The organism is Flavobacterium sp. (genome assembly GCF_027531705.1).
GTDB lineage: Bacteria > Bacteroidota > Bacteroidia > Flavobacteriales > Flavobacteriaceae > Flavobacterium.
Window position 1 is genome coordinate 57,672 of sequence record NZ_JAPZSP010000021.1, and the last position, 57,671, is coordinate 115,342.

Annotated in this window: 43 protein-coding genes and 1 tRNA gene (2 of these 44 cut by a window edge); 22 read left to right on the plus strand and 22 right to left on the minus strand. The window is 32.0% G+C overall.

All coding sequences use genetic code 11. The features are described 5' to 3' along the window. Together rpsB and tsf are read left to right on the plus strand one after the other, a co-directional pair. Positions 1 to 405 carry the 3' portion of a 30S ribosomal protein S2 gene (gene rpsB, locus O9267_RS08945; protein WP_298178304.1) on the plus strand. Its footprint begins 390 nt before the window's first position, so the window shows 405 of its 795 coding nt (coding positions 391–795); its start codon lies beyond the left edge, outside the window; its stop codon occupies positions 403 to 405. Between the two features lie 141 nt (positions 406 to 546). After that, entirely contained in the window at positions 547 to 1,371 is an 825-nt protein-coding gene (tsf, locus tag O9267_RS08950) for a translation elongation factor Ts (RefSeq protein WP_298178306.1), read from the plus strand. A gap of 357 nt (positions 1,372 to 1,728) precedes the next feature. Here tsf and O9267_RS08955 read toward each other — a convergent pair whose 3' ends face one another. After that, on the minus strand, positions 1,729 to 2,061 hold the full coding sequence (locus O9267_RS08955) for a heavy metal-associated domain-containing protein (RefSeq protein ID WP_298178307.1): 333 nt from the start codon (positions 2,059 to 2,061) through the stop codon (positions 1,729 to 1,731). Between the two features lie 118 nt (positions 2,062 to 2,179). Between O9267_RS08955 and O9267_RS08960 the strand changes: the two genes are divergently transcribed. The 3 genes from O9267_RS08960 to O9267_RS08970 all read left to right on the plus strand — a co-directional run bounded on the left by O9267_RS08960 (position 2,180) and on the right by O9267_RS08970 (position 7,089). Beyond that, entirely contained in the window at positions 2,180 to 3,043 is an 864-nt protein-coding gene (locus O9267_RS08960; protein ID WP_298178308.1) for a DMT family transporter, read from the plus strand. A 248-nt stretch (positions 3,044 to 3,291) separates the two neighbouring features. Continuing rightward, entirely contained in the window at positions 3,292 to 4,314 is a 1,023-nt protein-coding gene (locus tag O9267_RS08965; protein ID WP_298178310.1) for a LacI family DNA-binding transcriptional regulator, read from the plus strand. Between the two features lie 141 nt (positions 4,315 to 4,455). Next, complete coding sequence (locus O9267_RS08970) at positions 4,456 to 7,089, plus strand: DUF5916 domain-containing protein (protein ID WP_298178311.1); 2,634 nt, start codon at positions 4,456 to 4,458, stop codon at positions 7,087 to 7,089. Here O9267_RS08970 and O9267_RS08975 read toward each other — a convergent pair. The 9 genes from O9267_RS08975 to O9267_RS09015 all read right to left on the minus strand — a co-directional run bounded on the left by O9267_RS08975 (position 7,081) and on the right by O9267_RS09015 (position 20,759). Further along, the gene (locus tag O9267_RS08975) at positions 7,081 to 7,812 is read right to left on the minus strand and encodes a nicotinamide mononucleotide transporter family protein (protein WP_298178313.1); all 732 of its coding nucleotides are present in this window, start codon (positions 7,810 to 7,812) and stop codon (positions 7,081 to 7,083) included. The genes O9267_RS08970 and O9267_RS08975 overlap by 9 nt on opposite strands. 8 nt (positions 7,813 to 7,820) lie before the next feature. Next, positions 7,821 to 8,216 carry a hypothetical protein gene (locus tag O9267_RS08980; protein ID WP_298178315.1) on the minus strand — a complete coding sequence of 132 codons (396 nt, stop codon included), beginning with the start codon at positions 8,214 to 8,216 and terminating at the stop codon, positions 7,821 to 7,823. A gap of 462 nt (positions 8,217 to 8,678) precedes the next feature. After that, on the minus strand, positions 8,679 to 11,540 hold the full coding sequence (polA, locus tag O9267_RS08985; RefSeq protein ID WP_298178317.1) for a DNA polymerase I: 2,862 nt from the start codon (positions 11,538 to 11,540) through the stop codon (positions 8,679 to 8,681). Between the two features lie 234 nt (positions 11,541 to 11,774). Continuing rightward, a complete protein-coding gene (locus tag O9267_RS08990) occupies positions 11,775 to 13,664 on the minus strand; it encodes a histidine kinase (protein WP_298178319.1) in 1,890 nt (629 codons plus the stop codon). A gap of 3 nt (positions 13,665 to 13,667) precedes the next feature. After that, positions 13,668 to 14,426, minus strand: coding sequence for a LytTR family DNA-binding domain-containing protein (locus tag O9267_RS08995; RefSeq protein WP_298178321.1), 759 nt, complete (start codon positions 14,424 to 14,426; stop codon positions 13,668 to 13,670). Between the two features lie 105 nt (positions 14,427 to 14,531). Next, positions 14,532 to 15,158 carry a T9SS type A sorting domain-containing protein gene (locus O9267_RS09000; protein ID WP_298178322.1) on the minus strand — a complete coding sequence of 209 codons (627 nt, stop codon included), beginning with the start codon at positions 15,156 to 15,158 and terminating at the stop codon, positions 14,532 to 14,534. A gap of 10 nt (positions 15,159 to 15,168) precedes the next feature. After that, complete coding sequence (locus O9267_RS09005; RefSeq protein WP_298178324.1) at positions 15,169 to 16,677, minus strand: LamG-like jellyroll fold domain-containing protein; 1,509 nt, start codon at positions 16,675 to 16,677, stop codon at positions 15,169 to 15,171. Between the two features lie 215 nt (positions 16,678 to 16,892). Then, entirely contained in the window at positions 16,893 to 18,518 is a 1,626-nt protein-coding gene (locus tag O9267_RS09010) for a LamG-like jellyroll fold domain-containing protein (RefSeq protein WP_298178327.1), read from the minus strand. Between the two features lie 267 nt (positions 18,519 to 18,785). Then, positions 18,786 to 20,759, minus strand: coding sequence for a LamG-like jellyroll fold domain-containing protein (locus O9267_RS09015; RefSeq protein WP_298178330.1), 1,974 nt, complete (start codon positions 20,757 to 20,759; stop codon positions 18,786 to 18,788). Positions 20,760 to 20,949: 190 nt separating this feature from the next. On the opposite strand from O9267_RS09015, the gene O9267_RS09020 reads away from it, so the two are divergent. Together O9267_RS09020 and O9267_RS09025 are read left to right on the plus strand one after the other, a co-directional pair. Continuing rightward, the gene (locus tag O9267_RS09020) at positions 20,950 to 22,185 is read left to right on the plus strand and encodes a metallophosphoesterase (RefSeq protein ID WP_298178332.1); all 1,236 of its coding nucleotides are present in this window, start codon (positions 20,950 to 20,952) and stop codon (positions 22,183 to 22,185) included. 72 nt (positions 22,186 to 22,257) lie between these two features. Continuing rightward, entirely contained in the window at positions 22,258 to 22,554 is a 297-nt protein-coding gene (locus O9267_RS09025; protein WP_298178334.1) for a thioredoxin family protein, read from the plus strand. On the opposite strand, the gene O9267_RS09030 is transcribed toward O9267_RS09025, so the two are convergent. The 5 genes from O9267_RS09030 to O9267_RS09050 form a co-directional block, all read right to left on the minus strand. After that, positions 22,551 to 23,183 (minus strand): polysaccharide deacetylase family protein, encoded by a 633-nt coding sequence (locus tag O9267_RS09030; protein ID WP_298178336.1) that lies wholly within the window; start codon positions 23,181 to 23,183, stop codon positions 22,551 to 22,553. The genes O9267_RS09025 and O9267_RS09030 overlap by 4 nt on opposite strands. 49 nt (positions 23,184 to 23,232) lie before the next feature. After that, positions 23,233 to 24,219, minus strand: coding sequence for a toxin-antitoxin system YwqK family antitoxin (locus tag O9267_RS09035; RefSeq protein ID WP_298178339.1), 987 nt, complete (start codon positions 24,217 to 24,219; stop codon positions 23,233 to 23,235). A gap of 38 nt (positions 24,220 to 24,257) precedes the next feature. Next, positions 24,258 to 27,461, minus strand: coding sequence for a DUF2723 domain-containing protein (locus tag O9267_RS09040; RefSeq protein ID WP_298178341.1), 3,204 nt, complete (start codon positions 27,459 to 27,461; stop codon positions 24,258 to 24,260). A gap of 111 nt (positions 27,462 to 27,572) precedes the next feature. Then, positions 27,573 to 28,259 carry a response regulator transcription factor gene (locus O9267_RS09045; RefSeq protein WP_298178344.1) on the minus strand — a complete coding sequence of 229 codons (687 nt, stop codon included), beginning with the start codon at positions 28,257 to 28,259 and terminating at the stop codon, positions 27,573 to 27,575. 4 nt (positions 28,260 to 28,263) lie between these two features. Continuing rightward, positions 28,264 to 29,619 (minus strand): HAMP domain-containing sensor histidine kinase, encoded by a 1,356-nt coding sequence (locus tag O9267_RS09050; protein WP_298178347.1) that lies wholly within the window; start codon positions 29,617 to 29,619, stop codon positions 28,264 to 28,266. 291 nt (positions 29,620 to 29,910) lie between these two features. Here O9267_RS09050 and O9267_RS09055 point away from each other — a divergent pair. Further along, a tRNA-Gln gene (locus O9267_RS09055) sits at positions 29,911 to 29,981 on the plus strand. Positions 29,982 to 30,096: 115 nt separating this feature from the next. On the opposite strand, the gene O9267_RS09060 is transcribed toward O9267_RS09055, so the two are convergent. Next, the gene (locus O9267_RS09060) at positions 30,097 to 30,921 is read right to left on the minus strand and encodes a universal stress protein (RefSeq protein WP_298178350.1); all 825 of its coding nucleotides are present in this window, start codon (positions 30,919 to 30,921) and stop codon (positions 30,097 to 30,099) included. A 174-nt stretch (positions 30,922 to 31,095) separates the two neighbouring features. Between O9267_RS09060 and rimP the strand changes: the two genes are divergently transcribed. From rimP to infB, 3 genes are read left to right on the plus strand one after another with little or no spacing between them, the layout of a single operon-like run. Then, positions 31,096 to 31,560 carry a ribosome assembly cofactor RimP gene (gene rimP, locus O9267_RS09065; RefSeq protein WP_298178353.1) on the plus strand — a complete coding sequence of 155 codons (465 nt, stop codon included), beginning with the start codon at positions 31,096 to 31,098 and terminating at the stop codon, positions 31,558 to 31,560. A 13-nt stretch (positions 31,561 to 31,573) separates the two neighbouring features. Continuing rightward, complete coding sequence (gene nusA, locus O9267_RS09070) at positions 31,574 to 32,818, plus strand: transcription termination factor NusA (RefSeq protein WP_298178356.1); 1,245 nt, start codon at positions 31,574 to 31,576, stop codon at positions 32,816 to 32,818. Positions 32,819 to 32,871: 53 nt separating this feature from the next. Next, positions 32,872 to 35,655, plus strand: coding sequence for a translation initiation factor IF-2 (infB, locus tag O9267_RS09075; RefSeq protein ID WP_298178359.1), 2,784 nt, complete (start codon positions 32,872 to 32,874; stop codon positions 35,653 to 35,655). A 69-nt stretch (positions 35,656 to 35,724) separates the two neighbouring features. Here the strand turns inward: infB and O9267_RS09080 are convergent, their stop codons facing one another. Continuing rightward, positions 35,725 to 36,114 (minus strand): SPOR domain-containing protein, encoded by a 390-nt coding sequence (locus tag O9267_RS09080; protein WP_298178363.1) that lies wholly within the window; start codon positions 36,112 to 36,114, stop codon positions 35,725 to 35,727. A 219-nt stretch (positions 36,115 to 36,333) separates the two neighbouring features. On the opposite strand from O9267_RS09080, the gene O9267_RS09085 reads away from it, so the two are divergent. The 10 genes from O9267_RS09085 (at position 36,334) to queG (ending at position 49,863) form a co-directional block, all read left to right on the plus strand. Further along, positions 36,334 to 37,614 (plus strand): c-type cytochrome, encoded by a 1,281-nt coding sequence (locus O9267_RS09085; protein ID WP_298178366.1) that lies wholly within the window; start codon positions 36,334 to 36,336, stop codon positions 37,612 to 37,614. 31 nt (positions 37,615 to 37,645) lie between these two features. Beyond that, positions 37,646 to 40,705 carry a TAT-variant-translocated molybdopterin oxidoreductase gene (locus O9267_RS09090; protein WP_298178369.1) on the plus strand — a complete coding sequence of 1,020 codons (3,060 nt, stop codon included), beginning with the start codon at positions 37,646 to 37,648 and terminating at the stop codon, positions 40,703 to 40,705. Between the two features lie 79 nt (positions 40,706 to 40,784). Beyond that, complete coding sequence (gene nrfD, locus O9267_RS09095) at positions 40,785 to 42,194, plus strand: NrfD/PsrC family molybdoenzyme membrane anchor subunit (protein ID WP_298178372.1); 1,410 nt, start codon at positions 40,785 to 40,787, stop codon at positions 42,192 to 42,194. 8 nt (positions 42,195 to 42,202) lie between these two features. Further along, positions 42,203 to 42,730 carry a DUF3341 domain-containing protein gene (locus tag O9267_RS09100; RefSeq protein ID WP_298178375.1) on the plus strand — a complete coding sequence of 176 codons (528 nt, stop codon included), beginning with the start codon at positions 42,203 to 42,205 and terminating at the stop codon, positions 42,728 to 42,730. An 8-nt stretch (positions 42,731 to 42,738) separates the two neighbouring features. Then, the gene (locus tag O9267_RS09105) at positions 42,739 to 43,299 is read left to right on the plus strand and encodes a cytochrome c (RefSeq protein WP_298178378.1); all 561 of its coding nucleotides are present in this window, start codon (positions 42,739 to 42,741) and stop codon (positions 43,297 to 43,299) included. Positions 43,300 to 43,326: 27 nt separating this feature from the next. Further along, a complete protein-coding gene (locus O9267_RS09110; RefSeq protein ID WP_298178380.1) occupies positions 43,327 to 44,817 on the plus strand; it encodes a quinol:cytochrome C oxidoreductase in 1,491 nt (496 codons plus the stop codon). 19 nt (positions 44,818 to 44,836) lie between these two features. After that, on the plus strand, positions 44,837 to 46,003 hold the full coding sequence (locus tag O9267_RS09115) for a cytochrome c oxidase subunit II (protein WP_298178383.1): 1,167 nt from the start codon (positions 44,837 to 44,839) through the stop codon (positions 46,001 to 46,003). Between the two features lie 22 nt (positions 46,004 to 46,025). Then, complete coding sequence (locus O9267_RS09120; RefSeq protein ID WP_298178385.1) at positions 46,026 to 47,831, plus strand: cbb3-type cytochrome c oxidase subunit I; 1,806 nt, start codon at positions 46,026 to 46,028, stop codon at positions 47,829 to 47,831. 83 nt (positions 47,832 to 47,914) lie between these two features. Beyond that, positions 47,915 to 48,937, plus strand: a complete 1,023-nt coding sequence (gene ruvB / locus O9267_RS09125) for a Holliday junction branch migration DNA helicase RuvB (RefSeq protein ID WP_298178388.1) — start codon at positions 47,915 to 47,917, stop codon at positions 48,935 to 48,937. A 2-nt stretch (positions 48,938 to 48,939) separates the two neighbouring features. Further along, positions 48,940 to 49,863 (plus strand): tRNA epoxyqueuosine(34) reductase QueG, encoded by a 924-nt coding sequence (gene queG / locus O9267_RS09130; RefSeq protein ID WP_298178390.1) that lies wholly within the window; start codon positions 48,940 to 48,942, stop codon positions 49,861 to 49,863. On the opposite strand, the gene O9267_RS09135 is transcribed toward queG, so the two are convergent. The 5 genes from O9267_RS09135 to O9267_RS09155 form a co-directional block, all read right to left on the minus strand. Beyond that, on the minus strand, positions 49,847 to 50,869 hold the full coding sequence (locus O9267_RS09135) for a LacI family DNA-binding transcriptional regulator (protein ID WP_298178392.1): 1,023 nt from the start codon (positions 50,867 to 50,869) through the stop codon (positions 49,847 to 49,849). The genes queG and O9267_RS09135 overlap by 17 nt on opposite strands. A gap of 252 nt (positions 50,870 to 51,121) precedes the next feature. Further along, the gene (locus tag O9267_RS09140) at positions 51,122 to 52,663 is read right to left on the minus strand and encodes a phosphatase PAP2 family protein (protein ID WP_298178394.1); all 1,542 of its coding nucleotides are present in this window, start codon (positions 52,661 to 52,663) and stop codon (positions 51,122 to 51,124) included. Position 52,664: 1 nt separating this feature from the next. Next, positions 52,665 to 53,570: a hypothetical protein gene (locus O9267_RS09145; protein WP_298178397.1), complete on the minus strand. Its 906-nt coding sequence runs from the start codon at positions 53,568 to 53,570 to the stop codon at positions 52,665 to 52,667. A 147-nt stretch (positions 53,571 to 53,717) separates the two neighbouring features. Next, positions 53,718 to 54,269, minus strand: coding sequence for a hypothetical protein (locus tag O9267_RS09150; protein ID WP_298178399.1), 552 nt, complete (start codon positions 54,267 to 54,269; stop codon positions 53,718 to 53,720). Between the two features lie 5 nt (positions 54,270 to 54,274). Continuing rightward, on the minus strand, positions 54,275 to 55,969 hold the full coding sequence (locus O9267_RS09155) for an alpha-glucosidase (RefSeq protein WP_298178402.1): 1,695 nt from the start codon (positions 55,967 to 55,969) through the stop codon (positions 54,275 to 54,277). 224 nt (positions 55,970 to 56,193) lie between these two features. Here O9267_RS09155 and O9267_RS09160 point away from each other — a divergent pair, with 224 nt between their 5' ends. Then, a protein-coding gene (locus O9267_RS09160) for a glycoside hydrolase family 65 protein (RefSeq protein WP_298178405.1) crosses the window boundary here: on the plus strand, positions 56,194 to 57,671 show its 5' portion. 523 nt of this gene lie beyond the right edge of the window; the window shows 1,478 of its 2,001 coding nt (coding positions 1–1,478); its start codon is at positions 56,194 to 56,196; the stop codon falls past the right edge of the window.

The window sequence follows — 57,671 nt, forward strand, 5'->3', positions numbered from 1 at the left end:
TCTAAAAAAGAACGTTTACAAGTAGATCGTCTTCGTGCTAAATTAGAGAAAAACTTAGGTTCTATCGCTGATATGTCACGTCTTCCTGCTGCTTTATTCGTAGTAGATATTAAAGCAGAGCACATTGCTATTAAAGAAGCTCAAAAATTAAACATTCCAGTTTTTGCAATGGTTGATACAAACTCTGACCCACGTGAGGTTGATTATGTAATTCCTGCAAATGATGATGCTTCTAAATCAATTGATAAAATTTTATCTTTAGTAACAGCTGCTGTTATTGATGGTCTTGCTAACAGAAATTCTGATGCAACTCCAGAAGAAGCTGCTGAAGTTAGTGAAGAAACTGAAGAGGTTGTAGCAGAAGCTGCTACTGAAGAAGTTACTGAAACTAAAACTGAAGAATAAAAACATAGTAAATTCCAAACTATAAATTCCAAATTCCAAAAAGTTGTCAATAATTTGATGATTTAGTAAAATTGGAATTTGGGATTTGTAAATTGGAATTTCTTTTTTTACAAAAATTTAAAACATTTAATATAAAACAATATGGCAACAATTACTGCTGCAGACGTAAATAAATTAAGAACAGCTACAGGTGCAGGAATGATGGACTGCAAAAAAGCACTTGTTGAAGCTGATGGAGATTTTGATTTAGCAATCGAAAACCTTCGTAAAAAAGGACAAAAAGTAGCAGCTAACAGATCTGATAGAGAATCTACTGAAGGTGCTGTTATCGCTGTTGTGAATGATGCAAAAACAGAAGGTGTTGTAGTTTCTCTTAACTGTGAAACTGACTTCGTAGGTAAAAATGAAGGTTTTGTAAAATTAGCTACAGACTTAGCTAATCTTGCTTTGAACTTTAAAGATAAAGAATCTTTCTTAGCAGCTGATTTCAATGGAATCACAGTTGCTGAAAAATTAATTGAGCAAACAGGTGTAATCGGAGAAAAAATCGAAATCGGTTCTTTTGAAAGATTAGAAGGAACTTTCGTTGGTTCTTACATCCACGCTGGTAACAAAATCGCAACTTTAGTTTCACTTTCTGCAAATGTAGCTGGTGGTGATGAAGTAGCTAGAAACGTAGCAATGCAAGCGGCAGCAATGTCTCCAATCGCATTAAACGAAGATGGTGTTGATTCTGAAACTATTGCTAAAGAAATCGAAATCGCTAAAGATTTATTACGTCAAGAAGGAAAGCCAGAAGCTATGCTTGATAGTATCGCTAAAGGAAAATTACAACGTTTCTTCAAAGACAATACATTAGTAAACCAAGATTACATTAAAGATGGTAAATTGAGTGTTGCTCAATACGTTCAATCTTTGGATAAAAGTCTTGTAGTTACTGGTTTCAGAAGAGCTGCTTTAGGATAATATTTCTAAAAACTACAATAAAAAAAGGATGTTTGATTTTTCAAACATCCTTTTTAGTTTTTATACAGTGAACTAATCTCATTGTTTGTCACGCTGGAAGCGTCTCTTTATTTGCCACGGATTACACTGATTTACACAGATTTTTGTTATTCCTCTGGAAAGACAAACTGTGGGGAATTAATGAATAGTAATTAAGATAAAAAGCTTGTTGTTGAATGATAAATTTATAAAAATGATTCACTAACTAGCCCCGATTGCAGTGAAAATAAAAATGCTTCCATTGTTTGGAAGCATTTTTATTGTAACGAAAAGCGGGAATAAGGATCGTCGAAAAGCCCAAGCCATTCGCTCCTAAATTTACTTCACACTTGAAACACTATATGTTTTACCATCAGCAGCAGATGTTACCGTTTTGACTAAATTATCTGGAGATAAAACAGCCGCATCATAATCAATAGAAGCAATTTTTGAATCAAAATCTACAACTGCTTTTTGAACACCTTCCATTTTAGAAAGATCTTCTTCTATCGTCTTAGCGCATCCAATCGCACAAGTCATTCCTTCAACAGTTAATGATGCTTTAGCAGGTTTTTTTGCTTCAGCTATAACTTTAGTTTCTGTTTTTGCGATAGCATCGGTAGCTGCCACTTCTTTTTTACAACTAGTTACTAATGTGGCTATCACTGACATTAGTACAAATAATTTGGAGATATTCATTGAATTAGTAAATTATAATTAATAACAAATTTACAAAAAAAAGTAGCAAACTATCATAAAATTATACCAATTTTGCGCTTCAATTATTTGCATGGAAACAAACAATAAAAAATGGCTTTTTCTACTGGTTTTAGCCTTAATTTGGGGAAGTTCTTTTATTTTAATAAAAAGAGGATTAGTGGGTTTAACACCTATTCAGTTAGGTTCTTTGCGAATTATTTTCTCCGCAATTTTTCTTTTGGTAATTGGTTTCAAAACCTTACCGCAAATTCCACAAAATAAATGGAAATATATTGCTCTAACGGGTTTATTCGGAACGTTTATTCCAGCTTTTCTTTTCGCAATTGCACAAACTCAAATTGATAGTTCGATAAGTTCTATTTTGAATTCATTAACGCCAATGAATACATTGTTAATTGGCATTTTAGCTTTTGGATTAACGCCTAAAAGAAGTCAAATCATAGGTGTAATTATTGGATTGGTTGGAAGTGCCATACTAATTCTAAATGGTGCAGCTACACATCCTGAACAGAATTATTATGCCATTTTGGTAATTATTGCATCGATTTGTTATGCAACGAATGTCAATCTTTTAAAAAAATATCTTTCTGACTTAAGTCCGTTAAGTATTTCGACAGGAAATTTTTCGGTTATGTTGCTTCCCGCTTTACTAATTTTATCTTTTTCAGATTTTTTTCAGGTTTTTCAGTTGCCTCAAACACAGCATTCCATGTTATTTGTGCTAATTTTAGGTGTTGTAGGAACTGGTATTGCCAACATTATTTTCTTTAAATTAATTCAAATTTCGTCACCTGTTTTTGCTACATCTGTGACGTATTTAATTCCAGTTGTTGCCTTCTTTTGGGGTTTGGTCGATAGTGAAGTTTTGAGTGCAATTCAATTGGTAGGAGCACTTATTATTTTATTTGGCGTTTATTTGTCGAGTAAAAAATGATTTTCAAGTTTTCCATAGGTTCTCGATAAAATTTTCTATTTCAAAAATTAGCGTTTTCAAAATAGAAAATCACTCGACGTGACGATTGTTTATAGTAAACGTATAGCCTTTTAGAACATCTTATTTATATTTCTTGAAAAGAGAATATATCAAGAACTTAGAAGCAATATTTTTTTCTCTATTATCTACAATCTTTCATCTTGTTAATACGATAAGTTTTCTTAATTTTACATTTCAATTTATCCTATATGAAAGCAAAAGCTACTCTTAAACAAATTGCAAAGGAATTGGGCGTTTCTGTTTCTACCGTTTCAAAAGCATTGAACGACAGTCCAGAAATTAGCGAACCAACCAAGGTAAAAATTCAAGAATATGCCAAATTAAAGAATTACAAGCCTAATATGATTGGTTTGAATCTTAAAAATCGTTCTACTCGTACGATTGGTGTTATTATTCCCAATATTTTAAATCAGTTTTTTGCAAAAGTTTTCACAGGAATTGAGAAAGTAGCCGATGAAAAAGGATATAAAGTAATTACTTGTATTTCAAATGAATCGCTCGAAAAAGAAATAAACGCTCTAGAAATGCTGAGCAACGGAACTATTGATGGTTTTATCTTATCAATTTCTGAAGAAGCACAAAAACTCCAACAGTTTGATCACTTCAAATCAATTATTAGCGAAGGAACGCCAATTGTTATGTTTGATAGAATTGCCGAAGAAGTAAATTGTGATAAAGTAGTTGTAGATGATTTCGATTCTGCGATTGATGCGACTAATCATTTGATTAAAACTGGTTGTAAAAAAATAGCTTTATTTTCTTCAATCGATAATTTGAGTGTTGGAAAATTAAGAGCCAAAGGTTTCTATCAGGCAATTGAAGCCAAAGGATTAAAGGCTGATGAAAATTTAATCGTACTTGCTGAAACGGCAGATGATTTTGATGCAAAAGTAGCTGGATTTTTTGATAAAAATAAAGTGGATGCTGTTTTCGCACTTGATGAGCACGCATCTGTAACGGCAATGAAATTAGGAATCAAAAAAGGATTAAAAATTCCTGAAGAACTTTCAGTAATAGGATTTGCTGATGGTGTTTGGTCCAGAAGATTAACGCCAAGTTTATCAACTGTAAGTCAACACGGACCAGAAATAGGTGAAGTCGCTACTAAAATGCTTATCGAAAAACTTGAAAGCAAAGAAGAAATTTACAATCACAAAACGACAATTGTAAAAACTGAATTAAGACAAAGAGAATCGACCAAAAAGATTTAATTTTAATAATAAATATCAAAAGCCATCACCCAAAAAAGTGATGGTTTTTTTATGTTTAAACGTTAAAGTTTAAAAATGCTTATACTAAACTGTAACAATTTTGCGTATTACTTGTCTATTAAAAAACAATCATCACTAATCATGAAATCATCAATCAAAATTCTAAGTCTATTTTTTCTTTTGTGTAATCTGCAAATAAGGGCACAAGAAAAAAATGTCATTGAAAAGAAAAGTTACACAACAAGATTTCTAGATTCAACAGAATCGCCAACTATTGATGGTGTTATTGATGATAAAAGTTGGGAAATCGTAGATTGGGCAGGCGACTTCATAGAGCGTGAACCAGACGAAAATACGGCACCAACCGAGCAAACAAAATTCAAAATTGTTTATGACAAAAACTATATTTATTTTGCTTTTAGATGCTACGACAAAGAACCCAGCAAAATTGTAAAAAGATTATCAAGACGTGATGGTTTTGAAGGTGATTGGGTAGAAGTAAATATTGATAGTTATAACGATAAACGAACTGGTTTTTCATTTACAACTTCGGTTTCGGGAGTAAAAGGAGATGAGTTTATTTCGGATAATGGAAATAATTGGGATGGAAGCTGGAATCCTATTTGGTACATGAAAACCAATATTGATGAAGAAGGTTGGACTGCCGAAGTAAAAATTCCTTTAAGTCAATTGAAGTTTGGAAATAATGCTGAGCAAATTTGGGGTTTGCAAGTACAGCGAAGATTTTTTAGAGCAGAAGAACGTTCCACTTGGCAACGAATTCCGCAAGATGCACCAGGTTGGGTTAGCGAGTTTGGTGAACTTAGAGGCTTGGTAAATATTGAACCTCAAAAACAATTAGAAATACAACCTTTTGTGGTTTCTCAACTCGAAACGTATCCTAAAGAAGAAGGAAATCCATTTAGAGATGGAGAAAATAGAAAATTTAATGGCGGATTGGATGCCAAAATTGGTGTTACAAACGATTTAACTTTAGATTTAACCATAAATCCCGATTTCGGTCAAGTAGAAGCCGATCCTGCTGCCATTGCTTTGGATGGTTTTCAAATATTTTTTGAAGAAAGAAGACCGTTTTTTGTAGAAAATAAAAATATTTTCAATTACAGATTTGCCGATAATCAAGATAATTTATTTTATTCAAGAAGAATTGGTAGAAGTCCGCAAGGAAGAGCAAATCCATCTGACAATGAGTTTGTAAAGCAACCTAACAACTCAACAATTCTAGGTGCAGCAAAATTCAGCGGGAAAACAAAAAATGGCTGGTCGCTAGGTGTTCTTGAAAGTTTAACTGATAGCGAATTTGCCAAAATTGATGACAATATCAATAAAAGAAAAGAAATGGTTGAGCCATTAACCAACTATTTTGTTGGAAGAGCTCAAAAAGATTTCAATAACAGAAATAGTTTCATTGGAGGAATTTTCACGGCAACTAATAGAAACTTGCAAGGTAACGATTTAAGTTTTTTAAGAAAATCTGCTTATACGGCGGGAATTGATTTTCAACATAATTGGAAAAAAAGAAAATACTTTTTCTCAGGAAATATTGTTACTAGCCATGTTATTGGAAGTGAAGAGGCAATTGCAGCAACTCAAACCAGTTTAACGCATTTGTTCCAAAGAGTTGATGCAAGTCATGTTGAAGTTGATGAAAGCAGAACATCATTAACTGGAACTGGTGGTCGATTTGAAATTGGAAAAGCAAGTGTTGGTCATTGGCGTTATAGCGGTATTTTTGTTTGGCGTTCGCCCGAATTAGAACTAAATGATGTTGGATTTTTGCGTCAAGCAGATGAGTTAAGACAATATGCCTTTTTAAATCATCAAACATTAAAACCTTTTGGGCAGTTTAGAAGGATAAATACACAATTCTCTCAATTTTCTAGCTACGATTTTGATGGAAATTTCAATCGTATTCAATATGCTGTAAGTAGCAATGCAAGTTTAAAAAGCAATTGGAATATCAACGCCGAAATGATTTATAAACCTATAATTTATACCAATACAATTCTGCAAGGCGGTCCAAGATTTAGATATTCTGAAGAGTTTTTCAAAAATATTTTTATCAATTCAGATTCGAGAAAAAAAATCAGATTTAGTACAGGAATTATTCACTCGCAAGGCAAAGATGATTCTTTTTCTTATTTGGAATATGATTTTGGATTTCAATACCAACCCATAAATTCATTTACGATTTCAATCAATCCGAATTATGTGCTAAATATAAGCAAAACACAGTATGTTGACGAAGCCAGTTACAATTCAAATCCAAGATATATTACGGCCGATTTGACCCAAAAAACCCTGAGCGCAATTATTAGAATGGATTATTCTATAAACCCAAATTTGACAATTCAGTATTACGGACAACCCTTTATTTCTAATGGTAATTATAAATCATTTAATAAAGTAACTAATCCAGTTGCAAAATATTATGGCGATCGAATTTCTACATTTAGCAATAATCAAATTAGTTTTGATTCATTAAATGATGTGTATAATGTTGATGAAGATATTGATGGAACAACAGATTACAGCATTGGTAATCCAGACTTTTCTCAAGTTTCATTCAACTCTAATTTGGTTGTGCGTTGGGAATATATTCCAGGTTCTGAAATTTTCTTGGTTTGGTCACAAGGAATATTTGGTCAAGCCAATCCTAAAGATGATTTATTTAAAGGTTTGGATTCGCAAATATTAGGCAGAAAACCTGAAAATATATTTTTGATAAAAGCTACTTATAGATTTTTACTTTAAAGCTTTTTTCCTATCATCATTCCAAGTAATGTAACCAATAATGGCATTGAAAAAGTAAAAAGAATATTTGGCAACATTCGCAATATTCATCATAAGTAAATTCTGAATAAGCTTTGTAATGTTATAAAATTGCCACATAAACCAGTTGTCAGGATACATTCTTGCGGTGTTAAAAGTGCCACCAAAAGTGATTCCTGCCGGAATTGCAATGGCAAAAAACAATTTCCAATCAATTTCTTTTTCAGATAAATATTTGAATGCAATGTAATTTAGAACCAATGAAAAGAAAAACCCAAGAACAATATTTCTGTAAAAAATAAAATCGACTGAACGCAAAACTCTGTTTTTTTTCCAAGTATTAAAAACCAAATAATTTGCCACAAAAGAAACAGGATAAGTTAAAATCGCACCAACATTTCCAAGCAAATAATCAATAGAACCACTCAAGAAAGTGTTGCAAGTAGCAAGAAAGTTTCCAATATTATTCTTTTTAGTAACCAATCGATTTCCAATCATCGACAATCCAGTATTGACAATGGAAACATAGCCTAAAAAGAAAACATAGTTTTTGCCTTGAAAAGTAAATTTGTATTCGGTGTTGTGGTAGCCTAATGCAATCGAAGCCGTAATCACGATTATCAATCCAATGAAATCTAAATAAGTACTATTGGTTATAGACTTAATAATTTGAATTGATTTTTTGGAAAGTGAGAGTTTGGACATGTTTTATTTTATGAAACAAAAGTATAAATTATTATTACCAAAATGAATAATAATATTATTGGTCTATACTTTCGTTGAATTCTTGCTTTTTTTAGAAACCCATCTTTTTCATATTCCCAAGAAAAAAGAAACATAAAAATTTCACTCCAATTAATAAATAAGTTTGTTGGGTCAAAACTAAAAAAATTAAAGCTTTCATTGGCAATTTTAGAAGTTTCAATTCGATCTTTTTTCGCTTCTAAATATTTTGCTTGTTCAATTTTTTTAGAATCAATTTTTCTGTAGTAAAGTTCATTTTCTGCAAGTTTTAATGCAATTGGATTCCATTTTTTGGGTGCGCCAACAATTTTTAATAAATCTTCGGTGCTTCTTGATTTTATTGGTGGTTTGAAATCGTCTTGCATTATTTCTTAAATTTCAAATAAATTGAATAAATACAATTTGATAAAAATAGGAGTATGCTTGAAATAAATAATTCGAAAATTAAATTGTAAAACTTAAAACAAACTACAAGTAACACTATGCTTAAAATTGAAAAAATTAAATTTGGTTTTATTTTTAAAAGATACAAAGTCAAGTAAGTTGAACAATAAATTATCGTAAGCGGAATTATATATTTTGTTATATCCCAAGCCCAACCAACAGTTTTGTTGATTCCAGTTATCCCAGTTACGGTCATAAAAATTGTTCCAATGACAAAAAATGAAATTAGAAGGATAAAAGAGAATTTTAAGAAAAAAATAAAATACTTCATAAAATTAACAAATGCGATTCCTACGGAATGACAACTTTGTGTGAGTTACTTTTCTGAAACCTGCTATCTGCAATCTGCCACCTGCAACCCGAAACTCGCAACCCGAAACTTTCTAATGTGCTTCCAACCAATTTTCACCAACTCCAATCTCCACATCTAACGGAACATCCATTTTGAAGGCGTTTTCCATTTCGTGTTTTATCATTGGTTTTATTTTTTCTAGTTCTGAGTTGTGAACGTCAAATACAAGTTCGTCATGTACTTGCAATAACATTTTCGATTTCCAATTTTCAGAAGTTAATTTCCTATGAATATTAATCATCGCAATTTTGATAATATCAGCTGCCGAACCTTGAATTGGTGCATTTACTGCATTTCGTTCAGCGCCACTTTTTACCATCATGTTGGCCGAATTGATATCTTTTAAATAACGTCTTCTTCCTAAAACCGTCTGAACGTATCCGTTTTCTCTAGCAAAATCAACTTGATTTGACATGTAAGATTTCAGTTTTGGATACGTTGCATAATAGGCATCAATTAATTCTGCGGCTTCTTTTCTTGATAAATCGGTTTGATTAGAAAGTCCGAAAGCTGAAACACCATATATAATTCCGAAATTCACGGTTTTGGCATTGCTACGTTGTTCTTTAGTAACTTCTTCTAACGGAACGTTGAACACTTTTGCGGCTGTACTTCTGTGAATATCTTCATTATTTTGAAACGCTTTTATCATATTTTCTTCACCAGAAAGTGCTGCGATAATTCGGAGTTCTATTTGCGAATAATCGGCAGATAACAAGGTGTAATTTTCATCACGAGCGATAAATGCTTTTCTAATTAATCTTCCTCTTTCTGTACGAATTGGAATATTCTGCAAATTCGGATTATTAGAACTCAAACGCCCAGTTGCGGCAACGGTTTGCATATAATCGGTGTGAACGCGACCAGTTTTTTTATCAACTTGGTTGGGTAAAGCATCGATGTAAGTGCTTTGCAGTTTCACCATTTGACGCCAGTCCAAAATATCTTTTACAATTGGATTGTCATTGGCTAAATAACTTAAAATTTCTTCGCCAGTTGCGTATTGACCCGTTTTGGTCTTCTTTTGTTTTGCTCCGCCAATTTTCATTTTGTCAAATAAAACGTCGCCCAATTGTTTCGGTGAAGCTAAATTGAATTTCTCACCAGCGGTTTCATATATTTTTTGTTCCAATTCAGAACTTTCTTTTGCCATTTCAACCGACATTTCTTTCAAGAACGGAACGTCAAGATTGATGCCTTCCAATTCCATTGCTGCTAAAACAGGAATTAACGGAATTTCGATTTCGTCAAATAACTTTTTGGTTTCGGCTTTGTCAAGAATTGGACTGAAATTTTGTTTTAATTGATAAGTTACATCGGCATCTTCGGCAGCGTATTCTTTGATTTCTTCTAAAGAAACATCGCGCATTGATTTTTGATTTTTACCTTTTTTACCAATTAAATCTTCAATTGATTTTGGAGAATATTTTAAGTATGTTTCACTTAAAACATCCATATTGTGACGCATATCTGGATTTATCAAATAATGCGCAATCATCGTATCGAATAATTTTCCTTTGATTTGAACTCCATAATTAGAAAGAATTTTCAAATCATATTTAATGTTTTGACCAATTTTCTCGATGTTTTCATTTTCAAAAAACGGTTTGAATTTATCAACCAAAATTTGTGCTTCTTCTTGATTTTCAGGAAACGGAACATAAAATGCTTCGCCTTTTTGCCAAGAAAATGACATTCCAACCAATTCAGCATTCAAGGCATCGATTCCAGTTGTTTCGGTATCAAAACATACAGAAGTTTGATTGAGTAAATTTTGTAAAAACAATTTTGTACCCAATTCACCTTGAATAATCGTATAATTATGGTTGGTGTTTTCTAAAGTTGCGTAGAACGAATTTGTTTTGACTTCACCACTTTCTTCATCAGAAAATCCGAACAAATCAAATTGATCTTCGTTTGATTTTTTTGTAATTTGCTTCTTTAAAGTAGTTTGACTTGCGCTAGCTTCAGTTACATTTCCATTAGTGTCAATTTCGTCGTATTCTTTTCCAGTTCCAAAATATTTATCAAACTGTGCTTTCATTTGACGGAATTCCAATTCGTTAAATAATTCGTCAGTTTTTTCAACATCAGGTTTTGAAAGTTCAAAATCTTCGGCATTAAATTCAACCGGACAATCGAGTAGGATTGTGGCTAATTTTTTAGACAATAATCCCAACTCAGCATTAGCTTCAATTTTATCTTTAATCGCACCTTTTAATTGATGTGTATTTGCTAAAAGATTTTCCATCGAACCATATTCCTTCAAGAATTTTTTCGCTGTTTTTTCACCAACGCCAGGCAATCCCGGAATATTATCGGCTGCATCGCCCATCATTCCTAAGAAATCGATTACTTGTTCTGGTCTCTCGATTTCAAATTTTTCTAAAACTTCTGGAATTCCCCAAATTTCAATGTCGTTACCCATTCGCGCAGGTTTGTACATAAAAATATTTTCGGAAACCAATTGCGCAAAATCCTTATCTGGCGTAACCATAAAAACTTTGAAATCTTCTTTTTCGGCTTGTTTTGCTAAAGTTCCAATTAAATCATCGGCTTCAAAACCAGAAACTTCAATAATCGGAATATGCATCGCTTTCAATAGTTCTTGAATATAAGGAACAGCAATTTTGATAGCTTCTGGTGTTTCGTCACGATGCGCTTTATATTCTTGGTACATTTCGTAACGATAATCGCTTCCACCTTTATCAAAAGCAACTGCTAAATGATCGGGTTTTTCACGTTTGATAACGTCCATCAAGGCATTCATAAATCCCATAATGGCCGAAGTATCCATTCCTTTAGAATTGATTCTTGGGTTTTTTATAAAGGCAAAATAACCGCGAAATATTAGTGCGTATGCGTCTAGAAGGTAAAGGCGTTTTTGTGACATAAAAATAAAATTTGACTGTAAAAATAATCAATCAAATTTACATTTCATGAAGTAAATCTTTGCATTCATATATTTTAAATCTAAAAATCTTTTATGATGAACTAATTTTGAGTAAAAAGTTAGAAATTTTAAGGGTTTAAATATGAAGAAAATCTTGTCTAAAAATGTATTGTTTATAGTTTTGTTATTAATAATAATAGGTCTAAATATCTACAATTTAGTTTTTTTGCAAAACTAGACTAGTGGAATATTTACAGTTACTTTTGTCCCAATGATTACTCCATTTTCGGTTAAATCGGTATAAATAATTAAGTCGTTTAGATGCAACTTTTCGTTTAAAAGATGTAATCTGTCTTCGATAGATTGTGTAGAAAAGGAGTTATGTTTTACTTGATTAGTAGCTTTAATTTCTGCCGATTTTTTTCTACCAATTCCATTGTCTTGAATAGTACAAATAAGATATTCTTCGTTTGAACTCAAATCGAAATCAATTGTCAAGGTTTTCAAGCCACTTTTGTGCATTAATCCGTGTTTGATACTGTTTTCTACAAAAGGTTGAATAAGCATTGGCGGTAGTTTATGGTAATCTTCATCAATAGAATTTGAAGTTGAAATTTTATATTCAAAATCTTTTGCGAAACGCATTTTTTCGAGATTGAGATACTTTGTTAGAATATCAATTTCTGTAGCAATTGTAATCTGTTTTTTGCCCGAAACTTCTAAAATTTGACGTGTTAAATAGGTAAAGTTGCTTAACTGTTCATTGCCTTTTAATTTGTCGCCATACATAAATTGTTCTTGAATACTATTGAGTGCATTAAAAATAAAATGCGGATTCATTTGACTTTTCAATGCTTTTAATTCGCTATCGGTTGCTTTCTTTTCAGCTTCAAGGAGTTTTTCGGCTTCGGCAAGTTTGGTTTCTAATAGTTCGTTTTTCTTTTGCGTTTTATAACGAGAAAATAAGAAATAGGCAATTATGGCTAATGCTAAAAAGGAGATAATAAAACTATTGATAAGAATGGTTTTTTTGTTGGATTGAAGTTCAGCAATTTTCTTTTTTTGGTCTAGTTCTTTGATTTTTGCTTCCTTTTTTTCGGTTTGGTATTTGAAATCGGCTTTAATTGCACTGTTTTTATTTTCCTCATTGTTTATTGAATCTTTTGTTTTTATGTATAGTTGATACATTTCATAAGCGTCTTGATATTTTTTTTGTTTTTCATAAATAAATTTAAGTTTATCATACGCCTCCATTTCTCCATACAAATAATTATTTTCTTTAGATAAATTCAAGCTTTTTTGACCATAAAATTCAGCTAACTTAAAATTATCTTTTTTATAATATACCGATGCTAAGTTTAATAACGAAGAAGTTGCGCCAATTTTATCATTAACTTTCAACTCATAATCAAGACATATTTTGTAGTTTTTTATTGCTTGGTGATAATTTTTCTCTTTTACATATAATTTTCCTATATTAGCTAAAGTGCTTACAATTAACAAACTGTCTTTTATTTTCTCTCTGATTTTTAAACTTTTATTATAATAAAATTTGGCAGAGTCAATGATTTCTATTTTATCATACAGATAACCAATGTTATTTAGTGCGGTACTCGTGATTTCTTCCTTTTTATTTTGAGTACCAATTTTAACTACTTTTCGGTAATAGTATAAAGCTTTTGTGTTTTCGTTCTGATCGTCAAATATGGTTCCAATCGAGTTGTAAATACTAATTTTTTGAAGAACATCATTAGTTTGTTCTGCAATTTTTAGAGCTTCAAAATAATAATTTAGAGCAACTTTACTATTTCCTTTCATCAAAGCAAAATATCCTTTATTTGCAATAGCTGTAATTTTATATTGTAAAGCAATTGCTTTGATTTTATTATTGAAATTATTTTTTTGTAATTTAGTAGATAAGTTAAATAACTCATTATTATATTTTTCAGAAATAGTATTATCTTGTTCTTCTTCAACAATCAAATTTAGTATACGACACCTTGTAGTATCAATTTTTGTATGCTTTTTCAATTCTACAAGCAAACTATCTTTGGTGCTTTGAGAATTTATATTTGAGCAAAATCCAATTAATAACAAAATCCAAGAAATTTGTTTGAGCGTCATAATCTATATAATATTATTTAGTTGCATAAATTCTTCAAATTCTTCTTTCTTTTCTCTTGAAATAGGAAGTAATATTTTGTCATCATAAGTGACAGATAATCCGTCTTTTTTGCTGTATTTTTTTATCAAAGTAATGTTTACAAAATACGAACGATGAATTCTGAAAAAACGAGTGTCTGACGAAAGTAAATCTTCAAAATGTTTGATTTTTTTTACCGCTAAATCTTTTCCGTTTTTGTGGTGAATAGTTGTGTACGAACCATCGGCCTCGAAATAATATATATCATTTAAATCCATAAATACAATTCCATCTCCTATATGAATACCAATTTTCTTGATTTTATTCTCTTGAAGGTTTTCTTTTAGAATAGCAATATTGGTTTGAGGAAGATTTAGAGAATGTTTCAAAACTACTTTTTCTACAGCTTCTTTTAGTTTGGAAATTCCAATAGGTTTAAGAATATAATCAACTGCCGAAACTTCAAAAGCTTTGATGGCATATTGTGAATAAGCGGTGCAAAAGATAGTTTCAAAAGTCGGTTTGTTGAAATAATCAAATAAGGCAAAACCATTTTCATTGGGCATTTCAACATCCAAAAAAACCAAATCTACAGGATTGTTGTTAATGATTTTGACAGCAGATTTTACATCTTCAGCTTCACCAACAAGTTCAATTTCTGGGCAGTGATCTTCTATAAAGTTTTGCATTAATAACCTAGCGTTTAGCTCGTCATCAACGATTATAGCTTTAATTTTTTTCATTGGTTAGTTTTGGTTTGACAATTTAAGAAAAAATTTTAATCGAAAAACCGCCAACAGAAAATATTCTGCTGAACGGCATTTTCTTTTGAAAAAAAAACTACTACTTTACTCTAAAACTAATTTTTGTGTTGCTACTGAATTATTTGAATCTTCAATTTTAACCATATACATTCCTTTTGATAAGTTTGAAACATCTATATTTTTTGAATTTGAAGTTAACACTTTTTGACCTTGAATAGAATATATTTCAACTGATTTTATATCGTTTTCTGTTTCGATAGTGAAATTATTGGTTGCTGGATTTGGATAAATTTTAAAATTGTTAGTTATTTTGTTTTCATTTACACTTAGCGGACTAATACCTACAACCACAACCTGAAGTGGCGGATTACATTGAACACCTGTAAAACAATCAAAACGCAAAGTAAAAATGTTATTACCTGCAACAAGTGGTGGTGAAGTCTCTTGAAATGCTACACCAACAGATTGCTGTCCAAAAAAAGCGGTGCTTGACCCGCAGTTGCCACCAGCAGTAATATCAACCCATCTGTAATAATGGTTTATGTTAAATGGTGGAAATACTGTATAAAGTGGTGTTAAAGTTACCGTACTACCAACAGGTGCTGAACTCGCAGATGCAGATAAAGAATTTGGCCAAATTGGTGAGCACTGTGCATTAGTTAAACTAGTTGCAAAAGTGATAAAAAGCAAGGTGTAAATAATTTTCTTCATGATTTTTTACTTATTTAATTATTAATTTTTGAGTTGCAATTGCATTATTCTCATCTTCTATACGTACCAAATACATTCCTTTTAATAAGTTGGAAACATTCACATTTTTATCTTTAGAAGTCATTACTTTTTGACCTTGAATAGAATATATTTCAACTGATTTTACTTCGTTTTCCATTTCGATAGTAAAATTATCTGAAGTTGGATTTGGATAGATAGAAGCTTTTAGGTTTTGAGAATTGAAGTTTTGTGATGATAATGTGTTATTTGTAAATAAACTTGTAACATCTGCATCAGAAATAGCATAATTATATATTTTCAAGTCATCTATTGTACCGTTAAAATAATTTTGACCACCGTTTTCTGTCAAACCTAAACGGAATAAATTCCCATTATTTATAGTGTTAAATGCAATAGTATTTGAACCTAATAGTACTCCGTTTTTATAAATTTTAGATTCAGTACCATTATATGTAAATACATAATGAGTCCAAGTGTTTACAGTGGTTGTATTAGCTACATAATGACTACTACCGTTTTCAAAGTGATATAAATTAGAATTATTGAAGTAAGCTCCATAATAATTTGTAGAATTCCCATAATTGTAAATAAAATTGAAACCAAAAGAATTAAGTACTGCCATTTTTATCCATACAGAAACTGTTCTTGCACTATTTCCATAAGGTAATCCTAAAATAGTTGATGTAGTTCCTGTATTGTTGATGTATAATGCACTATTAGGAGTATTGCTTCTGTCGCTAGTAAAAGAAGTTCCAGTATTTGAAATAAAAGGTGCGTTTCCTAAAACATTATTATAGGTGTTGTTAAAGTTATATTCCGTAACTAAACTATTTGGAAGTATATTTGTTGTTGTAAACGAACCTATTGGAGATACTGTTGTTCCAATTGAATTAGTCGCTTCAATTTGATAATAATAGGTCGTGTTTGGTGTTAATCCGTTTAAAATACCCGATGTTGGAGTGCTAGTAGAACCCGATGCAGAACCACCAGTTACTTGATTTGTAAGCGATGTGTCTGTAAGACCGTATTTTATAATAGAAGTAGCTGAAGTACTGTTTGCAGTAAGTGAATAATTAATAGTTGCACTTGTGTTATCAGTAGCTGTTGTTATGTTTTGAATAGTCGGAGGAATACTAGCAGGTAAAGTTGTAAAAGATTGTGTTGGTGAATACACAACAGTTGGATTACAATTAGTACCTAAATTACCATAGTACCTCCAATAGTATGTAGTGCCAGGAGCCAAACCTGATATGTTAATAGTTCTTGGATAAGATACGAATGACGATCCGCCAGTAGCATTGGTGCTGGGACTAAAAGACGGATTTGTTGAAAATTGTGCATGAAAATTTCCGCCATTGTTACAGTTAATTGTCACATAGGCATTCAAACTTGCAGAGTTGCTAGTTATGTTCGAAGTTGCTAGACTCGAAAAAGCAATTTGTGCAAATATAAAGTTTGCATTTACTATTAAAAATAGTGAGAGTAATAATTTTTTCATAAAGAGTAGTTTTTAAAGTAATGTTTTGTTTTAAAATTTTTGTAAAATTCTATAAATGAGCTTGAATAGAATTCCGATTTTCACGAAACGAAGGTTTTCTTTCATGAAATTGCAATCGTTTTTCACAAAGCTTTTTTTATAAAAATAAAAAACCGCCACTTCAAGAGTAAAGTGACGGTAATTCCCCCAAAAAACTAAAAAACTATGTAAACTAACTATTCTAAAATTAATTTTTTTGTTGCAATTGCATTATTTTCATCTTCAATGCGAACCATATAAATTCCTTTAGACAAACTAGAAATATTTATATTCTTACTATTATAAGTCATTACTTTTTGACCTTGTAAAGAATATATTTCAACTGATTTTACTTCATTTTCCATTTCAATTGAGAAATTATCTGAAGTTGGATTTGGGTAGATTGTTGCTTTTAGGTTTTTAGATTGAAAATTTTGAGAACTTAATGTGTTTTGAGAATTATATAATGATAAAGCTTCAATCGAATTGAAAAATGTATTGTAAACTTCAAAATCATCTATTTTAAAGTTACCAACCCAATTGCTACCATTATTATAATCAGGTGAGCTACCGAATATAATTATGTTACCCAAAGTATCCCAGTTCGGCTTCGTTCCTGAGCCTATCAAAGAACCATTTTTATACATTGCAACATTAAGCCCGTCATATGTAAGTATGTAATGCTCCCAAACGCCGCTAGTTCCTGTGTCGGTAGTTGTTAGGCTGTTTCCAGGTCCAAAAGCATCATTACTTAAAATACTTGTAATTGATGCGTTAAAACCGTAAGCTCTGTTATTAGCGGGATTTCCCCAAGTCCAAAAATTACCGTTTAAATTTGTTCTGTTTAGCCAAAAAGAAACTGTTCTTTGGTTTTTACCTTGAGGTAAAGTAAACGCATTTTGCATGTAACACTTGTTTAGCATACCTAGAGCGTTATTAGCATTACCATTTCGGTCGTTTACATAAACAACACCTGTTGGAGATGTACCCGTTAAAGGATCTATTAATGACACTGTGTTTCCTACATTACTTAAAGAATTATTGAATTCAAATTTTAATACAGGTGTTGCAACTGAAGGACTTGCTAATGCAATACTGTTTTTAACAGTAACTATTTCAGCAGCAGATAATGCTCTTTGATATATATGTAATTCATCCAAAGTTCCTGTTATACATCTTGCCGGATCTACAGTTCCATTAGAGTAAGCATCAGATCCAAAAACAAAATTTCCGTGATTAGAATTCATCGGACTATTATCTTGATTCATTCCTGTAGAAGGTGTCCAAGCGAGAACACCATCTAAATAATACTTCACTATCGTACCTTCTTTAGTAATTGCATGATGATGCCAAGCTCCACTTTGACCTCCTGTGTGTGTATTTAAAGTTTGACAAAAACTATTTGTTGTTGTTGAATATTCAAGTCTATATCTATCATAATATATAGTTCCTCCATTACAATTAGAAGTGCCAACATATCCATATTTTAATCCATTTCTTAAATTTAATGACATTGAATACAATAATGGGTTAACTCCGCCTCTAAATTCCCACCATGCAATGGTACAGTTAGTGTTTAAGTTCGCAGAAGTAACCATTGAAGAGTTTATTAGTGCAGATGCTCCTGCAAATGAAATCCCTTGTCCAACTTTTCCTCCAGTAAAACTAACATTTGTTGCAGTGCCATTAGTAAAACTGTGCGTTGGTTCATTACTAACTAAAGTGTTTTCAAAATTATAATAAGCTACCAATCCATTTGTTGGTGCTTGGGCAAAAGATAGATCTACTAAAAACAAAGTAAATAAAAGTAATAATTTTTTCATAAATAAATAGTTTAAATTAAGTGACAAAAGTCTAAATATGTGCGGATTTAAATTTTAACATTTCATGAAACCTTGTTTTTTTTTCATGAAATGCTTTTTTTCATTAGTTATGTAAATTTTAGAAATAAAAAAACCGTCACTTCAAGAGTAAAGTGACGGTTAAAAACTAAACTATTAATCAGAAACTTAAATGAATTAATAAGAAAATAAAAGAATATAAAAACCCAATTGTTATTTGTAATCGATATTCTGAAAACAGTTTCATCATTATTTAATTATTAATTTTTGAGTAGCAATTGCATTATTTTCATCTTCAATGCGAACCATATAAATTCCTTTAGACAAACTAGAAACATTTATATTTTTGGATTCAGAAGTCATTACTTTTTGACCTTGTAAAGAATATATTTCAACTGATTTTACTTCATTTTCCATTTCAATTGAGAAATTATCTGAAGTTGGATTTGGGTAGATTGTTGCTTTTAGGTTGTTTTTTGCAAAATATTGATTAGAAAGCACGCTTATTCCTGCAGTATTATTCATCAAAAAACCAATATCAGTAACCGAAAGTGCACGATTGTATATATAAAATTCGTCTAAAAATCCAGTGTAAGCTTTTGAAGCGTGAATAGTCCCATCGGCATTAGTGCCGTTTCCTATTGAAATTACACTGTTAAATTTGTGTAAAGCTTCAGTATTTACATAACTCCCCATTGAAGTGCCAACTAAAGCACCATTTACATAGCATTTCATATTTTTGGGACCCGATGGATTGGCTAAATCAACTGGTCCAAAAACAAAGGCATAATGTGTCCAAGTATTCATATAGGTTGTTGCTGGTATTCCTGCATTTTCAAAGATACCATTAGACATAACTCGATATCCCGCCGACATATTAGAGCCGCTTACACGCATATAATGTGACCCAAACAATTCAAAAGAGCTGCTATATGGAATGCTATTTACTGTTCTTCTTTCCCAAAAAGCAATGGTATAATACTGGCTATTAAACGCAGAACTCATACTTGTATTTGTTAATATGCCTCCTCCAAGTCCAAAATTTCTACCTACACCAAATTTACCTGCACTAGCACTAAAAGTAGGGTTATAATTTGGATTTGAGTTATTTGTTAAATTATGCACATTATCATAGCTATTATCATTATTTTCAAAATTATAATACGCTAATAAACCACCTGCTAATCCGCCACCTGAAGAAGTTGTTGTAAATGTTCCAACAGTAGAAGTTGTTGATCCTCCTGAATTTGTTGCGATAATTTGGTAGTAATAGAAAGTGTTTGGTGTTAGATTAGGTAAAAAAGCAGTACCAGGAGTTGTTGTATTTCCTGAAGCTGAAAGTCCAGTAACTTGATTTGGAAAAACTCCCGTTTGACCATAATCTGCATTTGTTCCGTATTTCACAATAGATGTAGTAGCATTACTATTCGCATTTAACGAATAAGCGACGGTAGCCGAATTACTAGAAGGCAAATGGGAAATAGATAAAATTGTTGGAGGTATTCCGCCTGCACCTGTAGTGTTATTTTTTACCTGATTGATTTCGGCACTGTTTAATCCTCTGTTATATACATAAACCTCGTCAATATAGCCAGTAAAAGCTTTATTTGCTAAAAAATTTCCTGTTGGAATATCAGCTCCGCCACCAATTGAAAAAATAGTATTGTATTTTATTAAATTAGCAAAAGAAACATATTGACTAAGTGTTACATCAAGAATTCCATTTACAAAAACACTTAAACCACCACTTGTGTCATATCTCACCGCTATATGTTGCCAAGTATTATTTGAAAGATCAACAGTCATATTTGGTCCAACCCACGTACCATTTGAAATTGATATATTTGCATGCGATGCACTTCCTGCTCCACCATTATTTCTATAAAAAGCTGAGCCAAATAACTCAAATCTTGTGGCATAAGGTTGAACTTGTGAAGCAGAATTATACTGCCAAAATGCTACAGTAAATTCGTTTGTAATTTGAGGAGCAATAGAAACCGTTTTCAAAGCAGAATTGTTGAAACTTGCCGCTTGACCAGTTCCATTTCCGCCAGAAACGTAGGTTACTGATGTAGCTGTCATATTGGTCATATTATTTAATAGGTCGTGGCTGAATGCATTGCCTTCAAAGCCATAATAAGCTACCAATCCATTCGTTGGTGCTTGTGCCATTCCTTTCGTTCCTATAATGGCAAATGCAATAAAAAGTATAATTTTTTTCATGTTAAATGTTTTTATATTAAGTCGCAAAAGTCTGAATAAGAAATATATTAAAAAGTTTACTTTCATGAAATGGCATTAATTCTTCATCAAATACACAATTATTTTCATAATGTCAACTCTAGTTAAAATTTTTATAATGAAATGATTTTGTCTTTGGTTTCTTCGTTAATTTGCTTAAATTTTCCAAATCATGGCTTTTCGTTTATTTATATTATTCTTAATCATTGCTGTAATAGAAATTTATGCTTTTCAGGCTGTTAAAACATTTACTAAGGTTAAATGGGTGCAGTTTGGCTACATAATTATTTCATTAGTGGCAATAGTTTTTATTGTTTATCAGTTTACAAAATTTGACAGAAGCGTTGGGCAAACACCCATGTTTATGATTACCATCGGATTGATGTTGTTGGTTCTTATTCCGAAATTGCTAATTACTTCTGTGCTTTTGCTTGAAGATATTTTACGGTTGATAGTTGGTTCAAAAAACTATTTTATTAATTACGATAAGGAAGCCTCTTTTCTACCAGAAAGAAGACGTTTTGTTAGTCAAGTAGCATTAGGAATAGCAGCTGTTCCATTTCTTTCTTTAATTTATGGAATGACAGTAGGCAAGTATAATTATAAAGTATTACGACATACTTTGTTTTTTGATGATTTACCCGATGCTTTTGATGGATTTAAAATCACACAAATTTCGGATATTCATAGTGGCAGTTTTGATAATCCTGAAAAAATAAGTTATGCAGTTGATTTAATTAATGAGCAAGAATCTGATTTGTTGTTATTTACAGGTGATATTGTAAATACACATGCAACCGAGATGCATCCATGGATTGACACTTTTAAAAAAATAAAAAATCATGAATTTGGAAAATATTCTATTCTTGGAAATCACGATTATGGAGAATATGTAGATTGGAAATCGGAGGAAGCGAAAAATAAAAATTTTGAAGATATCAAAGATTTGCATCAACAAATAGATTTCAAATTACTATTGAATGAAAATACAAAAATCAAAAAAGGAAACGACGAAATAGCACTTGTTGGTGTAGAAAATTGGGGAGTAAAATTTAAAAAAGTAGGCGATTTGAATAAAGCTTCTGAGGGATTGTCTAAAAAAGATTTCAAAATCTTGATGAGTCACGATCCAAGTCATTGGGATGCCGAAATTAATACTCACAAAAAAGATTTTCATTTAACGCTTTCTGGACATACACATGGGTTTCAGTTTGGAATCGAAATTCCTGGTATAATAAAATGGAGTCCAGTAGAATACGTTTATAAGCAATGGGCTGGATTGTATGAAAATATGGAACGATATTTGTACGTGAATAGAGGCTTTGGTTTTCATGCATATCCTGGTAGAGTAGGAATAATGCCAGAAATTACCGTTTTAGAGCTAAAAAAACGTAAAAAAGTAGTATAATTAGTTAAAAATAGTACATTTGTATTATTAAATTTCTTTTTATCACAAGAAAACAATTAATATTTTGGTTTTATGTCAAAATTTGGAGAACTTATAAACGCTCAAGTTCCAGTGTTAATTGACTTTTACACAGAGTGGAACGAATCATCAGTGTCAATGCATCCTGTAATTAGAGATGTAGCGGCTGCACTTGGTGATAAAGCAAAAGTTATTAAAATTGATGTCGATAAAAATCAAGAATTGGCAGATGCATTGCGTATCAAAGGACTTCCTACTTTAATGATCTACAAAGAAGGTCAAATGGTTTGGAGACAATCTGGCGAGTTAGATGCAAATACAATTATTGGTTTGGTTCAAGAACAAGCTTAATCAATTTTAGCAAAAACAAATCCTTTTTCATTTAAAATTTCAAGCACTTTTGGTAAAGTATATTCCAAATTAGTAAATGCTTTTATACTGTCGTGAAAAACGATGATACTTCCCGATTTTACATTTGTAAGTACATTTTCTAAACATTTTTCTTTCGAAATTGTTGCGTCAAAATCATAAGAAATGATGTCCCACATTATTATTTTGTAACCAAGTTTTCTTAATTCTTTAGATTGAGAAGGTTTAATTTTGCCGTAAGGCGCACGAAAAAGGTTTCGAGTTTCGAGTTTCAAGTTTCGAGTTTCTGTATCACAAAGTTTTACATTTTCAACATACTCATTTGTTTTTGTTTTCCAACCGTTAAGGTGATTGAATGTATGATTGCCTATTGAATGTTCTTCTTCAATAACTTTTTTAAAGATTTCGGGATATTTTCTAACATTATCTCCTATGCAAAAAAAGGTTGCTTTAGCATTGTATTTTTTGAGTTGTTGTAAAGTCCATTCGGTAATTTCAGGTGTTGGACCATCATCAAAAGTTAGATAGATTTTATTTTCACGATTGGGTATTTCCCAAATGTAGTTGGAGAATAGTTTTTTTATAAGCCAATGTGTTTTTATCCAAATCATGTTTCAAAAGTAACTAAAAAAGTGCCAATATTTTATTGACACTTTTTGTTTATTCTATTACTGGTTCATCATTAATATGATTTATTTTTTTTACAATTTTTCCGTTTTTGTCGTATTCGATAAACATTCCATTCCGTTTACCATCTTTATAAAATCCTTCAGCTTTGATTTTTCCATTTTCAAAATAAGTTGATCCTTTACCATCAGGTTGTCCAGAGATAAATTTTAAAATAGCCTTCTTGTTCCCATTTGGATACCATTGTAAAACTTCACCATTTTCAATACCTGCTTTAAAAAACGTTACTTCTGATTTTTGCCCATTCTCATACCATTTTTCAGACTTACCATCTCGCTTATCATTAATCCAATTTACTTTATCTTTTGGTTGTCCATTTTCATAATATGTTTGATACAATCCATCTTGAATTCCTTCTTTCCAGTTAGAAATTTCTTTAATTTGACCATTTTCAAACCAGATTTTCACTTCTCCATTCGTTTTTCCTTTAAGATGGTAATTTTGGTCTGAGATTTGTCCATTTCTATAATACCAATAGTTCCAACCGGTTCCGTTTACAAGTTTTTTTGTCCAGTCTATTTTACCATTATCAAAATATTTTGTCCATTCGTCGCCAATTTTATGGTTTTCGACTATTCCTTTTTCAAAAATTTCTCCATTTTGAGAGTATGAAATGTAAGGTCCGTTTTTTAAATAGTAATGAATTAATGTATCAGGTTTAACTATTAAGTATTGAATTAGTTTTTCCTTAAGGTCATAAAAATAAATTGTGTCAATTTCTTTGCCATTTTTTAACTTTCCTTTTTGATAAATTGATCCAGTTTTGTAAAAACTAGTGTATTTTCCATCTTTTAATGTAGTTTCATTACCTTTTACTGGTACCCAAGATGCTTTGCCACTAGTTTTATCAATCCAATACACCCAATTTTCATTTCTTTTGCTAGAGTCATTGAAATCGGCATTCTGACATCCACAAAATGAAATAAGTATAAATGTAATTATAAAAAAAATTCGTATCATTTAGTTGAGTTTTCTGTGACAAAGTATAGTTAAAGAAACTACTCCATATCTCTACCAAAACGTTCAAACATTTTGTTGTATGAGTTAAAAATGGTTTTGTGTTTGTTGTAAAATTCCATATCGCCTCTTTCTTTCATCACTTCTAATAATCCACGGTATCTTTCTATATCAGTAATAATATCAATAGCTAGATTTGATTGTTCTGAAGGTTTTAATGTTTTGTAATACGATAAATTTTCTTTATATTTAGTCATTAAATCTTCCAACAATTTTCGGGCTTTTGCTTTTTCGTTTACTACATAATAGCCGCCTGCAAATGGTTCAACTAGTGAATAATAACCATAATATTTCAATGGCATTTTGGTCATAGCAAGTTCAATTACTTTTTTGGCTTTATCCAGTTTTCCTTCGTTTACCAATTGTTCCATTAGTCTTGCCAAATTACTTCGGTAAGAAATACTGTTTTTACGAGTGTCTGGATCGTGGTAAATATTCGGACTTTCTCCATTGCCCCAATCCCATTTCATAACAATATCATACATTTTGTCAGAATCAATTTGTCCCATATCTAGCTGACTTGCTTCTTTATCTAATGGTGTTTTTATTGGAACCAATTTGTAAACCATACCATCTAACTGAAGGTAATCTTTCATCCATAGATAATCTTCATCGGTAAAACTTCCGCCAGTAAAATAGATTGGTCGTTTCCAATCATTATTCAAAAGAACATCTAACATCATAATTCTGTTTTTGTACAAAGCATTATCTTTTATTTCAAAATCAATGTAAGGCACAATAGAATCATAATCTTTTGGTGAAACCACTTTATTTTTGATAATAGTGTTTTTATCAACAGGAATTCTAAATTTGTTAGTAGGGTAGAAGTGAATACTTTGACCATTACTCATTTCAACCATTGTTCTTGGATCGTCGCTAGATAAGAAAGCTAGTAAATCTTTTAAATCCCATCGCGCATCTGTTTTTTTGTCATAAAAAGCATAATCTAATTTGTCTCCAACATATTGGTTGTGTGTAAATGAAATAGGTAAACCGTCGGCTTCATAAGTTTTAAATTTCATTTGGTCAATATACCAATCGGTCATAAATAAACTAGTATTTACAATTTTTATATCTGGACGAATACCTTCAATTTCTTGTGCGTACCAAAGTGGGAAAGTATCATTATCTCCAATTGTAAAAAGAATAGCATTTTTCTCACACGAATCTAAATATGTTTTAGCATTTGCAAGAGCTGTTCTTTTTTCAGAACGGTCATGATCATCCCAATTTTGAGAAGCCATTAAAACCGGTGCAGCTAATAATCCTAAAATGACCACTACAATTCCAGTTATTTTTGGCTGAATGTAGTTGCGTAAAGTATCGTAAATTGCATAAACTCCAAATCCAATCCAAATAGCAAAAACATAGAACGAACCTACTAGAGCATAATCTCTTTCTCTTGGCTCAAATGGTCTTTCGTTTAGATAAATTTTCAAGGCTAAACCAGTGAATAAAAATAATGCTAATAGCACATAAAAGCTTTTCAAATCTTTATTAGCATGGTACAAAAGCCCAAGAATTCCTAACAAGAATGGCAAGAAATAATAGAAATTTCTACCTTTATTATTCAATACATCAGAAGGCAAATTATCTTGAGAACCAAGTCTAATTTCGTCAATAAATTTGATACCACTCATCCAGTTACCATCTAAATTATCGTATTTACCTTGAATGTCGTTTTGTCTTCCAGCGAAATTCCACATTAGATAACGCCAGTACATATAACCAAATTGGTATTCAAACATAAAACCTAAATTGTCAGCTGTTGAAGGTTTTTCAACTATCAAATAATCGCGGTAACTTTTCAAAAACTGAACATAACCATCATTATCTATTTGATTATTAGCATAAGCTTTTCTGAATTCTGCAACAACATCTACTAATTCTTGCTCTTCTGAATATTCAGGATTAATTTTGAATTCTGGAACATGTGTAAAATTGATATAATTGTCAATGTGTTCGCCACTCCATAATCTCGGCAAAATAGATTTATGGTTGTCATCACTATTTTGTTCAGCATTTTTGAACTTGTTTGTGATGATATATTTACCAGTTGTTAAATCTCGTTCGTAGTTAGGCGCTTTGTCAAGATATGGCGTGTTTTCGTCTAAACCAGCAAATGCATCTGTATATTGAGGTCCATAAAACAATGGATTTACACCATATTGCTCTCTGTTGTAATATGCCAAAACTTCGGCAGCATCCGAAGGTTTGTTTTCGTTAATTGGCGGATTAGCATTGGCTCTAATTGGCAACATCATCCAAGTTGAAAATCCAATTAATATAAATAGAATACAAAGAATAATAGTATTTAAATGTACATGACCTTTTTGTTTAGTGTATTTCAATCCAAAATAAAAGAAAGCTATAAACAAAAGCACCACAAAAATAGTTCCTGAATCAAATGGTAATCCGAAAGTATTAACCATAAAAACTTCGGTTTTTCCAAAAAAGGCCATCGTTAGTGGCAAAAGCAATTTGAAAATAAAAAGTAATATCGAAACCACCACAACATTAGCAATAATAAAGTTTTTGATAGTTACTTTTTTGTAATGTTTAAAATAATATAAAAATCCAATTGAAGGAATTGTAAGCAAAGCCATAAAGTGGACTCCAAAAGAAAGTCCAATTACTAGTGAAATTAATAGTAACCAACGATTTCCTCTTTGTGTCATCATTTCCTGTTCCCAGCGTAAGCCAAGCCAAAAAAGCAATGCGATAAATAAAGTCGCCATGGCATAAACTTCGGCTTCTACAGCATTGTACCAAAAACTATCTGAAAAGGTAAATGCTAAAGCTCCAACAAAAGAACTTCCCAAAATAACAATAGAATTATTGGTATTGATTTCTGAAAACTGTGAAATTAATTTACGCAATAAGATAGTTGACGACCAAAATAGAAACAAAATGGTAAAGGCACTCGAAAAAACGGACATCATGTTTACCATCAAAGCAATATGTTCTTTATCAAAAGCAAACATAGCAAAAAATGCGCCTATCATTTGAAATAAAGGTGCTCCTGGTGGATGACCAACTTCTAGTTTGGCAGCGGTAGCAATATATTCGCCACAATCCCAAAAGCTCATGGTTGGTTCAACAGTCAACGAAAAAGTAATTAATGCTATTGAAAATAGAATCCAACCTGTGATTGTATTCCATTTATTAAAATTAAATGTTGTCATAAAATGTATGAAATTATTTCAGTTGCAAAGAAACTATTTTTTTATCGATTCCGCATAAACAGAACTTGATAAAATTTTCACAATTCGTTGTTTCCTAAAAGATTGTTTAAATTATTCTTTTATTTTAAATTCTAATCCTATAAAACGGGTGCTTTCTATTGTTATATTAATGTCATCTTGAAAATATTTTCTAATTTTTGTGATAAAAACATCCATGCTTCTTCCCGTAAAATAATCGTCATTTTTCCAAATTGCTTGCAAAATTGCTTCTCGCTTAAGTAATTGATTTTTATGAAAATAAAGAAATTGAATCAATGCGGCTTCTTTTTCGGTTAATTGTTGGGTTTTACTTTCTGATTTTAAGCATAATCTTTTTGTATCAAAAACATATTTTCCAATTTTAATTTCTTGATTTTGTGTTGGTTTGAAATTTTGTTCGCTTCTTTTTATTATATTATTTAATCGCAAAATTAATTCTTCTACTTCAAATGGTTTTACGATATAATCATCTGCACCAAGCTGTAATCCTTTAATTTTGTCTTCTTTTAATTGCTTTGCTGTTAAGAAAATGAACGGTGTCTCAGGATTAATCCTGATGAGTTCTTCGGCTAAAGTAAATCCGTCAATTTGTGGCATCATTACATCTAAAATCGAAATGTCAAAATTGTTGGTTTTGAATAGGTCAATTGCTTTGTTCCCGTTTTCAGCCCAAATCACCTCAAAATTATGCAATTGTAAATACTGAATTAAGACGTTTGAAAAATCTAAATCGTCTTCGGCTAAAAGTATTTTTTTCATATCATTATGATGGAATTGATAAAATAAACTGTGTGCCTTTTCCCAAATCGCTTACTAACTTAACTGTTCCTTTATGTGCTTTTATAATTTGGTCAACATAGTAAAGTCCTAAACCCAAACCTTTTGTATTGTGCAGATTTCCTTGTTCAATTCTATAAAACTTATCAAAAAGCAATGATTGTTTGTTTTTAGCAATGCCAATTCCGTCATCTTTAATACTTATTTGGAATTCACTATTTTGTAAAGAAGTAGAAATAGAAATTGTTTTGGAGCCATATTTCACAGCATTTTCCAGAACATTTACAATTGCAGTCGTTAGATGAAATTTATCTAACGTTAATTGCGATTCAGTAGTAAAATTGGTCTTAACTTCAATTGTTGGATGTGCCAATTGAAAATCATCAACTATGGTTTTTAAAAATAAATTCGCTTTTATTTTCTCTTTATGTAATTCAATTTCTTCAAAACCAAGTGAGTTACTCATTACTTGGTCAATCAAGTTTTGCAATCTATCATTTTGACGGTTTATAGTGTCTATTAATTGATTGTAAACAACATCATTTTCTCTAATTTCTTTACGTTCTAATATTTTTGTAGAAACTGATAATGTTGTAAGTGGCGTTTTAAGCTCATGAGTAATGTTGTTGATAAAATCAGTTTTTATATCGCTAATTTTTTTCTGTTTTATTAGTGATTTTAAAGTAATGATAAAAATTGTTATCAATGTGATGATTGAGGCAAAAGCAAAGAAAAGCAGTAACGACATTCTTTTTAAAACAATAAGCTCCCAATCTTTTATAGAAACATATAAGCTATCTTCTGTAAGTAATTTGTAATTTGATTTATTAGTGTTAGAACTTGTTGTGCCTACATAATTTCTAATTAAAAATGCATCATTAAGCGAAACCAGATTGCCATACATTTTGTTTTCAATAAAAGGTTTTTCGGCAAATAGCGTATCGACTTTTTTTACATTAATATAGATGACAAATTTGTTTAAGATTATGGCAAAATCTATCTCGTGATTAGGGAATTCTTTATCAAATTCTTTTTGCAAAACTTCAGTCAATTGACTACTGAAATTGTTCTCTAAAAGCTTTTTTTTAATGTGAAAACGATAATTTTTGTCTTTCAAATAGTTTTCAGCTAATTGTTTGTACAGAAAATCTTTTTTGTAAAATAAAGTACTGTCAACATCACTATAATCATTCGTTATTCTACTCAGTTTATCTTTTACTTCAAGTCTAAATTGTGCTACTTTATAATTGTAGGTTGTTTTAACCAAATAGTATTGCATAAAACAAAGCGCAATCAATACAAGTGCAGAAAATGAAATGAGAATATTGATTTTTTGTTTCATAGAATTGAGTAATCTAAGGTCAAAAATAAGATGATTTATCTATTTAATTGCATATTTTTTTGGTTTAACTTTCGGTTAACTTTCATGTTATAATTCCTGGTTATCTTGAAAACAAATATTTTGTTTAAAAAAGTTTTAAATTAAATGAATTATATTTGTTTAATAATGAATGTATTAAATTGATTCCTTCTTTTTTATTTCTTAAAAATGCAGTATTATTTAATAAAAAATCGATTTATGCTTGCTTAAAATAAAATTTGTATTAAATTTGCACCCGCATTGAAGTGCTATTGGTCTATGGTGTAATGGTAACACAACTGTTTTTGGTGCAGTCTTTCAAGGTTCGAGTCCTTGTAGACCAACAATAAAATCCCAGCTTAACGGTTGGGATTTTTTGTTTTAATATGATTCATAAAAAAAACCCGCTTCATAATTAGAGCGGGTTTTTTTTATTTATTTATTTAATTTTTTTTAAAATTATATTTTAAAAGTGATTACTGGTCTAACAGCATGATTTACTAAATCCTCGCTAATACTTCCATTAAAGAAGTGTGCAAAACCTGTTCTTCCATGTGTACACATACCTATAATATCTGCATTTACACTATTTGAAAAATTAATAATTCCTTTTTCAACATTTACATCATTATATATATGTAGAGAATGGTTACTGTAATCAAACTCTTTTATGAAGTTATTCATTATTTTTTCAGCTACCAATGTAGATTTAAAACTATTAGGAGTATTTATCATTACAAGATTTAAGTGAGAATCATATCCTTTTGCAAAATCTAACATTTTAGCGAATGGTTTTTTAATTTCTTCTGAAAAATCTGAAGCAAAAACAAAACTATCAGCTTTGAATTCTGACATTTCATTTTTAACAACTAAAACAGGAACTTCAGAATAACGAACAACTTTTTCAGTATTTGAACCTATTAACATTTCGTTGAAACCACTTGCGCCGTGAGAACCCATTACAATAAAATCAACACCATTTTTCTTGCTGATGTTTAGAACACCGCTGAATGCTTTTTCAAACTGAATTACTTCTGAAACTTCAATTCCATCTAAGAAATCTTCATCCATCAAATCTTCTAATCTTTCAATCGCTCTGTTTTTGAAAAGCATTATCTCAGGCAAGTCTTTACCAGTACCTATGGCATCGTTTCCTTGATGAGGAAGTTCAATCATGTGAAGCAAAATGATTTCACTATTGTTTTTTCTTGCGATTTGCGCAGCTACTCTTAAAGCATATTCAGCATGTTGAGAGAAGTCGGTTGGAACTAAAATTTTCTTCATGATTTATAGTATAATTTTTTGTAAAAATATAAAATTTATTTTAATGATATAAAGGTACAAAAAATTATAAGAAGAAACAATATTTTGATTTATAAAAAAATCACTATATTTGCACCGTTATTTAGTAAAATTTGAATAATGAGGGAAGCATTGCTTCCCTCTTTTTATAACAATATGACATTTAAAGAAAAGGTATTTAGCTTACTTGAGGAAGGTTTAAAAGAAAAACCATCTATTTTTTTAATAGATTTAACAATAACAGATAGTTACAAAATAATAGTTACGCTTGATGGCGACAACGGAGTGCAATTGCAAGATTGTATTGACATCAGTAGAACTTTAGAAAACAATCTTGACAGAGAAGAACAAGATTTTTCTTTAGAAGTTGCATCAGTAGGAGTTGGTTCGCCATTAAAAATGGCAAGACAATACATAAAAAACATTGGTCGTACATTAATTGTAAAATTAGAGACCGAAACCATTGAAGCTGAATTGGTTGAAGTTACAGATAATTTTATAACTTTGTCTTGGCAAGCAAGAGAACCTAAAAAAATAGGAAAAGGAAAAGAAACAGTTCAAAAAAGACAAGAAATTCCATTTTCAGATATAAAACAAGCAGTTGTTACAGTAACATTTTAAATAAAGAGTTGGCATGGAAAATTTAGCATTAATCGATTCATTTTCAGAGTTTAAAGACGATAAACTTATTGATCGTGTAACGCTTATGGCGATTTTAGAGGATGTATTTAGAAATGCATTGAAAAAGAAATTTGGCTCAGATGATAATTTTGACATTATTATTAATCCAGATAAAGGTGATATGGAAATTTGGCAGAGAAGAGTTATCGTTGCTGATGATGATTTAGATTTGGACCACCTAGAGATCACACTAACAGAAGCAAGAAAAATTGAACCCGATTTTGAAATTGGCGAAGAAGTTTCGGAAGAAGTAAAATTAATTGATTTAGGAAGAAGAGCTATTTTAGCTTTGCGCCAAAATTTAATTTCAAAAATTCACGAACACGATAATACTAATCTTTACAAACAATTTAAAGATTTAATTGGTGATATTTACACTGCCGAAGTACACCATGTAAGACCAAGGGTTGTGATTTTGGTTGACGATGAAGGAAATGAAATTGTGCTTCCAAAAGAAAAACAAATCCCATCTGATTTCTTCCGCAAAGGAGATAATGTTAGAGGTATAATTGAAAGCGTTGAATTAAAAGGAAATAAACCTCAAATTATCATGTCTAGAACTTCAGAAAAGTTCTTAGAAAAATTATTTGAACAAGAAATTCCAGAGGTTTTTGACGGTTTAATTATGGTGAAAAATGTGGTAAGAATTCCAGGTGAAAAAGCAAAAGTAGCTGTAGATTCTTACGATGATAGAATTGATCCTGTTGGAGCTTGTGTTGGTATGAAAGGGTCAAGAATTCACGGAATTGTTCGTGAACTTGGAAATGAAAATATTGATGTAATTAATTATACAACCAATACACAATTATATATAACAAGAGCATTGAGTCCTGCTAAAGTTTCTTCTATTAAAATTAATGAAGAAACAAAAAGAGCTGAAGTTTTCTTGAAATTAGAAGAAGTTTCCAAAGCCATTGGTAGAGGAGGTCACAATATTAGATTAGCTGGTCAATTGACTGGTTATGAATTAGATGTTATCAGAGAAGGTAACGTTGCTGAAGAAGAAGATGACGTTGAATTAACAGAGTTCTCTGATGAAATTGAAGCTTGGGTTATCGAAGAATTTGCTAAAATTGGTTTAGACACAGCAAGAAGTGTATTAAAACAAGATGTAAATGACTTGGTAAGAAGAACAGATCTTGAAGAAGAAACTATTATTGATGTCATGAATATTTTAAAAGCAGAATTTAATAGTTAACAACTACTAACTACTACAGCAACACAACAAAAAAGAAATAATAAAAAGGTTTTATGTCTGAAGAAAGAGTAATAAGAATAAACAAGGTTTTAAGGGAATTAAATATTTCGTTAGAAAGAGCTGTTGATTATCTAAAAGATAAGGGAATTGCTATTGAGTCAAATCCTAACGCTAAAATTTCTGAAAACGAATTTAGTATCCTGCAAAATCAATTTGCTGGCGACAAGGGGAATAAAGAAGCTTCAAAAGAAGTAGGCGAAGAGAAAAGAAAAGAAAAAGAAGCTTTGCGTATCGAAAGAGAAAGAGAAATTGAAGAAAAACGCAAACAAGATGAAGAGCGCCAACGTTTAGAAGTAATCAAAGCCAAAGCTGTCGTTACTGGGCCTAAACAGGTCGGTACAATTGATTTGAATCCAAAAAAACCTACAGTTGCTCCTGTTGCAGAAAAACCTGAAGTTAAAGTTGAAGTGGTTGCTGAAAAACCTATCAAAAAGGAAACGCCTAAAGTTGAAGCAGCACCAACTGTTGAACAACCTAAGGAAAAAGTAGAAACACCTAAAAAAGCAGATGAGCCAATTGCTGCTCCTGCGGAAGAGGTATTTAATACTCAATATCAAAAACTATCTGGTGCTACACTTACAGGTCAAACAATTGATTTATCTCAATTTAATAAGCCTAAAAAGAAAAAAGAAGAGCCGAAGATTACTCCAAACAAACCTGGTACTCCTAATGCTGGTAATCCAAATTCTAATGCGAATAAAAACAAAAGAAAAAGGATTCCAACAAAACCAGGAGAAGTTAGACCTGGAGGAAATGGAACGCCTGGCGCAAATAAAATAGTACCAAATACTGGTGGAAACAATGCAAATAGAAGTGCAAGACCTGGTTTTGTAAAAGGAGCTAGACCAGCTATTGTAGCTAAAGTAGAACCTACCGAAGAAGAAGTTAAAAATCAAATTCGTGAAACTTTAGAAAAACTTCAAGGTAAGGGAGGAAAATCTAAAGCGGCGAAATATAGAAGAGATAAAAGAGATACGCACCGTCAAAAATCTGATGACGAACAAAGAGCTATCGAAGAAGGAAGCAAAACTATCAAAGTTACCGAATTCGTAACTGTCGGTGAAATTGCTACAATGATGGACGTGCCAATTACTAAGGTAATCGGAACATGTATGTCGCTTGGAATCATGGTTACCATGAATCAACGTCTTGATGCTGAAACATTAACAATAGTAGCGGATGAATTTGGCTACGAAGTTGAATTCATAACAACTGAGCTTGAGGAAAATATTCAAGTTGTTGAAGATAGAGAAGAGGATTTAATTACTAGAGCTCCAATTGTAACTGTAATGGGTCACGTTGACCACGGTAAAACCTCTTTGCTAGATTATATTCGTAAAGAAAATGTTATCGCTGGTGAATCTGGAGGAATTACACAACATATTGGTGCCTACGGAGTAACTTTAGATAATGGTCAAAAAATCGCATTCCTTGACACACCTGGTCACGAAGCGTTTACCGCTATGCGTGCTCGTGGTGCTCAAGTTACAGATATTGCAATTATTGTAATCGCTGCCGATGATGATATTATGCCTCAAACAAAAGAAGCAATTAGTCACGCACAAGCAGCTGGTGTTCCAATCATTTTTGCAATCAATAAAGTGGATAAACCAAATGCAAATCCTGAGAAAATTAAAGAAGGATTGGCTCAAATGAATTTACTTGTTGAAGATTGGGGTGGAAAATATCAATCACATGATATTTCTGCTAAAATGGGAATAGGTGTAAAAGAACTTCTTGAAAAAGTATTACTTGAAGCAGAAGTTTTAGATTTAAAATCTAATCCTAATAAAGTAGCTTCTGGAACAGTAGTTGAAGCATTTTTAGATAAAGGGAAAGGATACGTTTCAACTATATTAGTACAACACGGAACATTGAAAGTTGGTGATTATATGCTTGCCGGGAAACATCATGGTAAAATTAAAGCTATGCATGATGAACGTGGCAACACAGTTAAAGAGGCAGGTCCATCAACACCAGTTTCTGTTCTTGGATTAGACGGTTCGGCAACTGCAGGTGATAAGTTTAATGTTTTTGAAGACGAAAGAGAAGCTAAACAAATTGCGGCTAAACGTACTCAATTAATGAGAGAACAATCTGTTCGTGTTCAACGACATATTACACTTGATGAAATTGGTCGTCGTATCGCTTTAGGGCAATTTAAAGAATTGAATATAATTCTTAAAGGTGATGTGGATGGTTCTGTTGAAGCTCTTTCTGATTCCTTCTCAAAATTATCTACTGAAGAAATTCAAATCAATATTATTCATAAAGGTGTTGGTGCAATTACCGAATCTGACGTTATGTTGGCTTCTGCATCTGATGCTATCATTATAGGATTTAATGTTCGTCCAGCAGGAAATGCAAGACAATTAGCAGACAAAGAAGAAATCGATATCAGATTCTACTCAATTATCTATGCTGCTATCGATGACTTGAAAGATGCAATGGAAGGAATGTTAGCGCCAGAAATGAAAGAAGAAGTTACTGGTACTGCTGAAATTAGAGAGATTTTCAAAATTTCTAAAGTTGGTTCAATTGCAGGATGTATGGTTGTTGATGGCAAAATCCTCAGAAGTTCTAAAGTTAGAATTATTCGTCAGGGTGTCGTGGTTCACACAGGTGATCTTATTGCGCTTAAACGTTTTAAAGATGATGTAAAAGAAGTTGCTAAAGGTTACGATTGTGGTATTCAAATCAAAAACTTCAATGAAATCGAAATTGATGATGTAATCGAATCATTTCACGAAGTTGCTATCAAGAAAAAATTGAAATAATAGTCAAAAAATAGTCTAAATAAAACCCCCATTTTTTCAAGTGGGGGTTTTTTATTTGTTTATGTAAATTTATTTACTAGGCTTTATCAATAACGCTTTTGGATACTTTTTTAAAACTTCAATCAAATTTCTTTCAGCCTCAATTCTAGTTTTAAAATTACCAACCCAAACTTTATAATTTGGAGTGTTAAAAACGATAGTCCCTTCAATCATTTTATTGTCTTTTCTAAAATCGGCTAAATTCTTTTTTGCAGACTCATTATCGCCACTAAAAATTTGTATTTTATACCTATCGTTAGATGTAATTGTTGCGTTTATTTTTCTTTTTTCTGTTAAAATTTGCTCAAATTTTGAGTCTTGCGAAACAGTAATACTTGCTTCTTGTGCAGATAAATTTGCAGAAAAAAAGAGCATAAATATTCCGTAAATAACGCAGTTTGAATTTGTTAAATATTTCATAAATAATTGATTTTTATACAAATGTACTATTTTATAGTTTAAACAAAAAGAGTAAAATTATTTAGAATTAATATAAATTAACATTTAAGACTATTTTAAGGTTTTGAGAATTGCTCATAAGTCGTATTTTTGTGCAAGTTTTAAAAAATAGAGTTTTCTTTTTTTACAATAAAACGCAAAAAAAACATACCAAATTAGTAGATAACCATTATATATAATATGAAAAAGAAGGGTAACCCTAATTCGATTTCAAAGATTTTAATTTTCAGTTTAGCAGTAATGCTAACTTTTTCATTATCATCTAAAGCCCAAGGAGCTGATGCAGCAAAAGGGAAAGAAATTTTCAATACCAATTGTGCAGCATGTCACAATTTAGACAAGAAAATGACAGGTCCAGCTTTGCGCGGAGTGTCAGCAAAATATGATAAAGAGTGGCTTTACAAATGGGTAAAAAACAGTTCAGACCTTATCAAATCTGGTGATGCACAAGCTGTAAAAGTATTTGAAGAAAATAACAAGTCCGTAATGACCGCTTTTCCTCAATTATCTAACGCAGATATTGACAACATTATTGCTTATACAGACGAAGTAAAAGCAGAAGCTCCAGTAGCAACTACAGCTGGAACTCCGGGAACAAAGGCAGCAGAGGATGGAATTTCAAACAATGTCATTCTCGGGGCACTCATCGCTGTAATGTTAATGTTGATTGCAATGTTATACATTGTAAATAGCCTACTTTCAAAAATTGCAAAAGCAAACGGAATTGAAATTCAGAAATTAGCAAACGAAAACAAAATGCCAATTTGGAAAGCATTTGCTAAAAATCAATTTTTAGTTTTGGTTTCTGTTATAATCTTAATGTTAAGTGCAGCTTACTTTGCTTATGGATTCTTTATGCAAGTAGGAGTAGACCAAGACTATGCTCCTGTCCAGCCAATTCATTACTCACACAGGATTCATGCTGGAAGCAATGGGATTGATTGTAAATACTGTCACTCATCTGCAAGAGTTAGTAAACATGCAGGAATACCTTCTTTAAATGTTTGTATGAATTGTCATAAAAATATTAGTCAAGTTGCCGATACAACTGCAACTGCCGAATATTCAAAAGCATTTTATGATGGAGAAATTCAAAAATTATACAAAGCAGTTGGTTGGGATGCAACATTGCAAAAATATACTGGCAAAACAGAACCTGTTAAATGGGTAAGAATACATAATTTACCCGATTTTGCCTACTTCAATCACTCACAACACGTTACTGTGGCTGGTGTAGAATGTCAAACATGTCACGGACCTGTTCAAACTTATGAAATTCAGAAACAATTTGCTCCACTAACAATGGGTTGGTGTATTGATTGTCATAGAAAAACGGAGGTTAAAATGGAAGGAAATGAATATTATACAAAAATTCATGCAGAACTTTCAAAAAGATACGGTGTTGACAAGCTAACTGCCGCACAAATGGGTGGTTTAGAGTGTGGAAAATGCCACTATTAATAAAATAATTAAGAAGCTAATATTATATACGATGTCATCAAACAAAAAATACTGGAAAAGTGTTGAGGAACTAAACGAAAATAGTTCTATTGTTGAGGCGCTTAGAAATAACGAATTTGTTGAAGAAATCCCTACAGATCAATTCTTAGGTGATGAAAGTTCATTATCAAATTCGTCAACTTCAAGACGTGATTTCCTTAAGTACGTTGGATTTAGTACTGCAGCAGCAACGCTTGCAGCATGTGAAGGTCCAGTTCATAAATCAATTCCTTACGTTGTTCAGCCTGATCAAATTATTCCTGGTGTAGCAGATTTCTATGCAACTACCGTTTTTGACGGATTCGATTTTGCTAATTTATTAGTAAAAACAAGAGAAGGAAGACCAATCAAAATTGAAAACAATACTATAGAAGGAGCAAAATTTGCTGCTAACGCTAGAGTTCATGGTTCTATATTGTCATTATATGATAATATGAGAGTTAAAAATCCTAGAATTGCAGGAAAACCAGCAACTTGGTCTGAAGTAGATTCTAAATTGATAGCTAGTATTTCTGAAGCAAAAGCAAAAGGAGGTCAAGTTGTTTTACTTACCAATACTTTAGCAAGTCCATCAACTGAAAAATTAATTGGTGAATTTTTGGCTAAAAACCCTGGCGCAAAACATATAGTTTACGATGCTGTTTCTTCTTCGGAAGCACTTGACGCATTTGAAACTGTTTATGGCGAAAGAGGTTTAAAAGATTATGATTTTTCAAAAGCTTCTTTAATTGTTTCTGTTGGAGCAGACTTTTTAGGAGATTGGCAAGGTGGAAGCTACGATAGTGGATATGCCCAAGGTAGAATTCCAAGAAATGGAAAAATGTCACGTCACTTCCAATTTGAAGCTAATATGACATTATCTGGAGCTGCTGCTGATAAACGTGTCGCAATGTCAAACGCGAATCAAATTCAAGCTTTAGTTAAAATATACAATGTAATTACAAATTCTTCTGTAGCTACATCTAAAATTCCAAATGAAGATATCGTTATGAAAGCCGCTCAACAGTTGAAATCAGCTGGTAGCAAAGGGCTTTTAGTTTCTGGTATTCAAGATAAAAATGCTCAATTGTTAGTTTTGGCTATCAATCAAGTTTTAGCAAGTGAAGCTTTCACAACTGCAGGAACAAGATTAATTAGAAAAGGATCTAACGAAAAAGTAGCTCAGTTGGTTGCTGAAATGAATGCAGGTAGTGTTCATACCTTAATTATGAGTGGTGTTAATCCTGTTTTCACTTTGCCAAATGGTGATGCATTCAAAGCTGGCTTGAAAAAAGTTAAATCTTCTGTAACTTTCACATTGAGAGAAGACGAAACGGCTTTATTGTCATCAATGGTAGCAGCAACTCCTCATTATTTAGAATCATGGAATGATGTTTCTATTACTAAAGGTAGTTATGCACTAACTCAACCAACAATTCGTCCATTATTTAATACTAAACAATTTCAAGAAGTCTTAATGTCTTTGAATGGTATTGGTGGAACTTATTACGATTATTTAAAATCAAATTCTGCTAATTATGCATCAGGCTTAACTTGGAATAAAGTTTTACATGATGGTGTTGTTCCTACTGCAGCTCAAGTTGCATCTGGTGGAACTGCTGATTACGCTGGTGCTGCTAATGCTCTAGCCCAAACAAAAGCTAATGCTGGATTTGAATTAAATTTATATACAAAAACAGGTCTTGGTGATGGTCAACAAGCTAATAATCCTTGGTTGCAAGAATTCCCAGATCCAATTACAAGAGTTTCTTGGGATAATTATGTGACTGTTTCAAGAGCTGATGCTGATAAACTTGGATTATCTAACGAAATCGTTGCTAATGGTGGACTTAATGGTAGCTATGCAACTTTAACAGTTAACGGTGCTAAGTTAGAAAATGTTCCTGTAATTGTTCAACCAGGACAAGCTGTTGGAACATTAGGTTTGGCATTAGGTTATGGTCGTGAAGCGGCTATGAAAGAAGAAATGAAAGTAGGTGTTAACGCTTACAAATTATATAAAAACTTTAATGCTGTTCAATCAGTAACTATCGCTAAAGCGGATGGTGAACACGAGTTTGCTTGTGTTCAAGGTCAAAAAACGTTAATGGGTAGAGGTGATATTATTAAAGAAACTACATTAGAAGTTTTCAATACAAAAGAAGCTAAAGAATGGAATGTTGTTCCTGTTGTATCTTTAGATCATAAAGAAGTTGAAGCTACTAAAGTTGACTTATGGGAATCTTTTGACCGTTCTGTTGGACATCATTTTAATCTTTCAATTGATTTAAATGCATGTACTGGATGTGGAGCATGTGTTATTGCATGTCACGCTGAAAACAACGTTCCTGTAGTTGGAAAATCAGAAGTTAGAAGAAGTAGAGATATGCACTGGTTGCGTATTGATAGATACTACTCATCTGAGGAAACTTTTGCAGGTGACAATAAGAAAAAAGAAGAATTTGACGGTTTATCAGGAGACAAAGGTTCTCTTGGAGGATTTGGGGAAATGGAAAATGCTTCTGACAATCCACAAGTTTCTTTCCAACCAGTTATGTGTCAACACTGTAATCACGCACCATGTGAAACAGTTTGTCCTGTAGCTGCAACATCTCACGGTCGTCAAGGTCAAAACCAAATGGCTTACAACAGATGTGTTGGTACTCGTTACTGTGCTAACAACTGCCCTTATAAAGTTCGTCGTTTCAACTGGTTCTTATATGCTAACAATGACGAATTTAATTATCACATGAATGATGATTTAGGTCGTATGGTTGTTAATCCAGACGTGAATGTTCGTTCTCGTGGAGTTATGGAAAAATGTTCTATGTGTATTCAAAAAACACAATTAACTATACTTACAGCTAAACGTGAAGGTAGAGAAGTTGCAGTAAATGAATTCCAAACAGCTTGTTCAAGTGCTTGTTCAAACGGAGCAATGACTTTTGGAGATGTTAATAACAAAGAATCTGAAATAGCAAAACTTGCTGCTGATGATAGATCATATCATTTATTAGAGCATGTTGGGACTAAACCAAACGTTGTTTATCAAGTTAAAGTAAGAAATATATAATAAGGAAAATAATAAATAGATAAGCTGTATAAGATTTATTCTAAAACTGCTATCTAAAATCTAAAATCTAAATATAAGTATGTCGTCTCATTACGAAGCACCCATTAGAAAACCCTTAGTTATAGGTGATAAAAGTTATCACGATGTAACTGTTGATGTTGCTGCTCCTGTAGAAGGAAGAGCCAATAAACAGTGGTGGACTGTATTTTCTATCGCACTTGCAGCTTTCCTTTGGGGAATAGGTTGTATTATTTATACTATTTCTACAGGTATTGGTACTTGGGGATTAAATAAAACTGTAGGTTGGGCTTGGGATATTACCAATTTCGTTTGGTGGGTTGGTATCGGTCACGCTGGTACACTTATCTCTGCTGTATTATTATTGTTCCGTCAAAGATGGAGAATGGCGATTAACCGTTCTGCTGAAGCAATGACAATTTTCTCAGTTGTTCAAGCTGGTTTGTTCCCAATCATTCACATGGGTCGCCCATGGTTAGCTTACTGGGTAGTTCCAATTCCTAATCAATTTGGTTCTTTATGGGTTAACTTTAACTCACCATTATTATGGGACGTATTTGCAATCTCAACATATCTTTCTGTATCATTAGTTTTCTGGTGGACAGGTTTATTACCAGATTTTGCAATGTTGCGTGATAGAGCTGTTACACCATTTACTAAAAGAGTTTATTCTATTTTAAGTTTTGGTTGGAGCGGTAGAGCAAAAGACTGGCAACGTTTTGAAGAGGTTTCTCTTGTATTAGCTGGTTTAGCAACTCCACTTGTGCTTTCTGTACACACAATCGTATCTTTTGACTTTGCTACCTCTGTTATTCCAGGATGGCATACTACAATCTTCCCTCCTTACTTCGTTGCTGGAGCTGTATTCTCAGGATTTGCAATGGTAAACACTTTGCTTATTATTATGAGAAAAGTTTCAAAATTAGAGGCCTATATCACTATTCAACATATTGAATTAATGAACATTGTAATTATGATTACTGGTTCTATCGTAGGTGTTGCTTATATTACGGAGTTATTCGTTGCATGGTATTCTGGTGTAGAATATGAACAATATGCTTTCTTAAACAGAGCTACTGGTCCTTACTGGTGGGCATATTGGTCAATGATGACTTGTAATGTATTCTCTCCACAGTTTATGTGGTTCAAAAAATTGAGAACTAGTATTATGTTCTCTTTCATAATCTCTATTGTAGTAAATATTGGTATGTGGTTTGAACGTTTTGTAATCATTGTAACATCATTACACAGAGATTACTTACCATCTTCTTGGACAATGTTCTCTCCAACATTTGTAGATATTGGAATTTTCATCGGAACAATCGGATTCTTCTTCGTATTATTTTTATTGTATGCAAGAACATTCCCAGTAATTGCTCAAGCAGAGGTTAAAACAATTTTAAAATCTTCTGGAGAAAATTATAAAAGACAAAGAGAAGCAGAAGGTCATAATCATTCAGAAAAACATTAGTATTTGTTATGAGTAATAATAAAGTTATACACGCTATATACAATGATGATGATATTTTAATGGATGCTGTAAAGCAAACTAGAAAAGCACATCATCATATTGAAGAAGTTTTTACTCCTTTCCCAGTTCACGGGTTGGATAAAGCAATGGGATTAGCTCCTACTAGACTTGCAATATGTGCCTTTATCTATGGTTGTATTGGTCTTTCTGTTGCTACTTGGATGATGAATTTTATCATGATTTCTGATTGGCCACAGGATATTGGAGGAAAGCCAAGTTTTAGTTATATTCAAAACATGCCAGCTTTTGTACCTGTTATGTTTGAAATGACTGTATTCTTTGCAGCTCACTTAATGGTTATCACTTTTTATATGAGAAGTAGATTATGGCCATTCAAACAAGCTGAAAATCCTGATGTAAGAACTACAGATGATCATTTCCTTATGGAAGTTGCTGTAAAAGGTGATGAAAATGAAATGGTATCTTTTTTCAAAAATACAGGAGCAGTCGAAGTTAAAGTAATCGAAAAGCATTAAAAGTAACTATGAAAAGTTTATATAAAATAGCACTTTTGGTAAGTATGACAGTTGTTGTTTCATCATGTAAAAATGATTTGAAACCTAATTATCAATATATGCCTAACATGTATGAGTCAGTTGCATACGAAACCTATTCAGAATCGGATGCTTTTGCATCTCCTACAGGTGAAAAAGGTAAAGAAGGACAACTTCCTCCAAATGGAGTTATAAAAAGAGGTTATGTTCCTTATGAATATGCAAATACTCCAGAAGCATTAGTAGCAGTTAAAGCAGCTAATCTTAAATCTCCATTAGATTCAACTCAAGTTGATATGAAAAAAGGTGAAGAGTTGTATAATATTTATTGTGCAATTTGCCACGGAACTGCTGGTGATGGAAAAGGTAAATTGGTCAAACAAGAAAAGTTTTTAGGTGTACCTAATTATAAAGATAGAGAAATTAACGAAGGAAGTATATTTCACGTTATAACTTATGGATTGAATTCAATGGGTTCGCACGCAAATCAATTGAACACAGAAGAGCGTTGGTTAGTTTCTTCTTATGTTATGCAACTAAAAAACAAATAAAAATAGAACAATCTGAATAGTATAGATATGTACACATTTTCAAGTAAATTAAAAACCTTTTCTTTTATTCTTATGATCGTTGGTATCTTAGGAATTGGGTATGGTTTTTTCACAGCACCAAAAGATATAAAAGAAGTTGAAGAAATGTTAGCAGCAAGTTCGCATGGTGAACATCATACAGAAGCTGTTGAACATGATGCGAATACACATGAATCTGCACCAGTAGCTGAACATAAAGAAGTAGCAGTTCACCAAAATGATTCACTTACCAAAGTTGTTTCAGATAGTATGGCTGTTACAGAAGATTCTTTAGCAACTAAAGAAGAAGGTGCATTAGACCTTGCTTTAGTTGACAAAATCGAAAAAGAAGCAGATAGTAAAGTGGCAGCCGAAGAAGCTCATAAAGAGCACGAAGCACATTTAGAGCATGTTTTGCATCAATTACAAAATAAACCATGGGCTGCTTTTTATGTAGCTTGTATTTTCTTCTTGTTAATTTCTATGGGAGTTTTAGCTTTCTATGCTATTCAACAAGTAGCACAAGCGGGTTGGTCTCCAGTTCTTTTTAGAGTTATGCAAGGTATTACTGCTTATTTGCCTGTTGCCTCAGTAATATTTTTTATATTCTTAGTAATAAGCGGAATGCATTTGAACCATTTATTTATTTGGATGGATCCTGAAGTTGTTGCTCACGATAAATTAATTCAAAATAAATCAGGTTATCTTAACTTCCCATTTTGGATTATTAGAGCTGCAATATTTTTGATTGGATGGAATTTATATAGATATTTTTCAAGAAAGAACTGTTTAGCTCAAGATGAATCAAATGACAATAGTTTTTACAAAAAGAATTTCAAAATGTCTGCGGCATTCTTAGTTTTCTTTATAGTAACAGAATCAATTATGTCTTGGGACTGGATTATGTCAATTGACCCACACTGGTTTAGTACATTATTTGGATGGTATGTTTTTGCAAGTTTCTTTGTAAGTGGAATCACAACAATATGTATGATCACACTTTACCTTAAATCTAAAGGTTATTTAGAAAATGTAAATAATAGTCATATTCACGATTTAGCAAAATTCATGTTTGGTATTAGCGTTTTCTGGACTTACTTATGGTTTTCACAATTTATGTTGATTTGGTACGCTAACATTCCTGAGGAAGTTACCTATTTTGTAACTAGAATTGAAGATTATGGTATAACTTTCTGGGGTGCAGTTGTCATGAATTTTATTTTCCCAATATTGATATTAATAAATACAGATTTCAAAAGAATTACTTGGGTTCTTGTAATGGCTGGTACGGTTATTTTACTTGGACATTATGTTGATTTCTTTAATATGATTATGCCTTCAACAGTTGGAGATCAATGGTTTATTGGAGTATCAGAAATCAGTTCTTTATTATTCTTTTTAGGATTATTCATATTTGTGGTATTCACAGCGCTTTCAAAAGCTCCATTATTACCAAAAAGAAATCCATTTATTGAGGAAAGTAAACATTTTCATTATTAATTAGTTAAAAAAAATACAGATGACAACTTTGTTGGTAATTATAGTTTTAGTTTTATTATCCATTGGTATTTGGCAATTGACCAAGATATTTGATTTGACTCAAGTTGGAGGTAATTCAGATAACAGTCAAATTGCAAATTATGAAGATAATAAAGTGCAAGGATATTTAATGTTTGGATTTTTAGGATTCATTTATGTGTTTACCATATATGGACTTATAAAATGGGGTGGTTTAGTATTACATACACCAGCCTCAGAACATGGTTCACTTGTTGATAATCTTATGAACATTACATGGGTATTAATATTCATTGTACAAACAATAACACAAGCTTTGCTTCATTATTTTGCTTTCAAATACAGCGGAAAAAAAGATCAAAAAGCGCTTTATCTTGCAGATAATAACAAACTTGAATTTATTTGGAGTAGTATTCCAGCTGTTGTTTTAGCAGGTTTAATTCTTTATGGTTTGTATGCATGGACTAATATAATGTTTGTGGATGAAGACGAAGATGTAATTGTTGTTGAATTATATGCTCAGCAATTTAATTGGACAGCAAGATATTCAGGTGAAGATAATGTACTTGGAAAAGCAAACGTAAGATATATTGAAGGTGTTAACACACTTGGAGTTGATATGTCTGATCCGAACGCACAAGATGATAAGGTAGTAAAAGAATTACATATTCCTAAAGGAAAAAAAGTTCTTTTTAAAATGAGATCACAAGATGTATTGCATTCAGCCTATATGCCTCACTTTAGAGCACAAATGAACTGTGTTCCTGGTATGGTAACTCAGTTTGCTTTCAAACCAATTTACACAACATCTGAGATACGTGAGCAAGAATACATGCAACAAAAAGTAAAAAACATCAATGAGATACGTAACAAGAAAAGTATACAATTAGTTGCAAAAGGAGAATCTGCATTAGACCCTTATACTTTTGACTATTTATTACTATGTAACAAAATTTGTGGTGCTTCTCATTACAACATGCAAATGAAAATTGTTGTTGACACACCAGAAGATTATAAAAAATGGTTAAAAGGATTACCAACAATTGTAGATGAAATTAAAGTAGCATCAGCTGCACCTACTTCTACAGAAGCTATTTCAGCAACAAAAGATTCTGCATCAAACACAAAAACAGATTCAACGCTTGTAGTACAAGCCGAAACTAAATAATTAAAAAATAACCAATACTTATATGTCAGCAATGAGTAACGAACACGATCACCACGAACACGATCACCACGAAGAACACCACCACAAAGATACTTTCATTACTAAATATATATTTAGTATTGACCACAAAATGATTGCTAAACAATACTTACTAACTGGTATTGTTATGGGTATTATTGGTGTAACGATGTCTTTGCTTTTTAGAATGCAATTAGCTTGGCCAGAAGAATCTTTTAAAATATTTAATATTCTTCTTGGCGATACATTTGCTCCAAATGGTGTAATGAGAAATGATATTTACCTAGCACTTGTTACAATACATGGAACTATTATGGTTTTCTTTGTATTAACCGCTTCATTAAGTGGAACTTTTAGTAATTTACTTATTCCACTACAAATTGGAGCTAGAGATATGGCTTCTGGATTCATGAATATGGTTTCATATTGGTTATTCTTTTTATCAAGTGTAATCATGGTTTGTTCATTATTCGTTGAATCTGGTCCTGCATCTGCTGGTTGGACTATTTATCCTCCATTGAGTGTATTACCACAATCAATTCCGGGTTCAGGAGCTGGAATGACTCTTTGGTTAGTTTCTATGGCTATTTTTATTGCATCATCTTTAATGGGTTCATTAAATTATGTTGTTACTGTTATTAACCTAAGAACAAAAGGTATGTCAATGACAAGATTGCCACTTACAATATGGGCATTCTTTGTAACAGCAATTATTGGTATTGTTTCATTTCCAGTATTACTATCTGCTGCATTGTTGCTTATCATGGATAGAAGTTTTGGAACATCATTCTTCTTATCTGATATTTACATTGCTGGAGAAGTTCTTCACTACCAAGGAGGATCGCCAGTATTATTTGAACACTTATTCTGGTTCTTAGGTCACCCAGAAGTATATATTGTATTGTTACCAGCATTAGGTATTACATCAGAAGTAATTGCAACCAATTCAAGAAAACCAATTTTTGGATATAGAGCGATGATTATGTCTATTATTGCTATTGCTTTCCTATCTACTATTGTTTGGGGACATCATATGTTTATTTCTGGTATGAATCCTTTCTTAGGATCTGTATTTACCTTTACAACATTGTTGATTGCAATTCCATCAGCAGTAAAAGCATTTAACTATATTACTACATTGTGGAAAGGTAATTTGCAATTAAATCCTGCTATGCTGTTTTCTATTGGATTAGTTTCAACCTTTATAACAGGTGGATTAACTGGAATTATTCTTGGAGACAGTACACTTGATATTAATGTTCACGACACGTACTTTGTAGTAGCTCACTTTCACCTTGTGATGGGTATATCTGCTCTTTATGGAATGTTTGCAGGTATCTACCATTGGTATCCAAAAATGTTTGGTAGAATGTTGAATAAAAATTTAGGTTATGTTCACTTTTGGGTAACTGCAATATGTGCTTACGGAGTGTTTTTTCCAATGCATTTTATAGGATTAGCAGGTTTACCAAGAAGATATTATACAAATACAGCATTTCCATTGTTTGATGATTTGCAAAATGTGAATGTATTAATTACTACATTTGCCCTTATTGGAGGAGCTTTCCAATTGGTGTTTTTATTTAATTTCTTTTATAGTATTTTCTACGGTAAGAAAACAGTGCAAAATCCATGGAAATCTAATACGTTAGAATGGACTGCTCCAATTGAGCACATACATGGTAACTGGCCAGGTGAGATTCCTGAAGTTCACAGATGGGCTTATGATTATAGTAAACCAGGTCATGATGATGATTTTGTTCCTCAAAATGTTCCTATGAAAGAAGGTGAAGAAGTTTTACATCACTAAAATTATATCAATATATTATAGAAAGCCTTTCCTTAGTTGAAAGGCTTTTTTATTTAGAAGAACTTTGTATTATCTTTGTGATTATGAACGAGAATTTAGACCCAACCAATACCAATTATAATTCTGAAGAACTTGATCTCGAAAAAAGATTGAGACCGTTGTCTTTTGACGATTTTGCAGGTCAAGATCAAATTTTAGATAATTTAAAAGTTTTTGTTGAAGCTGCCAATCAAAGAAATGAGGCACTAGACCATGCACTTTTTCATGGTCCACCAGGGTTAGGAAAAACAACATTGGCTAATATTTTAGCAAATGAATTAGGCGTTGGAATCAAAATTACTTCTGGACCTGTTCTAGACAAACCAGGCGATTTAGCAGGCTTACTTACCAATCTTGAAGAAAGAGACGTTTTATTTATAGATGAAATTCATCGATTGAGCCCCGTTGTTGAAGAATATTTGTATTCAGCCATGGAGGATTTCAAAATTGATATTATGATTGAATCTGGACCAAATGCTAGGACGGTTCAAATCAACTTAAATCCTTTTACTTTAGTTGGAGCAACAACTCGTTCAGGTTTATTAACAGCTCCAATGAGAGCGCGTTTCGGAATTCAAAGTCGTTTGCAATACTACAATACCGAACTTTTGACCACTATTGTTCAACGAAGTTCTTCAATTTTAAAAATGCCCATTACCATGGAAGCTGCTATCGAAATTGCGGGTAGAAGTCGTGGTACGCCTCGAATTGCCAATGCAATGTTGAGACGTGTTAGAGATTTTGCTCAAATAAAAGGCAACGGAAAAATTGATATTGAAATTGCCAAATATTCATTAAAAGCATTAAATGTTGACGCACATGGTTTGGACGAAATGGATAACAAAATTCTAAACACTATTATTGATAAATTCAAGGGTGGGCCAGTAGGTCTATCAACACTAGCAACTGCAGTTTCTGAAAGTAGTGAAACTATTGAAGAAGTTTACGAACCTTTTTTAATTCAAGAAGGGTTTATAATGCGAACTCCGCGCGGACGAGAAGTTACCGAAAAGGCATATAAGCATTTAGGGAAAATAAAACTAAATACACAAGGTGGATTATTTTAGATTTGATAAATAATAAAGAAAAATACAGCCAATTGATTAAAGCCGAATCCAAAAGACTCGGCTTTCTTTCTTGTGGAATTTCTAAAGCTGAATTTCTGGAAGAAGAAGCACCACGATTAGAGAATTGGTTGAGTAATAATTATCATGGTCAAATGAATTATATGGAAAATCATTTTGACAAAAGATTAAATCCTACTTTATTAGTTGAAGATGCCAAAAGTGTTATATCATTATTGCTAAATTACTATCCTTCTGAAATTCAAAATGAAGAAAGTTATAAAATTTCTAAATATGCTTACGGTAAAGATTATCATTTTGTAATAAAAGAAAAACTAAAAGAGCTTCTTCATTTTATTCAAACTAAAATTGGCGATGTTTCAGGAAGAGCATTTGTAGATTCTGCACCAGTTTTAGACAAGGCATGGGCTGCCAAAAGCGGTTTGGGTTGGATAGGGAAAAACTCAAATCTCATAACGCAAAAAGTAGGTTCTTTCTACTTTATTGCAGAATTAATTGTTGATTTAGATTTAGAATATGACCATGCAACAACCGACCATTGTGGCACATGCACAGCCTGTATTGATGCATGTCCAACAGAAGCAATTGTGGCGCCTTATCAAGTAGATGGAAGTAAGTGTATTTCTTATTTCACTATAGAACTTAAAGATAATTTGCCTCAAGAAATGAAAAGTAAATTTGACGATTGGATGTTTGGGTGCGATGTTTGCCAAGATGTTTGCCCGTGGAATCGTTTTTCACAATCGCATAACGAACCTTTGTTCAATCCAAATCCGGAATTACTATCTTTTTCAAAAAAAGATTGGGAAGAAATAACCAAAGAAACATTTGATAAAGTCTTCAAAAATTCGGCGGTAAAAAGGACTAAATTAGAAGGTTTAAAAAGAAATGTTACTTTCCTAAAGTAGATTCGCGAGCAATAATACCCGTTTCTAATTCAACAGTTTTGTATTTGAAAATAGTTTCTGATTTATGCTGCATTTCTTCAAACAATAAGTCGAATGATTTCACACCCATTTCATAACCTGGTTGGTCTATTGTACTTAATTTGGGAGTGATAACTTGTCCCATAAACCAATTACTAAACCCAATTACCTTTACTTGTTCAGGGATTTTTACGTTTATTTCGTTTAGATAGGTTATGGCGCCAACAGCAACCATATCGGTTACGGCAAAAATTCCATCAACATCTGGATGTTCGTTTAGCAATTGCTTGGTAAATTCATATCCTTCATCAAATCCTGCACCTTTGCAAGTGTAAACAAGACTAGCGTCAAATGGAATGTTGTTTCTTTCCAATGTTTTTTTATAACCTAAAAAACGGTCAACCGAATTTTGAGGATTCAATGGACCACGAATATGGGCTATTTTTTTGCAACCAACACTAATAAGATGTTCCACTGCATCACTTGCTGCTTTTTGGTCATTAATAATCACTTTTGAGCAATTGATAAGTTTAGAAATTTTATCAAATAATACTAGCGGAACCCCACGACGTTGAATCTCTTTTATATGTTCATCATCATTTGAATCGTTAGATAATGAAATCAAAATACCATCAACACGCTTGTTTAATAGCATTTCAATTTGTTTTATCTCCATTTCTAGTGATTCGTTCGACTGCACAATGATAACTAAATAACCATGTTTTTCTGCTTCATCAATAATGCCATTAATTACGCTTGAAAAGAAATGATGCACCACTTCTGGTATAACCAATCCTATAGTTTTTGATTCTTTTGTACGAAGATTTACTGCAAAACTGTTGGGAGTAAAGTGCAATGATTTTGCCAATTCTAAAACGGAATTTCGTGTTTTTTCACTTACATCAGGGTAATTTTTAAGTGCTTTAGAAACCGTTGTAATAGAAATGCCAAGTTTAGATGCAATTTCTTTAAGCGTTATATCTTTCATAAAATGAAAATCAATTTGGGAAAAAAAATTTTCTCGAATGTATAAATTATTATTAGAATAATGCTTGTTTTATTTTGATTTATATGTTAAAATAGCGCATTTGTATTAAACAATACCTACTTTTATCACAGTTATGATGTTAAAAATCCAAAATTTATTGATATTTAAAATATAATAAAGTTTTTATTTAATAAAAAACAGTCTAAAAAATTATTTAAAGACTGTTTTTTAAAAATTGTATAAAAAAACTATTTATTCTGCACCATCAATTGTTGCTCTGGTTACGGCAAAATTTCCAACATTTTCACCAAGTACTAATCCAGCTTCACAATCGCTTCTGTAGTGAATAGCACCATATAATCTTGACATTGATGCTTCGCTAGCCATAGCTTGATATTCTTGCGCTTTTGATGGAATAAAATGCGATAAAACAGTTGCTGCTGCACCGCTAAAAGTAGAATGTCCCGAAACATACGCAGGAAAATTAGGAACTCCCGTCAACGTTTTTATAGATGGATTCATTTGAGTAGGTCTTGGATTGAAATAGAAATACTTTGCTTCCCAACAACTAATGGCTGCATCCATCATAGCAAGATTTAAAAGTGCCATATTTCTTGCCCAACGTACTTCGCTATAACGTTCATTTACAAAAGATTCACCAGCAATATGGTTCCAGTGTCCTGGTGGCGTATAAGTGCCAACACCATCAGCCCAAAAAGTTACAATTTGCATGTGTTCGCGAGTAGCATTTTCACTATAGTTTTTTACTTCATTTAATTCGTCCAAAAATTCTTGAGAATTAGTTGAAGGTGGTGGCAATGGACGATTGGCAACTACATCTGCAGGTGTCATAAGGAAAGATTTTACATTTCCAAATAATGGTAGCATTGGTGGTCGCGCAGGAATATCTAATGAAATCCAAGGTGTTTCACCATTAGCAATTGCATTTGCTTCAAGTTGTGACCAAAGAGTTTGATTTCCAATAGCTGCACCAGCACCATCAGATGATGCTCTAGTTATATATTTTGCAGCAATTTTTCTACCAAGGACAACACCAGCATCAATATCGCTTCTAACGTTGGCACCACATAGAATTCTGTATAATTTTTGCTCATCTGCTTTTTCTTGAATAAAGGCAATTTCGGTTGGAAAAAGTAGTTTTAAAATCTCAACGGTTACGCCAGCCAATGCACCATCTTCTGAAGGATATGAAGGCAATGGACTTTTAGGCACCATAACATTAATTCCTGCATCAATAGTAAACGGAGCTACACGGTTATACAATTTTTTATAATGCCAAGTAGCTACCATAGCATCATATTGTGCAGCACTAACATAAGCATAAGCACGAGCAGCAAAAGGTGGATTAGAAAATGGAAATTGTGGATTTGCAAACGGATTTGTCGGAGATGGTGTCGGATATGTTCCATCTTCGTTCTGATAAGGCGGACGATTATGACGTGCCACCAAAGTTTGCATAATTTCGTTCCAACGTAAAACACCACCAACACTCCAATAATTAATTATTCGTTTTTGATCTGAAGTTAAATTCGCTTGATAGCTTTTTATCTCATTTATTTCTCTAGTAAAAGCTGGCGAGTTTGAAGCGATTGGTGCATCTATCGAAAATTCGTCTGGAGCTGTCAGTAAAATCGGCATCCATGTTCCAGCTAATTCATCATGATTTATAGGATTTAGTTGTGGATATAATTCATTTCGTTCTACTATATCTTTATCACAAGAAACAAATAATAATGTAATAGTGAGAATTGTTATTGTATATAAATTTTTCATGTTATTTTGTTTTAAAATCGATTAAATAAAATATACCACCATAAAAGCTATCTGTTTGCCCAACATTTCGACCCGATGTAACGTGATTTAATCCTGCGATTAAGGCTAGTTCTGGCATTTTTTTGAATGTATATTTTGTGTTCAATCCAATTTTGGTCATATTCATAGTATTACTTGGAAAAGGCATATTATTGGTAGTAATGTCAAAAGTATCGCCAGTTGTAAGTGAAGTGTCAAATAGTAATTCGGCAATTAATCTTGAAGTTCTATAACCTATTCGAGCATTTCCGTTTATCATATTTGGCATGTCAACTTGGTTGGTATAATGCATAGATGTTGTATAGTACACATTTCTATCAATTTCTATATTGTATCTTTTGATGTAAGCTGCTGAAATTGTTGCAAAAAATTTATCCCATTGTAAATCGCCCATTCCTCTTATTGAAAGCGTTTTACTTCTTAAACCAATTGATAATGGTAAATAATCGGCAACATAATCACTAACAGGTGTTGAAGCACCAGCAATTGCATAAAAAGATACAATTTTGTTTCCAAACTCTTTTTCATAAGGCATGTATTTTAGAAAAAGAGACAAATCTTGAACTCCTTTTTGACCCATCATGGTTCCAGCCGAAGCATTTGTTTTTACATAAGGCAACGAAACAATCGCGTTAAGTTTATTTGATATTCCATAGTTACAGTTGACTGCTATTTTTTGAGTTGAAACTGTTCCGAAGTTGCCATTTTCTCTTTTAAAAGTACCTTCCCAGTAGTTATCCCAACTACTGTATTCATAGACAGCACCCGAGCATAATTGTTTTTTGCTCATCATAATGCCGTCAATTTCTGTTTGTGCACATAGATGTTGCCCTGCCCAAATTAGGCAAAGAATATATATTTTTTTCATTTTTTGAATGTTATTGGTTAGTGGTTTTGAATATTAATTCTTTATTTGAATTACTATCAAATTGTATTTTTAATGCAAAAAAAAGATACTTCGTCAAAAAACACATTTGTGCCTTATGATGAATTTAATTTTTTGAAATAAATAAGATTAAACAACTTTTGGAGGAGAAAACAAGGCCATTAGGTAGCCTGCATGAAGTTTCTGCATAAGAAAACGTTCATTAACTAATTTACACGTATTACCAGATAGTGCAAAATTAAAGTTGTTAGGATTTAACGAAATATAATCTTTTTGAAATGTTTTGAATACTTTTTCAAGCGGTTTTTTGTTCAAAGCTGAATTTTCAAACAAATCATTGTCGACTAGGTTTTTAAGAAGAATATCTGTAGAATTTTGTTGTTTGTTTGGAAGATAATAAAGTGTAATAATATTGTCTTTGGTTTCTTTTTTGAAAACATGGTAAACGACATTATTTATAGTAACATTTTCGTTCACATATTCCATTTCAGAATCTTCAACAAATGAATAAATGGAAGCATTTAATTTTAAAACTTTAAACTCTGATTCTTTAATATTTTGCATAGCTGCTACCCATTTGTGTTCTTTTTCGAGAGAAAACAACAAGTGACAACCAATTACATTGTATAAAAATGTAGAGGTTAAAACAAGGAGTAATAATGCTGACGCAATTTTTTTCATCAAATTTATTTAATTTCTAAAATAACCGATTCGTAAGGTTTTAAGTTACCGTCACAACTTGGAGTTTTATAATTTCCAAGTAAAACTTTTGCTTTTTTCAGATTCAAATCAGTTGTAAACATACTTTCTTTTTCTGAAAAATTTAATAAAACTACTATTTTTTTTCCGTTTAATTCTCGTTGGTATGCAAAAACGGTTGGATTTTCTTTGTCTAATAGTGTGTATGTACCATAAACCAATGTGGGTTCTTTTTTGCGTAATTCTACTAATTTTCTAAAATAATTCAATGTTGAATTTTGATCTTTTTCAAGTATTTCCGCATTTATTGAAGTGTAATTTGGATTTACTTTTAGCCAAGGTTTGCCCGTTGTAAAGCCAGCATTTTTATCAGAATTCCATTGAAAAGGTGTTCTTCCGTTTTCTCTTGAAGTTTGTTTTCTGTCTTCGAGAAATGCTTTTAAATCACCATTGTTATTTTTTAAAAATTCATATCTGTTTTTGGTATCGACGTCGTTATAATCATCAATACTTTCAAAACGAATATTACTCATTCCTAACTCATCACCTTGAAAATAGTACGATGTTCCGCGCATAGTCATTACAAAAGTAGAAAGCATTTTTGAAGAAATCTCTCTAAACTCTGGCGTATCATTTCCAAACTTGCTAACCATTCTTGGTTGATCATGGTTTGCCATGAAAATAGAAAGCCATCCTTTGTCCTTGAAGGTTTCATCGTATCTTGAAAAAATCTCTTTGTATTTTACCAACCCAAAATCTTTTAAATTATAGCCAATATCAACACTTTCAAAGTGATAAGCCATATTTAATTCTTTTCGGTCTTCATCTACAAATTTTAATGCGGCTTCTGGCGAATCTCCAGCACCTTCGGAAACGCTCATTACATTTGGATAGTTACTCAAAACTTCACGATTCATTTCTTGAATATACTCGTGTAATTTTGGACCTTTTCCATAATATTTTATAATTTCGGTTGGAATGCCCACAATTTCTTTTGGTAATTCTGGAAAAGTTGGATCTTTTGAGATAAACTGAAAAGCATCCATTCGATAGCCATCAACACCTTTATCTAGCCAAAAACGCATGATATCATACAATTCTTCTCGTACTTTTGCATTATTCCAGTTTAAATCGGGTTGCTTTTTGGAAAAATAATGGAGATAATACGAGTCGGTTGTAGCGTCATATTTCCATGCATTACTATTTACATCAAACCAGCTCCAACGGTAGGGTGGCGTTCCTTTTTCGGCTGGCCACCAATAGTAATAATCGCGGTATTTATTATCTCTCGATTTTTTACTTTCTTGAAACCAATAATGTTCATCACTACTATGGTTAAAAACCAAATCCATCACTAATTTGATGCCTCTGTCGTGCATTCCTTTTAGCAATTGGTCAAAATCTTCCATGGTGCCAAAATCTTTCATGATATTTCTATAATCGCTAATATCATAACCATTGTCATCGTTGGGAGATTCGTAAATTGGGCTTAGCCAAATAGCATCAATACCTAGACTTTTTAGGTAATCTAATTTTGAAATTATTCCTTGCAAATCGCCTATTCCATCGCCATTACTATCTTTAAAACTTCTTGGATATATTTGATAAATAACGGCTTCTTTCCACCATTTTTTGTCAATTTCTGTATTGTTTTTAGAAACAACAACTTGACTATTTGCCATTGTACTTAGTAAAAATAATATTAGTAATGATTTTAATTTCATGGATAAAAATAACAGAAATTTGGGTCAATTTATATTTTTATTTTATAAAAAATGGTTTAAAAGTCAGTTTCAAGCTATCAATAAAACCGAAAACGTTTTCGATTGATAAGAAATTACACTTTTAGTAATTAATGCTGTTTTAAAAAATAAAACGATAAATTTGAGGATGAAAATCTATCATTATGAAAACTAAATTCCTTTTTCTCGCTGTTCTCATTTCAATTTATTCAATAGGGCAAACCAAATCCGACGAATGGAACTTGACTGCTACTTCTCGTCAAAATTACTTTGGAGTAGCTATGGCAAATGGTCAATTAGGCATTGTAACTAATGATGAACCTTTAAAAACCAAAGAAATTATTTTGAATGGTGTTTACCAACCAAGTTCAGAAAACGGTATTAGTAAAATTGTGCGCGGAATTGAATTTTTGAATTTGCATTTAAGTATCAATAACGAACAAATTAAATCGGACAATATCGATAATTGGAGTCAAGTAGTTTCTATGAAAGAAGGAATGAGTACCGTTTCTTTTTCGTTCAAAGATTATGCTTCGATTGATTATACTATTCTTGCTAACAGAGCAATTCCTTATTCGGCAATGGCAATCGTTGAAATTACACCTAAAAAAGATATTGAAATTTCAGCCAATAATTATATGGTGGTTCCTGAAGAATTGAAAGAGACCAAAAGTCAATACCGAGTGTTGAAAGACAATCAGTTTTTGATGCCCGTTTTTGGAACTTCTGCCAAAACTTTGAATGATAAAATTACTGTTTCGGCTTCAACAACATTTTTATTTGATGGAGAAAATGAAGTTTTAAAGCAAACGGGAAACGAAGTTGGTTTTAGTAAAAAATTGACAAAAGGGAAAAAATATCGTTTTGCTATTGCTGGTGGAATATGCACATCAAAAGATTTTAATGATCCATTGAATGAATCAGAAAGACAACCCATTTTTGCTTTGCAAGAAGGAATTGATAAATTGTTAATCCGCCATAAGCAAGCTTGGTCAGAATTATGGAAAACAGGTGATATTCAAATAGAAGGTGATTTAGATGCTCAACAACGTGTTAGATTTGCTTTGTATAATTTGTATTCGTTCATTCGCCCAGAAACACGCCAAAGTATTGCGCCTATGGGATTATCGGCTCAAGGATATAACGGACATATATTTTGGGATTCTGAGCTTTGGATGTATCCTTCTTTATTGGCTTTGCAACCCGAAATGGCAAAATCATGTTTAGATTATCGTTCAGATAGATTAGAAAAAGCCAAACAAAAAGCTGCTATCTATGGTTATAAAGGCGCCATGTTTCCATGGGAAAGTGATGATACCGGTGAAGAAGCAACGCCAACATGGGCGCTTACTGGAATTTTTGAGCAACATATAACGGCTGATGTTGCCATTGCATTTTGGAATTACTATGCTTTAACACAAGACAAATCTTGGTTAAGAAGTGAATACAAAGTGTTAAAAGAAACAGCCGATTTTTGGGTAAGTCGTGTTGTAAAAAACAATGATGGAACGTATTCAATTTTAAATGTAGTAGGCGCAGATGAATATGCACAACATGTAGATGATAATGCGTTTACAAATGCGTCAGCAATAGAAGCTTTGAAAAACACAATAAAAGCAGCCACTATTCTGAACGAACCAAT

Coding starts and splice junctions, on each gene's coding strand:
- tsf (WP_298178306.1), top strand. CDS start 547: ATGGCAACAATTACTGCTGCAGACGTAAATAAATTAAGAACAGCTACA.
- O9267_RS08955 (WP_298178307.1), bottom strand. CDS start 2,061: ATGTCAGTGATAGCCACATTAGTAACTAGTTGTAAAAAAGAAGTGGCA.
- O9267_RS08960 (WP_298178308.1), top strand. CDS start 2,180: ATGGAAACAAACAATAAAAAATGGCTTTTTCTACTGGTTTTAGCCTTA.
- O9267_RS08965 (WP_298178310.1), top strand. CDS start 3,292: ATGAAAGCAAAAGCTACTCTTAAACAAATTGCAAAGGAATTGGGCGTT.
- O9267_RS08970 (WP_298178311.1), top strand. CDS start 4,456: ATGAAATCATCAATCAAAATTCTAAGTCTATTTTTTCTTTTGTGTAAT.
- O9267_RS08975 (WP_298178313.1), bottom strand. CDS start 7,812: ATGTCCAAACTCTCACTTTCCAAAAAATCAATTCAAATTATTAAGTCT.
- O9267_RS08980 (WP_298178315.1), bottom strand. CDS start 8,216: ATGCAAGACGATTTCAAACCACCAATAAAATCAAGAAGCACCGAAGAT.
- polA (WP_298178317.1), bottom strand. CDS start 11,540: ATGTCACAAAAACGCCTTTACCTTCTAGACGCATACGCACTAATATTT.
- O9267_RS08990 (WP_298178319.1), bottom strand. CDS start 13,664: ATGACGCTCAAACAAATTTCTTGGATTTTGTTATTAATTGGATTTTGC.
- O9267_RS08995 (WP_298178321.1), bottom strand. CDS start 14,426: ATGAAAAAAATTAAAGCTATAATCGTTGATGACGAGCTAAACGCTAGG.
- O9267_RS09000 (WP_298178322.1), bottom strand. CDS start 15,158: ATGAAGAAAATTATTTACACCTTGCTTTTTATCACTTTTGCAACTAGT.
- O9267_RS09005 (WP_298178324.1), bottom strand. CDS start 16,677: ATGAAAAAATTATTACTCTCACTATTTTTAATAGTAAATGCAAACTTT.
- O9267_RS09010 (WP_298178327.1), bottom strand. CDS start 18,518: ATGAAAAAATTATTACTTTTATTTACTTTGTTTTTAGTAGATCTATCT.
- O9267_RS09015 (WP_298178330.1), bottom strand. CDS start 20,759: ATGAAAAAAATTATACTTTTTATTGCATTTGCCATTATAGGAACGAAA.
- O9267_RS09020 (WP_298178332.1), top strand. CDS start 20,950: ATGGCTTTTCGTTTATTTATATTATTCTTAATCATTGCTGTAATAGAA.
- O9267_RS09025 (WP_298178334.1), top strand. CDS start 22,258: ATGTCAAAATTTGGAGAACTTATAAACGCTCAAGTTCCAGTGTTAATT.
- O9267_RS09030 (WP_298178336.1), bottom strand. CDS start 23,183: ATGATTTGGATAAAAACACATTGGCTTATAAAAAAACTATTCTCCAAC.
- O9267_RS09035 (WP_298178339.1), bottom strand. CDS start 24,219: ATGATACGAATTTTTTTTATAATTACATTTATACTTATTTCATTTTGT.
- O9267_RS09040 (WP_298178341.1), bottom strand. CDS start 27,461: ATGACAACATTTAATTTTAATAAATGGAATACAATCACAGGTTGGATT.
- O9267_RS09045 (WP_298178344.1), bottom strand. CDS start 28,259: ATGAAAAAAATACTTTTAGCCGAAGACGATTTAGATTTTTCAAACGTC.
- O9267_RS09050 (WP_298178347.1), bottom strand. CDS start 29,619: ATGAAACAAAAAATCAATATTCTCATTTCATTTTCTGCACTTGTATTG.
- O9267_RS09060 (WP_298178350.1), bottom strand. CDS start 30,921: ATGAAGAAAATTTTAGTTCCAACCGACTTCTCTCAACATGCTGAATAT.
- rimP (WP_298178353.1), top strand. CDS start 31,096: ATGACATTTAAAGAAAAGGTATTTAGCTTACTTGAGGAAGGTTTAAAA.
- nusA (WP_298178356.1), top strand. CDS start 31,574: ATGGAAAATTTAGCATTAATCGATTCATTTTCAGAGTTTAAAGACGAT.
- infB (WP_298178359.1), top strand. CDS start 32,872: ATGTCTGAAGAAAGAGTAATAAGAATAAACAAGGTTTTAAGGGAATTA.
- O9267_RS09080 (WP_298178363.1), bottom strand. CDS start 36,114: ATGAAATATTTAACAAATTCAAACTGCGTTATTTACGGAATATTTATG.
- O9267_RS09085 (WP_298178366.1), top strand. CDS start 36,334: ATGAAAAAGAAGGGTAACCCTAATTCGATTTCAAAGATTTTAATTTTC.
- O9267_RS09090 (WP_298178369.1), top strand. CDS start 37,646: ATGTCATCAAACAAAAAATACTGGAAAAGTGTTGAGGAACTAAACGAA.
- nrfD (WP_298178372.1), top strand. CDS start 40,785: ATGTCGTCTCATTACGAAGCACCCATTAGAAAACCCTTAGTTATAGGT.
- O9267_RS09100 (WP_298178375.1), top strand. CDS start 42,203: ATGAGTAATAATAAAGTTATACACGCTATATACAATGATGATGATATT.
- O9267_RS09105 (WP_298178378.1), top strand. CDS start 42,739: ATGAAAAGTTTATATAAAATAGCACTTTTGGTAAGTATGACAGTTGTT.
- O9267_RS09110 (WP_298178380.1), top strand. CDS start 43,327: ATGTACACATTTTCAAGTAAATTAAAAACCTTTTCTTTTATTCTTATG.
- O9267_RS09115 (WP_298178383.1), top strand. CDS start 44,837: ATGACAACTTTGTTGGTAATTATAGTTTTAGTTTTATTATCCATTGGT.
- O9267_RS09120 (WP_298178385.1), top strand. CDS start 46,026: ATGTCAGCAATGAGTAACGAACACGATCACCACGAACACGATCACCAC.
- ruvB (WP_298178388.1), top strand. CDS start 47,915: ATGAACGAGAATTTAGACCCAACCAATACCAATTATAATTCTGAAGAA.
- O9267_RS09135 (WP_298178392.1), bottom strand. CDS start 50,869: ATGAAAGATATAACGCTTAAAGAAATTGCATCTAAACTTGGCATTTCT.
- O9267_RS09140 (WP_298178394.1), bottom strand. CDS start 52,663: ATGAAAAATTTATATACAATAACAATTCTCACTATTACATTATTATTT.
- O9267_RS09145 (WP_298178397.1), bottom strand. CDS start 53,570: ATGAAAAAAATATATATTCTTTGCCTAATTTGGGCAGGGCAACATCTA.
- O9267_RS09150 (WP_298178399.1), bottom strand. CDS start 54,269: ATGAAAAAAATTGCGTCAGCATTATTACTCCTTGTTTTAACCTCTACA.
- O9267_RS09155 (WP_298178402.1), bottom strand. CDS start 55,969: ATGGCAAATAGTCAAGTTGTTGTTTCTAAAAACAATACAGAAATTGAC.